Origin of the sequence: Rugamonas aquatica (genome assembly GCF_009380215.1) — a bacterium.
Taxonomy (GTDB): domain Bacteria; phylum Pseudomonadota; class Gammaproteobacteria; order Burkholderiales; family Burkholderiaceae_D; genus Rugamonas; species Rugamonas aquatica_B.
In genome coordinates, this window is record NZ_WHUG01000012.1 from 112215 (window position 1) to 168791 (window position 56577).

Here is a 56577-nt window from a genome sequence, read left to right on the forward strand (position 1 = left end):
TGGCCGATTCCTTGGTGCCGCGTATCAGCAGCAGGCAGCACAGGCCGACCAGCAGGATAGGCGGCAGGTTGATATGGCCGCCGTGGAACTCGATGCCCTTGGGCGTGGACACAATCATCGGCGACCGCAACATCTCGGGGATGTGCACGCCGAAAGCATTGTTCAGGAAATTGTTCAGGTAATCGGACCAGCCGATCGCCGTGGCGCTGGCCGCCAACCCATATTCGAGCAGCAGGCAGGCCGCCATGATAAAGGCCAAGAACTCGCCGACGGTGGCGTAGGCAAACGAGTACGACGAGCCGGACGCCGGAATGCGGAACGACAGTTCGGCGTAGCACAGCGCGGTCAGGCCGGCGGTGATCGCGGCGAACAGGAAGGACAGGATCACGGAAGGGCCGGCTTTCGGCACCGCCTCCACCATCGTGAAGAATATCCCGGTGCCGATCGTGGCACCGACACCGATCATTGTCAGGGGAAACAAGCCTATGGAGCGGTGCAGGCCGTTGCTACTGGAGGGAGCAGTTTCTACAGTGTTGTTGACCGGCTTGGTACGGGTCAGTTTCTGGACCAGCGTTTGGTTCACAGGCAATCCTTGTGGGAGATATGTACGGGCAAAAAAACTAAGCGATTATAGGGCCTTCCGGGCCATCGCATTACAGTAATTTTGTGTTAGAAAAACAACTCAGACCCCAAGCGGGGCAAGGGCTCCGTTACAGTTGCTTACTTTTGATACAGCGGGATGTATAGATTGGAAATTGTTGTCAAGTTACTCTAGGGACAAGTGTTACAACTAGCCTAGCCCAAGCCCAAGAGAGCCTGCCATGCCTATCCAAAAAATCCCCACTGTATCCCGGCGTTTCCATCCTGTCGTGACTGGCGCCGCCGTTGCCCTGTTGGGTTTGGCGGGCACGCTGGCTGCGTGGCTGGCGCGCGGCTGATTCAGAACGGCCCGAGATAATCGCGCTTGCCGACCGGGACGCCCTGGTTGCGCAGGATATCGTGGGCGGTGACGATGTGGAAGAAGAAGTTCGGCAACGCGAACGTCAGCAGGTAGTCGTCCCCTGTGAACTCCGGCTGAAACGAACCAAAATTAAGTGCGATCGTGCGCGCCTCGCTGTCGGCGAACGCGTTCTCGTCGATGCTTTCCAGGTAGGCGATGGTATCGGCGATCCGCTGCTGCAACTGATCGAACGACGTTTCATTGTCTTCAAATTTGGGCGCGGGCACGCCGCTCAAACGCTCCACCGACAATTTCGACGTATCGCTGGCGCGCTGCACCTGCGCAGACAACGGCAACATGTCATCGGCCAAGCGCGCCGAGATCATCGCATCCGGCACCGAGCCATGCTGCTCGACATAAGCCTCGGCCTTCCCCAGCAACTCCGACAACACCTTCAAGCCCCGCACAAACACAGGCACCGAAACCTGATACATCGATAGCGACATCGCGAACTCCAGACGTGAGATAGAGAACTGCGAGTGTAGCGCAAGGAATCAGTCTATGCGCTGCATGCCGCACGCTTGGCCGCAATCTCGACCATCTCCTCGATCGTACAGTCCAAGTCCGGCTTCGGAAGAATTCCCTTCAGCACAGATGGCGACAAATTCATGGCGATCATTACGACCTGTCCATCGCCGAACGGAAGAAATTCAATTCGGCCGCCATTCTCCAGGCCAAGCGCTTTCCGTATAGGCGGCGGAACAGTAACACTACCATCAGCGGAAACGAATGCAATAGTCATGATCTACTCCTCAACGCAGTTCGCTTTACTCTATGCGTGCGCGAAGAAAAATCAAGAGAACGTCCTACTAACTTTGTGAGCGGTCAAAGACATTCTTTACCAACCGCATCGACGATAAAGCGGGCTGAGGCGAGCAAACTGCTGGTCAGGCCAGCTGGTCGACGTTGTTGCCGATTTTGCTGGCGTCGGTGGTTTTGTCGGGATGGGCGATGCTGTAGACCAGTTGCTCCTGTGCTGAGACTGTGCCGTCCTTGTTGGTGTCGGCTGCTTCGTAGGTCGTGGTTGAGCTGCTTGTGCTGCTGACGCCACCTGCACCACCACCGCCTCCACCGCCGCCCGCACCGTGAGCGCCATGCGCGCCTTGGCCGCCTTGAGCGCCGCCGGCACCACCACTTGGACGCGGCGGCGCAAAGGTGCCGCTCTTGATCGCAGTCTCCAGATCGGACTGCGTGATCGAACCGGACTTCTGCGTGTCGATCGCATCGAACTGCTTGGTGGCGTCGTCTGCCGACACGCCTTTCTTTTCCAGGCCCGATACGAATTCGTCTTTATTGACCTTGCCATCCTTGTCGGCATCCAGATCGCCGAATACCTTGGCCGCAAAGCGCGCCGCCCCCTTCGCAGGATCGAAGGAGGTGGCTTGGGTACTACTGCCGCTTGAAACGCCGCTGATTGCTGTCGTCATGATGATTACTCCGTGGTTAAGGACACTGTTGTTCCTGTTAACGAACTAATCGATGTAACTATGACCCCGCAGAGTGTAAAGCGACGTAAAGATCAGGCGACCCGCACCACCATCAAGCCCGCACGCAAGCCGATACGAACATCAGGATTAGGGAACACCACCAGCTCCTCAGGATGCTGAACGGTATAAATAGTATCGCCGTCGCGGGCGATTTCCTCGCCCTGCTTCAGCGTCGTGAAGTTGTGCGTCTCTTTGCCAAACGCCATCTGGAACTTGTCGCTCAACTTGATGATCTGGCGCGCAGTGTTGAACACGTGCGGCTGCTGCCTGGCCTCACGCTTGGCAGCACCGCGCAGCAAATCATCCAGCGCCTGCGACGCATCGACAAACTGCGACAGATCGTTCTGCCCCAGCGTACCGATACGCCCCAACTCCACCGTGGTGCCGGCCGCCGCATGGTGCTCGGCCGAGTAATAACTGTAAGTCCCGACCGACGCCGGATTCATGATGACCGCACCGATGCCGGCCAATCCCAACCACTCGATCAACTCACGGCGAGGCTGATCGGCGATCAGCTCCGGCACGATGGCAAAGGTCGGATACACCGACGGCCTAATCGCCGTATGCAAATCCAGATGCCAGCGCACCGGCCCCGCGCCTTCGAAGAACGCCGTCGTCGCAGCGATCATCACATCCGCACGCGCCGCTTCCGCCGTGCCTTCCAGCGACCCGCGCTCCTTGCGGAACATGCGGTTCAAGTCAGCATCGATGAAGCGCTTGCCGGCGCGGATGGCGCCGATATTGCCAACGCAAAGCATCAGGTTGACCGCCAGCGACGACGCCTGCTGCGACAAGGCGTCCAGCAGATACGCCACCACCTCGATCGGGCCGGTCTCGTCGCCGTGCACGCCGACCGAAACCAGCACGCTCGGACGTTCGCCTTCGGCCTTGATCGTCAGGATACCGTCGGCCGGCTGCGTCACCGCAAAACCAGCCGCCGAAAAACGCTGCGCGACAGCGCTGAAATCCGCTTCAGCAAGCGCGCGTACCGATTCCGGCAAAGCCTTAGGCAAATCAGTCATCTACTTACACCGCCAGCGTCGTGTTACCGGAGTTGGTCGCTTCGGACAAAGCCCAAACGTCCAGCATCGCCTGTTCCAGATCGGTCGCCGCCGCGTAGCCGGACAAGCCCAGCGTGTTGGCCACGACTTCCACCGCTTCCGCCGCCGTATGGCCGCCGGTCGCATGCTGCAGCACCTGCGACAGCAGGCGTTGCTGCGTGCGGCGCAGCGCGTTCTGCGCGTAGCTGCGCAGCTGCTCTTGCGAGCGGCTGGTGGCCGGCAGTTTCAGGCCGCGTTCCAGCGTATCGATGCCGACCTGCGCGCGCAGCGCCAGGCCAACCTGCAGGAACGCCGGCAAGTCCATGCCCGCCGGACGCGATACCGACAGCGCCGCGAACACAAACGCCGCCACCGCCTCGATCGCCTCGACTGCCTTCCAGGCCTGTACGAATTCGGCGCGCAGGCCGGAGGTGATGTCCGCATCCGACTGGCCGTCGGCTGGCGTCAACTGCGCCAGCGTCTCAGGCTTGGCGAACAACTTGGTCAGCTCGGCGACACCGGCGCGCAGCTGGTCGGCAGGCACCGTCAGCACACCTTCGATCACCGACTTTTGCAGCACGCGGGTGCGACCATCGACCTTGATCGACACGGCACGCGGCACCTTCAACGCATCCGCATCCAGCGTCGTGAAGATAGGCGCCAGGTTCAGCGCGGACCATGCTTGGCCCCACGCCAGGATCACATCCGATTCATCCACGCCATGCTCGCCGGCCAGTTGACGCAGCATCAGCGGGCCGCAACGGTTGACCGATTCATTGGCCAGCACGGTCGCCAGGATGGCGTTGGCCAGCGGGTGCGCCAGCGCAGGACGGGTAGCCACCAGCAGGTCCGGGAAGTACGGCTTCAGCACCGACTCGGCCCAATTCAAATCCGTCAGCGGCAGCGCCGACAGGATGCGCTTGTAGCGGTTCTTCACGTTGGCGATCACCACCGCCAGTTCCGGCGTGGTCAGGCCACGGCCGTCGGCCTTGCGGCGCGCCAGTTCAGCCACCGATGGCAGCTGCTCCAGTTCACGCGACAGCGCGCCCTCTTCTTCCAGCGATGCGATCAGCGCGGCATAACCATCCTGCACGGCGGCGTCGACCTGCGCTTGCGCTTCGCGCACCAGCAGCTGCGTTTGCAGCGTGTTGTCGCGCAGGACCAGGCGTTCGATGTCGGCGGTCATTTCGTTCAGCACGCGGTTGCGGTCTGCTTCGCTCAGCTGGCCGGCGTTCATTTCCACGTCCAGCCACATCTTCGCGTTCACTTCATGGTCGGAGCAATCCACGCCGGCCGAGTTGTCGATCGCATCGGTGAAGATGCGGCCGCCCGACAGCGCGAACTCGATACGGCCGGCCTGGGTCGCGCCCAGGTTGCCGCCTTCGGAGACGACCTTGCAGCGCAGCTGGTTGCCGTCCACGCGGATGTTGTCGTTGGCGCGGTCCTTCACTTGCGCGTGCGATTCGGTCGACGCCTTGATGTAGGTGCCGATACCGCCGTTGTAGAACAGGTCCACCGGCGCCAGCAAGATACGGTGCATCAGCTCTTCAGGCGACAGCGCGGTTTCTTCGATATCCAGCGCGGCGCGGATCTGCGGCGACAGCTCGATCGAACGGGCGGTACGCGGGTACACGCCGCCGCCGGCCGAGATCAGTTCCTTGTTGTAGTCGTCCCACGAGGAGCGCGGCAGCGCGAACATGCGCTCGCGCTCAACGAAGGATTTTTCCATGTCCGGATTCGGATCGAGGAAGATATGGCGGTGATCGAAGGCTGCCACGATTTTCAGTTTGCGCGACAGCAGCGCGCCGTTACCGAACACGTCGCCCGACATGTCGCCCACGCCGACCATCGTCACTTGCGTGGCGTGGATGTCGTGGTCCATTTCGTAGAAGTGGCGCTTGACCGCTTCGAACGCACCCTTGGCGGTGATGCCCATTTTCTTGTGGTCGTAACCGTTCGAGCCGCCCGACGCGAACGCGTCACCCAGCCAGAAACCGCGCTGCACGGCGATGCCGTTGGCGATGTCGGAGAAGGTCGCGGTGCCCTTGTCGGCAGCCACCACCAGATACGGATCGTTGCCGTCGTAGCACACGGTGTCCGCTGGCGAAACGATATTACCCAGTACGCGGTTGTCGGTCATTTCCAGCAGGCTGGCGATGAACAGGCGATACACTGCTTCGCCTTCGGCCGCGATGGTTTCACGCACGGCGTCTTTCGGCATCTGCTTGCAAACGAAGCCGCCCTTGGCGCCGGCCGGCACGATGACGGCGTTCTTCACCATCTGTGCCTTCACCAGGCCGAGAACTTCGGTGCGGTAGTCTTCCATGCGGTCCGACCAGCGCAGGCCGCCACGGGCGACAGGGCCGCCGCGCAGGTGCACGCCTTCGAAGCGGCGCGAGAACACGAAGATCTCGCGGAACGGACGCGGCTCCGGCACCAGCGACAGGCTGCTGGTGTCGAACTTGAAGATGATCTTGTCGCCCTTCTGTTCGTTCTGGAAGTAGTTGGTGCGCAGCGTGGCGACCATCAGGTCGGTCATCGCGCCCAGCACTTCTTCGCTGTCGGCGTGGTTGATCGCAGGCAGGCGGCTCTTGATGCCGGCCAGCTTGTCCAGCGCGGCGGTGCGGGTGGCTACGTCCAGCGCAGGGTTGAAGCGCTGCAGGAACGCGTCCACCAGCTCCTTGACGATGACCGGCTGCTTGCGCAGCGTTTCAGCGATGTAGCGCACCGAGAAGCGGGTGCCGGTCTGGCGCCAGTAGCTCATGTAGGCGCGCACCAGTTGCACCTGGCGCACGCTCAAGCCGCCTTCGATGACCAGGCCATTCAGGCGGCCGTCTTCGGCTTCGTTGTTGAACAGCGCGGCGAACAGTTCCTGCGCGACCGGCACGACATCGGCCTTGGCCAGGTTGGCGGCGCTGGCGGCGTCCACCGACAGGCTGGTGACGAAGTGGCGCTGGCCATCAACGCGCAGCGAGTGCGCCTGTTCACGGTCGATCGACACGCCGGCGTTATGCAGCGCAGGCAGGATGGTCGACAGCGACGGTACGCGGTCGACGGAGTACAGACGGATGGTGGTCGCATCGGCGACGGTTTCCACACGCACGTCCACACGCGACGGATCGGTGTTGCGCAGGATGGTGCCCAGGTCGTGGAACGCGGCTTCCGGCGCGGTGGTGGCGACGTAGTCGGTCGGCAGCGTGGCGCACATCTTGCGCAGGCTGGCGCGCAGCGGCAGGTCGGCCACGGCGTCGGCCAGCACGGAGAACTGGTCGTGCCAGCCGTCCAGCACCGACAGCAGCGGTTGTTGAATATCGGTTTCCAGGTCCAGCGGGTAGCGCGCGGCGTGGGCGATCAGGTACACGCGGGCCAGTGGGCCGTCGGCCACCAGCGTCTGCGAGCTGACGTACTGCGCGCCGGAGCTGGCTTGCAGCGCCTTGGCCAGTGAGGAAGCGACGCTTGCGCTGTAACGCTCGCGTGGCAGGTAGACCAGCACGTTCAGATGGCGCGCATACACGTCGCGGCGGGCGAACACCTTGGTGCGTGGCTGCTTGTACAGCGACACGACGGCGCCGCAGACTTCGGCCAGCCATTCAGGTTCCGCTTCCAGCGCTTCGGTGCGCGGCAGCGATTCCAGGATCTCCAGGAACTTCTCGGCGCGGAAGCCTTCCTGGCGCACGCCGGCGATGCTCAGCACCTTGGCCACGCGGCCACGGGCGAACGGCAGGCGGTTCAGCGGCGTCGCGGTGGCGGCGCGGGTGAACAGGCCCACGAAGCAGTACTCGCCCAGGATCGCGCCTTGCGCGTCGGTGTGGCGAATGCCGATGAAGTCCAGCTGCTGGTCGCGATGCAGCGTGCCTTCCACGTCGGCCTTGACGATGGACAGGGTGTGGGCGCGTTTCGACAGCGTGTCGAAGTCGCCGGGGATATTGGCCAGGCAGGTGCCGTAGACCGGATGCGAGGTATCCTGCAGCACGCCGATGCGGCTAGGGATGTCGCGTTCCAGTTCGCGCACGCCCGGTTTGACCTGGTAGTAGGCGTAGCCGAACGGCTCGAAGCCCTCGGTCTTGGCCCATTCCAGGAAGGCGGCGACTTCCTTGCCTTCTTCGCCATGCGACGCGGCTTCGGCGCCGATGCGGCTGAAGTGTTCCTGCATCGCGGCTTTGTCGCGGCGCACCACGGCGGCGTCGCGGGACACCATTTCCAGGCGCTCGACCAGCATGCCGATTTCGGCTTCAGGCAGGTCTTCGGACAGCAGGCACAGAACGTAGGATTCGAGTTTGTCGCCGGCCTGGCCGACGGCGGTCACTACGCCGTCCGCATTGCGCGCAACCGGCAGCACCGAGTTCAATACACCGTTGACGCCCACGCGCAGCTTGCGCATGGCCATGACCATGGAATCGACCAGGTAAGGCACGTCGTCGTTCAGCACCAGCAGCGCGGTGGCCATGCCGCCGCGGCCATCCGCGTAGCGCAGCTTGGCGATCTGCGCGCCGGAGCCGGTGCGCTTGGAAGCTTGAGTGAAACCATCCCACAGGACCGGCGCCAGGCTGTCTGGCACGGTGCCGGCCAGGTCTTCGTCGTCCAGGGAACCGAGCCAGGCGCTGATCAGCGCGGCGACTTGAGTGCTGTCGCTGGCGGGCTTGCTGGCGTTGACCAATTCCAGCGTTTGTTTACGCAGGTCTTGTGGCATTTGTTTCATCGTTGCTTCTCCAATACGTTATGTGTATTTTATGTTGCAGGCGCCGCGCCGGCTTGTGGCTGCGCGGCAGGGTTGAGCGCTATTAGACACCAAATCCCCATATGGGGGCGAGATGGTGTTTTACAAATCATACAGTCCAGGCAAGCCCAGAATCCGGCTCAGGTCTTCCAGCGCGGTGTGTACTTCGATCGCCAGCGCAGGATCGGCCAGGTCGGACGGCTCCAGGCGGTCGCGGTAGTGCTTCTCCACCCACGCCACCAGCGTGTGGTACAGCGCCTCGGTCATCACCACACCTTGATGCATCGCAGCCGCTTCGGCATCGGTCAGCGCCACGCGCAGGCGCAGGCACGCAGGGCCGCCACCGTTGCGCATCGACTGGCGCAGGTCGAAGTGAATCAGTTCGTCGACCGCGTTGCCGCTGGCGACCAGGCCTTGCAGATAGGCCGCAACGGCGGCGTTTTCCTCGCACTCCTGCGGAATCACCAGCGCCATCTTGCCGTTGTCCTTGCTCAGCAGCTGGCTGTTGAACAGATAGCTGTGCACCGCGTCGGCCACCGACACCTTGGCGGTATCGACGCGGATCGCGTTCAGGTCCGCGCCCACGCCGCCCATCGCGCGGCGCAGCTGTTCCAGCGCGCCCGCTTCGTCGGCGAAGGCCTGCTCGTGGTAGAACAGCACATTGCCGTTACCGACCGCGATCACGTCGTTGTGGAACACGCCCTGGTCGATCACGTCCGGATTCTGCTGGATGTAGACGGTGCGTTCGGCCGACAGGCCGTGCAGGCGGGCCACGGCCTGCGATGCTTCCAGCGTCTGGCGGGCCGGGTATTTTTTCGGCGCCGGCGCCGAGGCGTCGAACTCGGTGCGGCCGTAGACGAACATCTCGACGGCGGCGCTGCCGTGGTCCTTGCACAGGCGCGTGTGGTTGGCCGCGCCCTCGTCGCCGAAGGCCGGCGTGCCTGGCAGCGCGTCGTGCACGGCAAAGTGCTTCTCGTCCTTGAAGATGGCGCGCAGCGAACGCGCCGACTGCACGTGCTCGAAGGCGCGATGCAGCTTGTTATTCAGGTTGGCGGCGGTGAAGTGCGTGCGGCCGTCGGCGCTGTCGGCGGACGGGCTGACCGTGGCCGCGTTGGCGGTCCACATCGGCGAGGCCGAGTAGGCGCACGCCAGGATCACCGGCGATTCCTTGGCGGCCTTGGCCAGCACCTCGGCATCGCTGCCGGTGAAACCGATGCTGCGCAGCAGGCGGAAATTCGGACGGTCCTGCGGCGGCAGCAGCGCCTGGCCGAAACCGCGCGCGGCCAGGGCGCGCATCTTGGCCAGGCCTTGCAGGGCCGCCAGCTTCGGATTCGAAGCGCTCTTGACGTTGCTGAACGAGGCCACATTGCCGAACGACAGACCGGCGTAGTTGTGCGATGGGCCTACCAGGCCGTCGAAGTTGAATTCGCGTGCGCGCATTTCAGTTCCTTAGAAGTGCATGCCCGGCGACAGTTTCGCAGGCATTTCAAGTACATTGTTTTCGATCGAAGCGACTGGATAGGCGCAGTAGTCGGCCGCGTAGTAGGCGCTCGGACGATGGTTGCCCGATTGGCCCACGCCGCCAAACGGCGCGCTGCTGGCCGCGCCGGTGGTCGGGCGGTTCCAGTTGACGATGCCGGCGCGTGCGCGCACCTGGAAGATCTTCCACAGGTTTTCGTCGTTCGAGATCAGCGCCGAGGCCAGGCCGAATTCGGTGGCGTTGGCGGCTTTGATCGCGCTGTCGAAGTCCGCCACGCGGATCACTTGCAGCAGAGGGCCGAACCACTCTTCGTCAGGAATGCCTTTGGCGTCGGTGACATCGACGATGCCGGCCGAGACGAAGCCGGTGTTCTCTTCCAGCTGACGCATAGCCAGCAGGCTGCGGCCGCCCTTGGCGATCATGTCGGCCTGCGCCTGCACCAGGCGCTTGGCAATCGCTGCCGACACCACTGGGCCCATGAACGGCGCCGGTTCGGCGGCGGATGCGCCGATGGTCAAACGGCTGGCCACATCGACCAGGCGCGCGATGATAGCGTCGCCCTCGGCGCCCTGCTTGACGATCAGGCGGCGCGCGCAGGTGCAGCGCTGGCCGGCCGAGATGAAGGCCGACGAAATCGCCATGAACACGGCGGCGTCGATATCTTTAACGTCCCACACCACCAGCGGATTGTTACCGCCCATTTCCAGCGCCAGCATCTTGCCTGGCTGGCCGCCGAACTGCTTGTGCAGCGCGGTGCCGGTCTGGCAGCTGCCGGTGAACAGCACGCCGTCCAGCAAGGCGTTCTGGCCCAGCGCGATACCAGCATCGCGGCCACCGTTGACCAGGTTGATCACGCCCTTAGGCACGCCGGCTTTTTCCCACAGCTGCACGGTCTTGACGGCGGTGCGCGGTGCGTATTCGCTAGGCTTGAAGACCACGGTGTTACCGGCGATCAGCGCAGGCACGATATGGCCGTTCGGCAGATGGCCAGGGAAGTTGTAAGGACCGAACACGCCGAACACGCCGTGCGGACGGTGGCGCAGCACGGCCTCGCCATCGGCGACCTTGTTATTGGTCTCGCCGGTGCGCGCGCCGTAGGCCTGCACCGAGATATCGATCTTGTTGGCCATGGTGGTCACTTCGGTGCGGGCTTCCCACATCGGCTTGCCCACTTCTTCGGCGATCAGCAACGCCAGCTCTTCCGCGTCCTGCTTCAGCAGATCGCGGAAGCGGGTGCACACGGCGATACGCTCGGCCAGCGGCGTCAGCGCCCAGGCTTCGAACGCCTCGCGCGCGGCGGCGGCGGCGTGGCCCACGTCCTGCGCGGTCGATTCGTTGCTGGCCCAGGTCTGCTTGCCGTTCGACGGATCGATCGTCACCAGTTCGGCGCCGCTGCCGGCGAGCCACTCGCCGTTGATGAAGTTACTCAGAGCTTTAGACATGTGGATTCTTCCTCAGATTAAGGGTCAGCGTGCGCACCGTATCGCCAGGATGGCAGTGCAGGAGTTGTTGTTCGGCTTCCGGCAGCGCGATGGCGCCATTGACCGGCACCGATTGCGACAGGATCATGCGGAAATCCTTGAGCGTAGTGTTCGACACCAGCATCGGTTCGGCGACGGCCGTCTCCGGCGCGCAGGCCGAATCCCAGTCGGTCGCCAGGCCGATTTCAGCCAGCGTGCTCTCGCGCATGGCGCGCAGTTCCGACACGCGCGCCTGCAGCACCGGGCCGGCGTCAAAGATGTCGACATAGCCTTCGAAGTACAGACCTTCCTGTTCCAGCAGGCGGCGCGCCGGCGCGGTCGAGGTATGGACCTTGCCGATCACTTCCTGCGCGTCTTCCGGCAGGTAGGCCACGTACAGCGGCTGGCGCGGCATCAGTTCGGCGATGAAGGACTTCTTGCCGACGGCGGTGAGGTCGTCGACATGGTCGAAGTCCATCTTGAAGAAGTGGCGGCCCAGGCCTTCGTAGAACGGCGAGCGGCCGCCCTCTTCCTGGTAGCCGCGCATCTCGGCGATCAGCTTTTCGGTGAACAGATGCGGAAACTGGGCGATGAACAGGAAGCGGCTCTTCGACAGCAGCTTGCCGTTGTTGCCGCTGCGGTAGTCCGGCGCCAGGAACAGCGAGCACAGTTCGGTGCTGCCGGTCAGGTCGTTCGACAGGTAGAGCGTGTCCATGCGGGTGAACACGTCCAGCTCGCGGCTGGAGTGCACCAGCGTGCCGATGCGGTAGTTGTAGAACGGTTCGGTCAAACCCACCGAGCCCTTGATCGCGCACACGCCGGCGATGCGGCCGTTGCTGGTGTCCTCCATGACGAACATGTAGTCGCGCTTTTCGGGCGGGATGGTTTCGGCGAACGAGGCCACGGCGATGGCCAGGCGGTCGCCCATCATCTTCATGTCCGGCTTGAGGGTGGTCATGCCGCTGCCGACCTGCGTGGCCATCACGTACAGGGCGTCGAGGTCGTTGGCTGTGATTGCGCGTACTACTAGCATAGGTGGTCCACTCTTAGATTCTGACGCAGATGACGGTATCGCCTTCGGCGATCTGAAGCGCTTCCTGCACATCGGCCGGCAGCGCCACGTTGACTTGCGATTCCAGCGCCGCGCAATGCGTAATCACGGAGCGGAAGTTGTGTTCGGAGCCCGACGACACGGCGTAGCGCAGCTGCGGCTCGCGGCCGCGGTCCGGCGATTCGCCGGCCGTGGTCACGCGGCGCTGCAGCGCGCCGGTGAAGGTGCGCAGCGTGTTCTTGTGCGCCTGCAGAATCGGGCCGCCGTCGAAGATGTCGATGTAGTCGTCGGCTTCGAAGCCTTCGGCCGTCAGCAGGTTGAACGCCAGCTCGCCCGATGGATGGATCTGGCCCATGGCCGCTTGCGCGTCGCCCGGCAGCAGCGGCACGTAGACCGGATAGTGCGGCATCAGCTCGACGATCAGCGTGCGGTTGCGGGCGCCGCCGATGACGCGCTCGGCATCGAGGAAGTCCATCTTGAAGAACTTGCGGCCCAGCGCATCCCAGAACGGCGAACCGCCGTCAGCGTCGGTGACGCCGGCCAGCGGCACGAAGAAGCGGTCGGCGAAGCGGTGCGGCGCCAGCACGGCGAACATCAGGCGCGCACGCGACAGCAGCGCCGCTTCCGGCGTGCCGTGTTCGCGCTCGCCGACGTAAAAGCTCGACAGTTGGGAGTAGCCGGTCAGCTCGGAGCACAGCGTCAGCGCGTGCACGCTGTGGCTGATGTTCAGGTCGCGCGATACCTGCTGGATCACGTCGTTGCGGAAGGAGAAATAGGTGCCGTTGGAGCCGGCGGCGGCGAACATGGCGGCGGTGCCGACGATGGTTTTATCGGCCGGCGACTCAAGCACCAGCAGGTAGGATTCTTCGCTCGGGATGTCGACGTGCGCGGCAAACGAGGCGATCGAACGCTCGATCATGTCGACGATCTTTTCGCGCGTTTTCGGCAAGGTGTGCACACCCGGCATGGTCACTGCGGCCAGCGCTTCGAGGGCAGCAATATCCGCAAGTTCTACCGGACGGACTACATACATGGGAACTCCTTGGTGCTTTAAATGCATGCAAGCCCGTAGCGGACGCCCGGGCCGTTAACGTCGTTCCCGCGGAGGCGGGAACCCATGGAACGCCGGCCCGGAGGCTCAGCATGGATTCCCGCCTGCGCGGGAATGACTTCGGTAATTACGCCGCGTTGATCATGCCATCCAGCGACAGGCGCAGGATGCGGTCGACCTCGGCGATCTGCGCGTCGGTCACGATCAGCGCAGGCGCCAGGCGCACCACGTCCATGCCGGCGATCAGCACCATCAGGCCGTTGGCTTCAGCGGCGCGCTGGATATCTTTCGAACGGCCTTTCCAGCCATCGGTGACGACCAGGCCCAGCAGCAGACCGGCGCCGCGCACCAGCGTGAACACCTGCGAGTAATCGGCCACCAGTTTTTCCATCGTCGAACGCAGCTTGGCGCTGGCTTCTTTCACGCGGGCCAGGAAGGCTGGCTGGTTGATCGTGTCCAGCACGGTCAGCGCCACAGTCGCGGCCAGCGGGTTGCCGCCGTAGGTGGTGCCGTGGGTGCCTACGCCCAGCGTCTTGGCCAGTTCGTCGGTGGTCAGCATGGCGCCGATCGGGTAGCCGTTGCCCAGCGCCTTGGCGGCGGTCAGGATGTCCGGGGTGATGCCGTAGGTCATGTAGTGGAACAGGTCGCCGGTGCGGCCCATGCCCGATTGCACTTCGTCGAAGATCAGCAGGGCGCCGGTCTTGGTGCACAGGTCGCGCAGCTCTTGCAGGAAGGCCTTGTCGCCAGGGACCACGCCGCCTTCGCCTTGCAGCGGTTCGACGATCACGGCGCAGACGTCGTCGCCGATGGCGGCGCGTGCGGACTCGATGTCGTTATAGGTGACGTGTTCGATCGCTGGCGGCAGCGGCTCGAAGCCTTCGGTGTACTTGGACTGGCCGCCGACCGACACGGTGAACAGCGTGCGGCCGTGGAACGACTGGTAGCACGACACGATGCGCGATTTGTGCGCGCCGAACTTGGTGTGGGCGTATTTACGGGCCAGCTTCAGTGCGGCTTCGTTGGCTTCGGCGCCGGAGTTGCAGAAGAAGGCGCGGTCGGCGAAGGTCGCTTCGGTCAGCGCGGTGGCCAGGCGCAGCACTGGCTCGTTGGTGTAGCCGTTACCCAGGTGCCACAGGGTGTTGGCCTGGCGGGTCAGCGCTTCGACCACGGCCGGGTTGCAGTGGCCCAGCGATGCGACGGCGATGCCGGAGGTGAAGTCCAGGTAGTGCTTGCCATTCTGGTCCCACAGGTCCAGACCAGCGCCTCGGACCGGTACCATCGCTGCTGGTGCATAGGTTGGCACCAGAACTTCATCAAAGGTCTGACGAGTTACAGGACGGGTGGTGACGGTCGTATCGAGCTTGGCGTTCATGGCATTCCCTATTAATGTTGGGTAAGGCGCGGCACAGCACCGCGTGGACCCATTATAAAAAGCGGCATGCTAAAACTCTTTTCAAATGGCGACAAGGATTTTCACTTTTGGCCGCAAAGTAAGCTTGTCAGAACGACTAGCCTATACAGGTGGGCTGAGCTTGCGTTGCCGCTCTTCTCGCGGGGTGTTGCCGAACAGCGCGCCGAAGGCGGTCGAGAAGTGGGAGCCGGACGAGAATCCGCACATCAGCCCCACCTGCACGATGGAATGATTGGTCTCCAACAGCAACTGCCGGGCGCGCTGCAAACGCAACTCCAGGTAGTAGCGCGACGGCAGGCTGCCCAGGTATTGCTTGAACAGCCGCTCCAGCTGGCGGCGCGACAGGCCGACCAGGTTGGCGATGTCGTCGGTGGACAGCGGTTCCTCGATATTGGTTTCCATCAGCGTCACCGCCTCGGACAGGCGCGGCTGCAAGGCGCCGAAGCGGGCCTGCAGGGCGACCCGCTGGCGCTCCTCGTGGCCGCGCACGCGCTCGATGCACAGGCTTTCCTTGATGGTGGCTTGCACGGTGGCGCCGAACAGATGCTCGATCATGGTCAGCGAAAAGTCGATGCTGGCGGCGCCGCCGCAGCAGCTCAGGTGGCGGCCGTCCAGTTCGAACAGGTGCGGGGTCAGGATGGCGCGTTCGGAGATGCCCTCGGTGTCGGCGTACAGCGCCCACGGCAAGGCGATACGCACGCCCGCCATCAAGCCGGCGGTGGCCAGCCACAGCACGCCCGCGCCGACGCCGCCCCAGTACTCGGCCGAACGGCAGCGCTCGATGACGGCGCGGCTCAGCTCCGGGGCCATCGGCGCCTGGCCCTCGTCGGCCACCAGCAGCGCGAGGTGAGGATTGTGAGGCGGCCAGCCCGGCTGCGCCAGCACCACCTGCGCCGGCGTCATGGTTTCCAGATGCAGCACGTCGCGGCCCAGCGTGGCGGCGGCCAGGCGCAGCGGCTGCACCAGGCCGGCCCAGGTGATCGCATCGGCTTCGCCCGCGTTCACCAGCAGCATGCGCAGCGGCCGCTCTTGTGTGACGCGGGATAAATTATCGAAAGACATCGGACCTCTACTCCGGAGCCAGCGCGGCGGCGGGCCGCTCGGTGCTCCATTGGCTGACGATCATGCCGGAAATCAGCAGCGCCGCGCCCAGCAAGCCGTTCCAGGCCAGCGTCTCGCCCAGCCAGAAGTAGGCGAAGATCGCCGCGCAGCCCGGCTCGAACGCATAGATCACCGCCGCCTCGTTGGCGCTGCTGTGGCTCTGGCCCCAGGTCTGCAGCGAAATGATGGCAGCCGTGGCGACCACGCCCAGGTAGACCAGGTTCAGGCCGTACATCTGCAAGCCCTTCCAGATGTAGCTGACGTAGTCCGGCAAATCCTGGCTGCGCTCGGCAAAGCCCAGCGGCACTTCGCGCATCAGCAGCCACACGGCGGCGCACACGGCCACGGTCCAGATCTGCGAGGCGGTCAGCACCATCAGCTTGTCAACCTTGCGGGTGGTGGTTTCCATCAGCTTGACGTAGATGCCGAAGAACAGCGCGCACAGCAGCGCCAGCGTATCGCCGCGCCCCCAGGTGAAGCTGCCCTCCCAGCACAGCGCGAACAGGCCGGCCAGCGCCAGCACCAGCGCGACGACGATGCGGCGCTCCAGCCGCGCGCCCATCAGCACGCCCAGCAGCGGCGGCACCAGCACGTTCAGGCCGGTGACGAAGGCGTTGCGGTTGGAACTGGTCAGCGCCAGCCCCTCGATCTGGAACACGTAGCACAGGAACAACACCGCGCCGGCGATGATGCCCCAGCGGATATCGTTCCATTTCGCCCGCCACATAAACGGCAGCAACAGCACGCCGGCCAGCGCGAAGCGGCACAGCACGATCCAGCTGGCCGACAGGTAGCCGGTCATGTCCTTCATCGCAGGGAAAGTCGTGCCCCATACCAGGGTCACGATGAGCAAAGCGGCAATACCGCGCAAGTGTTGAGGCATGGTTTTTTTATTATGAATGTGCGTCCGCCATTATAGTCCCGGCCAAGATTGCCGGTGCGAACCGGCTATAATCACAGTCTATGGGTGAACGTTTTTTGAAAAGCATCCGGCTGCTGGCCGATTGCTTACAGAGCTATGAGCGGCTCTCTGGCCAGTATGTGCGCCAGAGCGGCTTGACGCACGCCCAGTTCGATATCATCGCCACGCTGGGCAATACGCCCGGCATGTCCTATAAAGAACTGGGTGACAAGACACTGATCACCAAGGGCACGCTGACCGGCGTGATCGAACGACTGGAGCAAAAAGGCCTGGTGGAACGTCAGCGCAACGACTGCGACAAACGTTCCTTCTTTGTCCGGCTGACGGCGGAAGGCGAGCAGGTGTTTTGCACAGTCTTCCCGAAAGTCGTCGGGGAAAGCGGGAAAGTGTTCGCGCACTACAGCGAAGACGATTTCGCCGCCCTTGAAAAAACGCTGTCCGAACTTAAAACTGTGATTACGGCCGGCCATACCGAATGCCCGTCCACCCACGACTCAACCAAGGAAATCATTTGAAAACGACTCTGCTCGAAGGCAAAAAGCCTGCCAAATTCGACAAACACATCATCGGCAACCTGCTGCTGAACCAGGCGACGCCTGACGAAGTGCGCCAGGAAAAACTGATCATCGGCGTACGCAACGAAGACGGCGAAATCTACCGCCTGATCGGCGCGACCAAGCACAACAGCTTCATGAACGCCATCGAAGAACTGTTCGACCTGGGCCTGACCGACGAACTGCAAGACACCGACGCCACGCAAGACGGCTGCGACGCCATCTTCAGCGAGCAGTAATCTGCGCTGAAGGCGGCTTGTTGTGCCGCGCAAAAGTATTTTCAGAAGAAGTGCCACACGGCAATATTCCGAGTATAATTTTTTGCAATGGACAGACTCGACGCCTTCAAGACTATTGCTGCTCAGGCGAGCCGGGGTGAGCTTTCGTTCCCGGCCAACGTCAACGCCTCGCTGCGCCTGCAGCAGGCGCTGAGCGATCCCGACTGCCACGTCGAAGCGGCAGCCAAGCTGATCCAGGCAGACCCGTTGCTGGCGGCGCGCAGCGTCGCCATCGCCAACTCGGTGGCCTACAACCGATCCGGTACTGAAATCTCCAGCGTGCGCGCCGCCGTGCAGCGCCTGGGCGTACGCACCCTGCAATCGCTGGTGGCGGCGCTGATCGTGCGCCAGATCGGCAGCCAGGTCACCGATCCCGGCCTGCAAGCCAAAATCAATCAACTGTGGGAACACACGGCGCACGTGGCCGCGCTGTCGCAAGTGATCGCGCGCAGGGTCACGCACGTCGATCCGGATACCGCGCTGTTTGCCGGCATCATGCACGAGGTGGCGGGCTTCTACATGCTGTCCTGCGCCGGCGACTTCCCGGAAGTGATGGACGGCGAGCCCGAAGACTGGGTCGAACATGGCGAGGTGGAAATAGGCCGCGGCGTGCTGACCAAGCTGGGCGTGCCGGACGGCGTCTACAAATCGCTCGAATCGATGTGGATAGGCTTGCGCGCGCTGCCACCCGAAACCCTGGGCGACACGCTGCTGCTGGCCAATGATTTATCGCCGGTGCATTCGCCGCTGTACCAGCGTCCGGGCGCGACCACGCTGCAGGGCGCGCGCACCATCGACTTCGTGGTCGGCGAAGGCACGCTGCACGCCATCATGAGCGAATCGGCCAACGAGGTGCAGTCGCTGTACGCGGTGCTGATGCTGTAATGTCATTCCCGCGCAGGCGGGAATCCATAAGCCGCGTCCGAAGCACGCTCAGCATGGGTTCCCGCGTTCGCGGGAACGACGCCGCACAAAAAAAAGCCCGCTGGGAAGCGGGCAAAGTCCAAAACTAGGGATCTCCTCCAGAGGAGACACACCCAGAGTACCCCGCCCGTCCCGCTCGCTCTGTGCGCCAGTTCACATATAAGCGCATTTTTCTATCACCACACCGGTTCCGATTGTTTCCACGCATCCAGCTGCTGAATCCGGCCCAGCCACGCCATCATCTTCGGATATTGGGTGACAGGCAATTTAGCTTGCTCGATGTACATCAACGGCGCGGCCACCGCCAGATCCGCCAGGCTCAGCTTGTCGCCGGCAACCCACTCGCGCCCCGCCAGATGCTGCTCCAGCACGGCGCCGAAACGCGCCACCAGCCGTGCGCCCTTGTCCAGTTCCGCAGGGTCGGGCATGCCGCCGCCGGTGATGCCCTTCCAGATGTTTTCCCAGACGATGATGCCTATCGCCGGCGAAAAATGCTGGTTGGCCCACAGCATCCAGCGGTTGATGTCGGCACGCTGCACGATGTCGTCCGGATACAGCGTCTGGCCTAGCGTGCGGTCGGCCAGGTATTGCATGATGGCGCAGGATTCCCACAGGATAAAGTCGCTGTCCTGCAGCACCGGCACCATGCCGTTGGGGTTGAGCACTGTCAGGCGGCGGCGGTCTTCCTCGCTCATCAGGTTGACTTCGGTCACGTCCAGCGGCGTGCCCATGTGGATGGCCGCCAGCATCACGCGGCGCGAATTGGAGGAAGCGGGGTGGTGGTATAAGCGCATTTGAAAGTCTCCATCAGGTGAGTTGAGGACTTCATCGTACGACCGGGCCGCGACAGTTTTTGTCAGTAGTCTTCGCGCAGGTTCTGTTGCTGGCGCCAGGTCTTCAGCAAGTCGCTGCGACGGGCCGGATAACGCACGCCCAACGATTCTACGCCTGCAATACGGTCGATGCGGAAATGGCGGAAGGCCATGCGCATCTCGCACCACGCGGCCAGCAGCCGCTTGCCCTCAAGGAAGGCCAGCGCGAACGGCCACACCACCCGGTCCGACGGCTTGCCCTGTTCGTCCTGGTACGACATGCGCAGCCGGTGCTGGTAGCGTATCGCCTCGCGCACCGGGCGCACGTGGACGTCGCTGGCGGCATCCTGGTCCTGGCCCAGCGGCACCCACAGGCTGGTTTCGGCCATGTCGTCGCGCAGGTCTTTCGGCGTGGCGGCGGCGATCTTGGCCAGCGCGTTGTTGGCGGCGGCGGCCAGCGCCTCGTCGCCCTGCCGGCGCACCCAGCGCGCGCCCAGCACCAGCGCCTCCAGCTCGTCGGCGCCGAACATCAGCGGCGGCAGGAAGAAGCCGGCCTTCAACATGTAGCCGACGCCGGCCTCGCCCTCCAGCGGCGCGCCCAGGCCGGACAGGGTCTGGATGTCGCGGTAGATGGTGCGTTCGGATACGCCCAGTTGCTCGGCCAGGCGAGCGGCGGTGACGGGGCGGCGGTAGCCGCGCATCGCATCCATCAGCAGGAAAAGTCGGCCGGTACGGCTCATCGTTGCTCTCTCATTTGTCGGTCGGCGGGACGTCCGCCCGCCGACTAGTCGAGGTCGAGCAGGAAGTTGCGTTGCGGTGCGTCCAGCGTGGTGTTGTCGGTGGCTGTTTCATCCTTGAGCGCGACGCCGGACAACTGGCGTTGGCGCGACTCGGACAGCAAGTAGTGAAGCTTGAAGGCTGCGTCGTCGTAGGTCAAGCCCGCAGGCCGTACATTCGAGATGCAATTGCGGGCGGCGTCGGTCAGGCCGCTCTTCGGCGCCCAGGTCAGGTACAGGCCCATGCTGTCCGGCGAGCTCAGGCCGGGACGTTCGCCGACCAGCACCACCACCGCGCGCGCGCCCAGCAACTCGCCCACCTCGTCACCCACCGCCACCCGCCCCTGGCGCACGATGGACAGCGGCGCCAGCGTCCACGACTCCGCGGCCAGGCGCGCCATCAGCACCTTCAGGAAGGGCAAGGCGTTCTGTTCGATGGCCAGCGCCGACAGGCCGTCGGCGATGACGAAGGCCAGGTCATAGCCGGCCGGGTCGGATGCGCGCTCCAGCAGCGCCTGGCGCGAGGCTTCGTCCAGTCGCCGGCCCAGGTCGGGGCGTTGCAGATAAATGTCGCGACTGGCGGCCGCGCTGTGCAGCGGCAGGCAGGGCAAGCCGCTGGAGGCTTGCAGGGCGTCGCCCAGCGCGGCGTGGTCCAGCGCCAGGTGCACGGCGTCGCGTGCGCGCGCATGGGCCAGCTGGAACTCCAGTTGCGGCGCGGTCGGCTGGCTGACGCCGCTGCGGCCCAGCGCGATGCGCGCCGCCGTGAAGCGCCGCAGCGAACGCCACGGATTGGCGATGACGACGCCGTCCTCGCTGGCGTCGGCGCAGTCGCTGGTGGCCGGAAGCAGGTGCTCGGCGTCGTTCATGCGGACTCCTATCAGTTCAGACTAGCCAACGCGCGCTGGAAGGATGCCGGCAGCGCATTGCCCAGTGTAGCGCACTCGTCGCCGGTGAAGATTTCCATCTGCTTCAGCCAGGCCTCGAATTCCGGCGCCGGCTTCAGGCCCAGCACGCGGCGCGCGTACAGCGCGTCGTGGAAGGAGGTGGTCTGGTAGTTGAGCATGATGTCGTCCGAGCCCGGGATGCCCATGACGAAGGTGCAGCCGGCCGTGCCCAGCAGGGTCAGCAGGATGTCCATGTCGTTCTGGTCGGCCTCGGCGTGGTTGGTGTAGCAGACGTCGCAGCCCATCGGCAGGCCCAGCAGCTTGGCGCAGAAGTGGTCCTCCAGCCCGGCGCGCACGATCTGCTTGCCGTCGTACAGGTACTCGGGGCCGATGAAGCCGACCACCGAATTGACCAGCAGCGGCTGGAACTTGCGCGCCACCGCGTAGGCGCGCGTCTCGCAGGTCTGCTGGTCGACGCCGTGGTGGGCGTTGGCCGACAGCGCGCTGCCCTGCCCCGTCTCGAAATACATGACGTTGTTGCCCACCGTGCCGCGCTGCAGCGACAGCGCCGCCTGCTGCGCCTCGCCCAGCAAGGCCAGGTTGATGCCGAAGCTGGCGTTGGCCGCCTCGGTGCCGGCAATCGACTGGAACACCAGGTCGATAGGCGCACCGCGCTCGATGGCGGCGATGGTGTTGGTCACGTGCGTCAGCACGCACGATTGCGTGGGGATGCCGTAGCGGTCGATGATCTCGTCGAGCATGGTGACGATCTTGATTACCTGCGGCACGTTGTCGGTGGCGGGATTGATGCCGATCACCGCGTCGCCGCTGCCGTACAGCAGGCCGTCCAGCACGCTGGCGGCGATGCCGGTGGCGTCGTCGGTCGGGTGGTTGGGCTGCAGGCGCGTGGCCATGCGTCCCGCCAGGCCGATGGTGTTGCGGAAGCGCGTGACGACACGGCACTTCTTCGCCACCAGGATCAGGTCCTGGATGCGCATGATCTTGGAAACGGCCGCCGCCATCTCCGGCGTGATGCCCGGAGCGACGGCGGCCAGAACCGCCTCATCGGCGGCGTCGCCAAGCAGCCAGTTGCGGAAGTCGCCCACGGTCAGGTGGGCGATGCGGGCAAAGGCGGCGCGGTCGTGATCGTCGACGATCAGCCGCGTCACCTCGTCCTGCTCGTACGGCACCACCATCTGGTTGAGGAATAGTGTCAGCGGCAGTTCGGCCAGCGCCATCTGCGCCGCCACCCGCTCCTCGGCGCTGGCCGCCGCCAGCCCCGCCAGATAGTCGCCGGAACGCGCCGGCGTCGCCTTCGCCATCAAGTCCTTCAGGTCGCGGAACTGATAAGTCCTGCTGCCTACCGTATGTGCAAAGCTGCTCATGGCCGTCTCCCGATACTGCCGGTGTACTAAAGACCGTCGTTCCCGCGCAGGCGGGAACCCATAGAACGCGTGAGTACAGGCTCAGCATGGATTCCCGCGTGCGCGGGAATGACGAATTAACCGTTACTAAAAATTGCGCGCGGCCGTCAGTTGCAGACGCTTCTGTGCCACGTTCTTGCCGCTGCCGTCGGCGTTGAAGAAGGTCCACAACGGCGTGCCGTTCTTGCTGGCGTCGCCGCTATTGTAGGTGGCCGCCGCCGAGAACGCCCAGCTGTCGATGGTCTTGGTCACACCGGCCTTGACGTCGAAGAAATTGAAATCGCTCATATTGCGCACCTGCTGGCGGCCGGCGTGCAGGTTCAGCACCAGGCCCGGCGCCAGCTCGGGATTCCAGTTCGCCTCGACATAGGCGGTGCCGCGCGTGTTGGCCAGCTTGCCGCTGTCCGGCTGCACGGCGAAGCCGAACCAGTACTCGCTCAGCGCCACCCAGGCGTAGGCATTGAAGGCGCCGATGTTCACGCCCAGCTTGGCCTCCTGGGTATGGTACTTGATGTCCTTGCCGCCTGCCGCAAAGTGCGCGCCCGGATACCAGTAGGTGACGAGGCCGGCGTCGATATTGTTGCCCTCGCTCAGCGGGTAGCGGTAGCCGCCGTAGACGTCGATCTCCGAACCGCTGCCGTTGTTGTAGGCCGCGTGCGAGACGCCGGAGCCGAACAGCCCAAGGTAGAAGCCGCTGACATGCGTAAAGTCCAGCGTGGCTTGCGCGGTGGGCTTGGCCTGCGTCTGCGAAATGCCGCGGAACAGGTAGTCCGACACCAGCGTCAGGTTGCCGGTGTTGGTCCAGTCTGGCGCGGGTGCGGCAGGTGCGGCATCGGCAGCCAGCGCGCCGCCTGCTGCGCAAGCCAGGCAACCGGCCGCAGCCAGCATGGAGAAGAGTTTTTTGGACATGGATGAAGCTCCGTAATTGGAAAGTTAGACGGCGTCGAAAGCCGCGTGCTGCTGGCGGTTGCCCTTGGTGGCCAGGAAGAACACATAGCCGGCAGCCAGGAAGGCGACGAACACGCCGAAGATCAGCGGGTTGTAGTACACCATCGTCACCAGGCAGACCAGGGCGCCGGCCAGCGCGATGGCCGGGAACAGCGGATAGAACGGCGCGCGGAAAGGACGCACCATGTTCGGCTCCGCGCGGCGCAGCTTGAACAGGCTCAGCATGCTGAGGATGTACATCGTGATCGCACCGAACACCGACATGGTGACGATGTTGGCGGTCAGGGTCTGGCCGCCGATCTTGATCAGCTCGTCGCTATAGATGGCAGCGATGCCGATCACGCCGCCCGCAAGGATGGCGCGGTGCGGCGTCTTGAAACGTGGGTGGATCTTGGCGAAGTAATGCGGCAGGTAAGCCTCGCGTGCCAGTGCAAAGATCTGGCGCGAATAGCCGAGGATGATGCCGTGGAAGGAAGCGATCAGTCCGAACAGGCCCAGCCACACCAGCATGTGCAGCCAGTTGCTGTTCTCGCCGACGATGATCTTCATGGCCTGCGGCAGCGGGTCGTTGATATTGGCCAGCTTGGTCCAGTCGCCAGCGCCGCCGGCAAACACCATCACACCGATCGCCAGCAGCACCAGCGTAATGATGCCGGCGATGTAGGCGATAGGGATCGAACGTTTCGGATCCTTGGCTTCCTCGGCCGCCATGGCCACGCCCTCGATCGCCAGGAAGAACCAGATCGCAAACGGGATCGCCGCGAACATGCCGGGGATGGAAGCGATGCTGAAACTGTCTTGTCCGGACCAGCCGCCCTTGACGAAGTTCGCCACCGAGAAGCCCGGCGACACCACGCCCATGAACACCAGCAGTTCGAAGATGGCCAGCAGCGTCATCAGCAATTCGAAGGTGGCCGCCACCTGCACGCCGACGATGTTCAAGGTCATGAACACCACATAGGCGCCGACCGCCGCCGTCTTCGGATCGACCGTCGGAAACTGCACGTTCAGGTAGGCGCCAATCGCCAGCGCAATCGCCGGCGGCGCGAACACGAACTCGATCAGCGTGGCCGCGCCGGCCAGGTAGCCGCCGGTCGGACCGAAGGCGCGCTTGCTGTAGGCGAACGGGCCGCCCGCATGCGGGATCGACGTGGTCAGCTCGGTGAAGCTGAAGATGAAGGTGGCGTACATGGCCGCGATGAACAGCGCGGTGATGGTGAAGCCCAGCGTCCCCGCCGAGGCCCAGCCGTAACTCCAGCCGAAGTACTCGCCCGAGATCACCAGGCCTACCGCGATGCCCCACAACTGGAAGGTGCCTAGCGACTGTTGCAGCGCCGGTTGCCCGGCCGCCTGTTTTGCATTCATGTGATTCTCCCTAAGGTAAAGCGCGTCTGGTATGGAAGTTGCAGCAGAATCGAGTATAGGAGCCAGCCAAATGCCAGCGTTATCGAAAATCGGCAAACTTGCGAGGGGCTAGCGTCCAAGGGAAGAAATAACAACAGTGGGAGAAAAATAATATGCACCAGACTGCGACAGAGTTGTTACACAGTGCGCCAGATTTGCGCACTGTGATGGCGCACGACGCCGACGAATTGGCCAGCAAGCTCACCAACTGGCAACAAAGCTACGACCAGATCAGCTCCGGCCTGTTCCGTGGCGCGCTGACCGAGCTGCGCCTGCCGCAGCTGCAAGTGTTCCGGGAAAGCCTGAGCCAGTCGGTGCGCCAATCCTGCCGCGTGTGGCCGGACGCGATCTGGTTCGGCCTGCCGGACCACGGCGCCGCCACCCGCATCAACGGCCGCCAGACCGCCGCCGACTGGATCATGGTGCAGCCCGGCAACGTTGAATTCGAACTGGTAACGCCGAGCGCCTACAGCATCTACGGCATCGTCGCCAGCCGCGAGCTGCTGGTCGAGACGGCGCGGCGCTACGGCTGCGAGATCGACTGGCAGCGCGTGCAGTCGGCCGAGCTGTTGCAGGTGGATGCGCAGGCGCAGGCCCGCTGCCTGCATGTGCTGGGGCAGTTGCTGCCGGCCGAAGGCCTGGGCTGCGCCGAAGGCATGGCGCAGTGGCAGGAGACGGTGCTGAGCGCCCTGCTCGACATGCTGGACCACAGCTGTGTGGAACCGGCGCTGGCCGCCAGCCTGCAACGGCGCCGCCACGTGGTCGCACTGGCGCGCGAGTACATCATGGCGCACCGCAGCGAATCGATCACCGTGCCGGAGCTGTGCGAGCGCGTGCACGTCAGCCGCCGCACCTTGCAGTACTGCTTCGAGGACGTGCTGGGCATGAGCCCCATGCTCTACCTGCGCATGGTGCGCCTGAACGGCGTGCGGCGGCAGTTGCAGGACGGCGGCGCCATCGGCGACGTGGCCGGCTCCTGGGGGTTGAGCAACTTCAGCCAGTTCTCCAGCGACTACCGCAAGCTGTTCGGCCAGTGCCCGTCGGCGTCGCTGCGCTCGCGTTCACGCTCGACGCCGCACTCGCTCAGATAAGGCGCAGCGCGCCGGCCAATGCGCCGGCGGCGATCAGTATCACCGGATTGATTTTGGAGCGCAGCAGTATCAGCGCGGCCGCCAGCGTCAGCGCGTCGGCCTGGATGTCGACGTTGGAGATGCGCGTGAACAGCCAGGCGGTGGCGGCCAGGAAGCCTATCGAGATCGGCGCGAAGGCATCGCCCAGCGCCCGCGTCAAACGCCCGCCCGCATGCCGCGCCTGCAAGCGGATCGCGGTCAACGTGAGCAGCGTGGAAGGCAGCAGCACCGCCAGCGTAGTGCAGATGGCGCCGGCCCAACCGGCGATCAGCCAGCCCACCAGCGATACGAACAGCAGATTGGGACCGGGCGCCGCCTGCGCTATCGCATACGCCGCCGCGAACTGCTCATTGCTCAACCACTGCCTGGCGTCGACCACATAGTGCCCCACCTGCGGCCCAAGCAGCACGACGCCGCCGCCCACTGCCATCAAGGACATCACCGCGATATGCAGCGACAGTTCCGTCACCGGAGATTGCTCGTTCATTTTTTCTCTCCCACCAGATAAAACGCCCCCGCGCCCAGCGGCGCCAGCAGGCCGAACACCAGCGCCAGCTGCCATTGCAGCAGGCCCAGTCCTATAAAGGCCAGCGCCAGCAAGGCCAGTCGCAGCAGCGTGCCGCGTGCGCGCCAGTCGGCCTTGGCGAACAGGGACTTGGCCATCTTCACGGCGGTCGCCAGGATCAGGCCCGCCGCCACCGCAGCCATGCCGCGTATCGCGTGGCGGAACACTTCGACCTCGCCGAAGCGCTGGTACGCCACGCCCAGCGCGACCACCACCAGGAAGGGACCGGCGATCATGCCGGCCAATGCAGCCAGCGCGCCGCGCGTGCCGGCGTAGCGGCTGCCCACCATCAGCGCGACGTTGCAGATGGTGGGACCGGGCAGCATCTGGCTGGTGGCGAGGTACTTCGCGAATTCCTCGGCCGTCAGCCACTTGCGCTGCTCGACCAGCGCCCGGTAGGCGAACGGCATCACGCCGCCAAAGCCCATCAGCGCCAGCCTGGAAAACACCAGGAATATGGTTGATAGCGGCATGATCTTCTCCTTCGGTTTCGATGGGGAGAATTTTCCGCCTCGGAGAAATATAAGTACAATGAATTTATTTAGACCATTCATTCATATTTCTAATGAAAATCGACATACTCGGCGTACAGGCTTTTGTCGCGATTGCGGACTTCGGCGGATTTCAAAAAGCGGCGGAGACGCTGCACGTGACGCAGACCGCCGTCACGCAGCGCTTGCGCAATCTGGAGGACTTCCTGGGCGTGATGCTGATCGAACGTACCACGCGCTCCATCGCGCTAACCAGCATCGGCGAGGATTTCCTGCCGCAGGCGCGGCGTCTGTTGCAAGAGCTGTCGTCGACATTGAGCGAGATACGCGAGACGGGCAAGGCGCAGCGCGGCGACGTGGCGCTGGCCTGCGTGCCGACGGTGGGCATACAGTATCTGCCGCAGATCATCCAGGCCTACTCGGCGCGCTTCCCCGACAATCGCATCAAGATCCTCGACCACGCCTCATCGCGCGTGGCGGAGGCGGTGCAGCGGCGCGAAGCGGAATTCGGCATCAGCCTGGCGGGCAGCATGCATCCCGACCTGGTGTCGGTGCCGCTGCTGGAGGACCAGTTCGTGCTGGTGTGCCGCGACGATCATCCTCTGGCGAAGCGACGCTCGCTGACGTGGACGCAGATCCAGCCCTACCCGCTGATCTTCTCGGGTGACGTCAACGGCAACCGCGCGCTGCTCGACAGCTACCTGGGTGACAAGAGCGCGGACCTGAACCTGCAATTCCAGTACGACGTGCAGCGCAGCGCGACGGCGGTGGGGCTGGTGGCTTCGGGCATCGCCGCCGCCATCGTGCCACGGCTGGCCATCCTCAAGGGCAGCTATCCGCGCCTGCGCATCATCACGCTGAAGGAGCCGACCATCTCGCGCCAGCTGGTACTCATCACCCGCAAGGCCGGCCACCTGTCGCCGGCCGCGCAGGCGCTGTACGACATGATTAAAACGGGGCGCTGACGTACCGGACACTCAGCATGGGTTCCCGCCTGCGCGGGAACGACCGTCATTCCCGCGCAGGCGGGAATCCATACGACCTCAAAACAATCAGAAGCTGATCCCATACTCGCGGAACTTGGCCGACATCGTGCGGCGTTCCTGCTCCTCGGCCTCGCGCTGCGCCGGATCTTTGCTGGTGATTTCGGCCGGCATGCGGCCGGCGGCGGTTTCGAACTGTCCGCGCGCCTCCTCGCGCCGGCCCAGCGCCTCGTAGGCCAGGCCGCGATGGAAGTAAGCCGGCGCGTAGCTCGGCTGCGACTGCAATCCCAGCGACAGCGCCTGCACTGCTTCGTCGTAGCGCTTCATGGCATGCAGCGTCAGGCCGAGATGGTATTGCATCATCATCGACGGTTTGTTGAACAGCACCCGGGTCAATTCCTCGGCCTTGCGCAGGATGCGCAGGCTTTCGCCGTACTTGCCATCCTTGCGCGTCTGCGCGGCGTAGTTGATGTAGCGGTAGAACACGCGTGTCTGGCGCTTCTTGACCATCTCGCGCAGGTCGGAGAGGTAGCGGCTGGTGTCGTCGCCAGCGTGGGCGGCGCAATCGTCGTAGGCGCGCGCGCCGCGCTTGCCCCAGCTGGTGTAGACGCGGCGCTCACCGATGCGGTTCAGCAGGCCGGACATGGTCGCGTAGTCGCCGGCCTGGCAGGCGAAGTAGGCGTAGGCGTTCAGGTTCCACGGATCGGGATAGCGGTCCACCAGCGCATCGAAGCTGGTCTTCATCTCGCTCCAGTCGGCGAGGCTGTTTTCGAACAGCTTGTCGTCGTAGGCCATCTGGCTCATGTACCAGTAGACGCGGGCGTACATCGCTTCCGAATCGCCGGTGCGTACGGACATCGCGCTGCGGGCGATATCGTCCACCGCATCGGGCGCGCTGGCCCACATCTCGGTGGAGAAGAAGGCGGCGCTGAAGTAGGTCTCGTGATAGTTCGGGAATTCCTTGCGGGCGTCGGCCACGGTGTTCATCACGCCGAGGAAACTGTAGTGGTCCGTGTACGGCAGCACTTGCAGCAGCGCTTTGTAGAACTCCGGATCGCGTTCCTTCAGCATCGGCTTTTCAAGCGTGTTGATGATGCTCATCGCCTCGCGCGTGGCGACCAGCATGCGTTCGATGTCCGCCTTGGGTACGTCCTTGTAGTTGGCCGTGCCGCGGAAGGCTGTGCCGCGCGCGAGCAGCACGTAGGTGTGATAGATGCGCGCCGCGCTCGATTTGGGGAACTGCTTTTCCCAGGCCTTGGCTTCGTTCTCGATGCGGGTCCAGTAGGCCATGTCGCGCGTGGCCTGCGGACGCCAGCGCAGCTGGTTGTAGAAGATCGCCAGCTTCCACACGCCGCTGCCGGTGCGCTGCTGCGGATCCAGCAGACGCTTGCGCAGCGCCTCCAGGCTCTTGTAGTCGCCTTTGTCCAGATAGCCCTGCACTTCGGCGATCAATGCGTTGCGCGCTTTCAGCTCCTCGCTCTCCGGCGCCGATGGCGCGGCGGCAGGAACGGCGGCGGCAGGCGCCGCCTCCCTTGCACCCTCCATCGCTTTTGCCACTGCTACTTGCAAGCGCCCCGCTTCCGGTCCGGCAGGGCGCGACTTGTCGATCCGCTCGCCCCACTCATCGCCGCCGATGGCCCGCTGCGACGACACGCCATCCACATACACGCTGATGTAGCCGAAGTAGTTGAGCAGCAGCGGCTTGCCGGGGCCGAAGTAGTCCTTCTCGACCACCAGCCCGTCGCCGCTCGGCGGCCACGGATCGTTCATGTGCAGCACATCGCGGATCGCCGCTTCGACCCGCACGGGGTCGAGTTTTTTGCATTCATCGTTCAAACGCTTGGGATGGAAGCTGCACACCTGCGCGGTGTTGCGCGTCTTGATGAACCACTGGGCGATGGCGTCGCCGGCATGGCCGTCGGGCTGCTCGATCAGCATCGACGCCTCGATCGGCTCGCCCGCGTACTCCGCCAGCTTCTGATGGATGGGCCGCTGCGGATGCTGCTGCGGCCAGATCCGCATGAATTCACGTTCGGCGATCGGATGGTCGCGCAGCGCGGATTGATAGCTCAAATCCCACGGCAGCTCGGCGCCATGCGCGGCGCAGCAGACCAGCAGGCCGGCCAGTAATTTGTACGACGGCATAAAAAAAATCCCCCAAGGCGTAAGCGCTGGGGGATTCTACTATCAAATCGATAACGTTGTTTTACACTACAGCGCCATCGGTTTCGTCTTTTTCCTTGATCGGCTTGATCAGGTCTTCACGCTTCACGCCCAGCCACATGGCCACTGCGGCAGCCACGAACACCGACGAGTAAATACCGAAGCAGATACCGATGGTCAGCGCGACGGCGAAGTAGTGCAGCGTAGGACCGCCCAGGAACAGCATCGACAGCACCATCATCTGCGTGCAGCCGTGGGTGATGATGGTACGCGAGATGGTCGAGGTGATCGCGTTGTCGATCACTTCATGCACCGACGCCTTGCGCTGCTTGCGGAAGTTTTCGCGGATACGGTCGAAGATAACCACCGACTCGTTGACCGAGTAACCCAGCACCGCCAGCACCGCCGCCAGCACCGTCAGCGAGAACTCCCAGTGGAAGAAGGCGAAGAAGCCGAGGATGATGACCACGTCGTGCAAGTTGGCGATGATCGCCGCCACCGCGAATTTCCATTCGAAGCGCACGGCCAGGTAGATCATCACGCCGATGATCACCATCACCAGTGCGTTCAAGCCGTTCTGCGCCAGCTCGTCGCCGACCTGCGGGCCGACGAATTCGACTTTTTGCAGCGACACCGTTTCAACACCGGCAGCGTCCATGCAAGCGGATTTGACCACGTGCTCGCCCTTGACGCTCACGGCGTCGATCTGCTTGGTGGCACCCTGCTCGGCCGCGCACAGCGTGGTGAACACCAGTTGCGACGCATCCTTGGAGGTGACGTTCTTCACCACCGGCAGGCGCAGCATGACGTCATGCGCGGTGCCGAAGCTGGTCACTTCAGGTTGCTCGTAGCCGATCTTCTCCAGCGAGTGACGGATCTGCTCCAGCTTTGCAGGCTGCTGGTATTTCAGTTCCATCACCGTGCCGCCGGTGAACTCCACCGAGAAGTTCAGCGGACGGGTGATCAGGAAGAACACGGCCGCGACGAAGGTCAACGCGGAAATCACGTTGAACACCAGCGCGTGGCGCATGAACGGTATGTCTTTTTTGATGCGGAAAAATTCCATGTGAACCCCTGAGTTATTTCAGACCCGGTACCCAAACGGTACCGATGGCGATCGATTGCAGCTTCTTCTTGCGGCCGTACCAGAGGTTGACCACACCGCGCGAAATGAATACGGCGGAGAACATCGAGGTCAGAATGCCCAGGCAGTGCACCACGGCGAAGCCGCGGATAGGACCGGAACCGAACACCCACAGGGCGATACCGACGATCAGCGTGGTCACGTTGGAGTCGATGATGGTGGCCCATGCGCGGTCGAAGCCGGCCGCGATGGCCGCCTGCGGCGTGGCGCCGGAGCGCAGCTCTTCGCGGATACGCTCGTTAATCAGCACGTTGGCGTCAATCGCCATACCCAGCGCCAGCGCGATAGCGGCGATACCAGGCAGGGTCAGGGTCGCCTGCATCAGCGACAGCAAGGCCAGCAGCAGCAACAGGTTGCAGGCCAGGGCCAGCACGCTGAAGAAACCGAACATCATGTAGTAGGCGACCATGAAGATGGCGATGGCGGCAAAGCCGTACATCGTCGAATGCAGACCCTTGTTGATGTTCTCGGCACCCAGTTGCGGGCCGATGGTGCGTTCTTCGATCACGTCCATTGGCGCGGACAGCGCGCCGGAGCGCAGCAGCAGCGCCAGCTCAGCGGAGTTTTCCGCGTTGCCCATGCCGGTGATCTGGAAGCGGCTGCTCAGCTCTTGCTGAATGGTCGCCACGGACAGCACTTCAGGCTTGCCTTTTTCGAACAGCACGATGGACATCTTCTTGCCCACGCGGTCGCGGGTGGCATCACGGATCTTGCGGCCGCCGTCGCCGTTCAGCTCGATGCTGACGGCAGGCTGCTGGTTCTGGTCGTAGGTGGCGGTGGCGCTGGAGATGTAGTCGCCGGTCAGCACCACGTCCTTGGACAGCACGACCGGCACGGCCTTGCCGACGGTGAACAGCTCCGAGTTGAACGGAATCGCCGCCGACATTTCGGTGCCCGGCGTGACGCTCTCGTCGACCATGCGGATTTCCAGCGTCGCGGTGCGGCCGATCACGGCGCGCGCGCGCGCCACGTCCTGCACGCCCGGCAGCTGGACCACGATGCGGTCGGGGCCTTGCTGCTGGATGATAGGCTCGGCCACGCCCAGCTCATTGACGCGCTTGGACAGCGTGGAGATGTTCTGCTTGACGCCGTCGTCGACGGTTTGCTTGAGCGCGATCGGCTTCAGGCTGATGGTGGTTTTCAGCGCATCGCCTTCGCCGGCATCGACGAACATCAGGTCGGTCATCTGGCCTTGCAGTACGTCCTTGGCCTTCTGGCGGGTGGCGTCGTCGCGGAATTTGATTTCAATGGTGTCGCCCACGCGGTCGATGCCGGCGTGACGCACGTTCTTGTCGCGCAGCAGGCTGCGCGATGCGGCCTGGATGCCTTGCACACGCTTGGTCAGCACGGCCTTGGTATCGACCTGCATCAGGAAGTGCACACCGCCGCGCAAGTCGAGGCCGAGGTACATCGGCAACGCATGCAGGGCTTGCATCCATTTAGGCGTATCTTTTTGCAGGTTCAGCGCGACCAGATAGGTCGGATCGGCCGGATCGGCGTTCAAGCCTTTTTCCAGCACCGACTTGGCGCGGAACTGGGTGTCGGGATCGGCGAAGCGGGCGCGCACGGAAGCGTAGGTGCCGGTGCCGTCGAAGGCGATGCCGTTGTAGGCGATGTTGGCGCCCTTGAGCACCTCTTCCACCTTGGCGCGCATGTCGGACGACATCTTGACGGTCGATTTGCCGCTCGTGACTTGAACCGCAGGCGATTCACCGTAGTAGTTGGGCGCGGTGTACAGCGCGCCCAGCAGGACGGCGACTACGATCAGTATGTATTTCCAGAGAGGATAGCGATTCATATTGTTCAACGTTCAGTGTTAGGCGTCGGATGCAATACGGCCCGCGCAATGCGGGCCGGGACCAGATTACAGCGCCTTCAGCGTGCCCTTAGGCAGCAGCATGGTGACGGAGTTCTTTTGCACCGTCAGTTCGGCGCCGCTGGAGATTTCCAGGGTCACATACAGGTCGGTCACTTTGGAGACCTTGCCCAGCACACCGCCGGCGGTGACGACTTCGTCGCCCTTGGCCAGCGCTTCCATCATGGCCTTCTGCTCTTTCGCGCGCTTCTGCTGAGGACGGATCATCAGGAAGTACATCGCGACAAACATCAGGATCAGCGGCAGGAAGCTGCCGAGATTGCCGCCCAGGCCGAGTGCGTCGAGTGGGGATGCCGATTGGGCGTAAGCGTTGGAAATGAACACAGGTGACTCCGATAATAGTTTGAAAAAATAGCGCTGTATTCTAGCACTGGCCGGAAGGCGCTAGGTCTTCCGGCTATGTGGGTGGCATAAATCTTTTTACAAGACTTACAACACTTTTAGTTATTCTTAGACGCCGCGCGCCCGGTCGGCGTGGAATTGCAGGGTCCAGGCGTGGAAGCGGTCCTCATCCAGGGCCTCGCGCATCTGGCGCATGATGTCCAGGTAGTAGTGCAGGTTGTGGATGGTGTTCAGGCGCGCGCCGAGGATTTCCTGGGTGCGGTTCAGGTGATGCAGGTAGGCGCGCGAGAAGTTGCGGCAAGCATAGCAGGAGCAGGTGCTGTCCAGCGGTTCCTTGTCTTCCTTGTAACGGGCGTTCTTGATTTTCACGTCGCCGAAGCGGGTGAAGATCCAGCCGTTGCGGGCGTTACGGGTCGGCATCACGCAGTCGAACATGTCGACGCCGTTGGAAACGCCGTTGACCAGGTCTTCCGGCGTGCCCACGCCCATCAGGTAGTGCGGCTTGTTGGCCGGCATTTTCGGGCCGACGTGGGCCAGGATGCGCATCATGTCTTCCTTCGGCTCGCCAACCGACAGGCCGCCGATGGCCAGGCCCGGGAAGTCGATCTCTTCCAGCTTGGCCAGCGATTCGTCGCGCAGGTTCTCGAACATGCCGCCCTGGACGATGCCGAACAGCGCGTTCGGGTTCTCGCCACGGTGGAATTCATCCATCGATCGTTGCGCCCAGCGCAAGGACATGCGCATGGATTTAGCCGCCTCATCAAGAGTCGCCGGGCGGTTGTCGATTTCATAAGGCGTGCATTCGTCGAACTGCATGACGATGTCGGAGTTCAGCACGCGCTGGATCTGCATCGACACTTCCGGCGACAGGAACAGCTTGTCGCCGTTGATCGGCGAGTTGAAGTGCACGCCCTCTTCCGTGATCTTGCGCATCGCACCCAGTGAAAACACCTGGAAGCCGCCGGAGTCGGTCAGGATCGGTTTATCCCATCCCATGAAATCGTGCAGGCCGCCGAACTTGGCCATCACGTCATTGCCCGGGCGCAGCCACAGGTGGAAGGTGTTGCCCAGGATGATCTGGGCGTCGATTTCCTTCAGCTCCAGCGGCGACATCGCCTTGACCGAGCCATAGGTGCCGACCGGCATGAAGATCGGAGTCTGGACCACGCCGTGGTTCAGTTTGACTTCGCCGCGGCGGGCCTTGGTCAGACCGCTGCTATCGGTCTTGTGCAGTTTAAATTCCAACATTATTCATTCCTTATTGTTACCTCCCGTCATTCCCGCGAAAGCGGGAATCCGCACACTGCTTGGATTCCCTCCATAGTCAGCATGGGTTCCCGCTTTCGCGGGAACGACGGGCGGCGGGTGTTAAGCGCGTTCCTGGGTCGTCAGCAGCATGGCGTCGCCATAGCTGAAGAAACGGTATTCGTTGGCGATCGCGTGGGCGTAAGCCTTGCGGATCTCTTCAAAACCGGCGAAGGCCGACACCAGCATCAGCAGGGTCGACTTCGGCAGGTGGAAATTGGTGATCAGACGGGTGACCGCCTTGAACTGGTAGCCGGGCGTGATGAACAGCGCGGTGTCGGCGCTGCCCGCTTCCAGCTGGCCGCTCTGCGACGCTGATTCCAGCGCGCGCAGGCTGGTGGTGCCGACCGCCACCACGTCGCGGCCGGCGGCGCGGGTGGCGCGCACGGCATCGACGGTCTCCTGCGGCATGGTGTACCACTCGGTGTGCATCTTGTGCTCGGCCAGTACTTCGGCGCGCACCGGCTGGAAGGTGCCGGCGCCCACGTGCAGCGTGACGTAGGCGAAGTTGACGCCCTTGGCCTTCAGCTCGGCCAGCAGCTTCTCGTCGAAGTGCAGACCGGCGGTCGGCGCGGCCACGGCGCCCGGCACCTTGTTGAACACCGTCTGGTAGCGGGTTTCGTCGAAGGTATCGGCATCGTGCTCGATGTACGGCGGCAGCGGCAGGCGGCCGTGCGCTTCGATCAGGTCAAACACGTCGGCGTCGAAATGCAGGGTGTAGAACTCGCCCGCGCGCTCGCCGACGGTGACGTCGAAGGCATCGGCCAGGCGGATCTTGACACCGGGGCCGGGCGACTTGGAGGCGCGCACCTGGGCCAGCACGGTGCGGTTGTCCAGCACGCGCTCGACCAGCGCCTCGATCTTGCCGCCGCTTTCCTTGACGCCGAAGAAGCGCGCCTTCAGCACGCGGGTATCGTTCATCACCAGCAGGTCGCCGGCCTGCAGCTGGCCGACGATATCGGCGAACTGGCGGTCGATGATCTGCGCGCCGTCCAGGTGCAGCAGGCGGGAAGCGCTGCGGTCTGGCAGCGGGAATTGCGCAATACGCTCTTGCGGCAAGTTAAAATCGAAATCGGAAAGCGAGTACATGGGCGGACTTCTGGAAACTGTTGAAGAAAATTCGGGTAGGCCCGATGGCGGTGCAAGTCGTACAATACCGGCGTTGCTTTGCTGCGGCCAACCCTCTATTTTACGCTAGTGCCCGAAAAACGCTCCAATATGCCTGTTTCAACCTCCAAACCCGTCAAAAAGACAGTCAGCCCGGAAGCCAAGCTGGCCAAGCTAGGCCTGCACACCGATATGGACCTGGTGCTGCACCTGCCCATGCGCTACGAGGACGAAACCCAGGTCATCACCATCGAAGAGGCCCGCCTGCACGGCGGCGAGACCTCGCAGGTCGAGGGCGTGGTGGTCAAGAACGAGATCACCTACAAGCCGCGCAAGCAGCTGCTGGTGCACATCGCCGACGAAAGCGGCGACCTGCAGCTGCGCTTCATGAACTTCTACGGCAGCCAGGTCAAGCAGCTGGCCGAGGGCACGCGAGTGCGCGCGCGCGGCGAACTGAAACACGGCTTCTTTGGCGCCGAAATGGTGCATCCGGCCTACAAGGTGGTCAACGAGGGCGCGCCGCTGCCGACTTCCCTGACGCCGGTGTATCCGTCGGGCGAAGGCCTGTCGCAGCCGATACTGCGGCGCGCCATCGGCGACGCCATGAAGCGGGTCGACTGGACCGATACGCTGCCGGCCGATCTGCGCGCCGCGATGCAGCTGTCCGATTTCGAGCCGGCCGTGAAGCTGCTGCACTACCCGCCGCAGCAAGTGGACGAACATGCGCTGGCCGACCGCTCGCATCCGGCGTGGACGCGCATGAAGTTCGACGAGCTGCTGGCGCAGCAGCTGTCTCTGAAGCGCGCGCAGCGGGCGCGCCGTTCCAAGGGCGCGGCGGCGCTGAAGACGGTCGGCCAGTTGTCCGAGCGCTTCCAGGCGGCGCTGCCGTTCAAACTGACGGGCGCTCAGCAGCGCGTGCTGAACGAAATCCGCGCCGATCTGCGCCATCCGTATCCGATGCAGCGGCTGTTGCAGGGCGATGTCGGCAGCGGCAAGACCGTGGTGTCGGCGCTGGCGGCCGCGCAGGCGATCGACAGCGGCTTCCAGGCCGCGCTGATGGCGCCTACCGAAATCCTCGCCGACCAGCACTTCCGCAAGATCGCCGCGTGGATGGAGCCCTTGGGCGTCAAGGTCGCGTGGCTGACGGGCAGCTTGAAGAAGAAGGACAAGCTGGCCGCGTATGCGCTGATCGAATCCGGCGAAGCGCAACTGGTGATCGGCACGCATGCGCTGATCCAGGAGGCGGTCAACTTCGCCAACCTGGGACTGGTGATCGTCGACGAGCAGCACCGCTTCGGTGTGGGCCAGCGGCTCACCTTGCGCAACAAGGGCGTCGAGGGCGCGATCCCGCACCAGCTGATGATGTCGGCCACGCCGATTCCGCGCACGCTGGCGATGACCTACTACGCCGATCTGGAAGTATCGGTGATCGACGAGCTGCCGCCTGGCCGCAGCCCCATCGTCACGCGCGCCGTCGACCAGAACCGGCGCGATGAAGTGATCGAGCGTGTGCACGCAGCGGCGCTGGAAGGACGGCAGATCTACTGGGTCTGTCCGCTGATCGAGGAATCGGAAGCGCTGCAACTGCAAACTGCCACCGACACCCACGCGCTATTGGCCGAAGCCCTGCCGGACCTGAACGTGGGCCTGGTGCACGGCCGCCTCAAGCCGGCCGAGAAGCAGGTGGTGATGGATGCCTTCAGCGCCAACGAGATGCAGGTGCTGGTCGCGACAACGGTGATCGAAGTCGGCGTGGACGTGCCGAATGCATCGCTGATGGTGATCGAGCACGCGGAGCGCTTCGGCCTGTCGCAGCTGCACCAGCTGCGCGGACGTGTGGGACGTGGCACGGCGGCCTCGGTGTGCCTGCTGCTGTATCAAAGCCCGCTGGGAGGCGTCGCCAAGCAGCGCCTGATGACGATGCGCGAAACCACCGACGGCTTTGAGATCGCGAGGCGCGACCTGGAGATACGTGGTCCCGGCGAATTCCTCGGCGCCCGTCAATCGGGACAGGCGATGCTGCGCTTCGCCGATCTGGAAACGGACGGCTGGCTGGTCGATCAGGCGCGCGACGTCGCCCACGACCTGCTGCACGCCGACACCCCGGAAAAAGCCGCCACCGTCGAAGCCCACCTGGCTCGCTGGCTCGGCGGCCGCGAAGAGTTCCTCAAAGTCTAGTTGGGGTCAAGTCTGACATTTGGACACGGCCTCTGCCGTAGCAGCCGCTACGGCAGAGGCCGTGTCCAAATGTCAGACTTGACCCCATTTTAGAAGCAGAGGTAGATGCGGTTGGCGAGGTCCAGCATGAAATCCGGCGTCAGATAGGCCATGAACACCAGCGCCAGCAACACGGCGCCGGCCGCGCGGAGCAGCCAGGTTTTCATGGCTATGCCGCTTTCAGATCGCCCCGTTCCAGGGCGCGCTCGTTGATCGGCAGGTTGATTAAGCCGGCCATCACGCTCAGTCCAATCGCGATGCCCCACACGATGTCGTAGCTGCCCAGCTTCGCAAACAGATAGCCGGCCAGCCAAACGCCGATGAAGCTGCCCATCTGGTGCGAGAAGAACACCACACCCGCCAGCATCGACATGTGTTTGACGCCGAAGATGCCGGCGATGATGCCGTTCGTCAGAGGCACCGTCGACAGCCAGATGAAGCCTATCGCCGCCGCGAACACGTACACCGAGTACGGCGTCAACGGCGCCAGCAGGAACAGGCCGATGACGACGGCGCGCGTGAAGTAAATCGACGACAGCAGGTAGCGCTTGGGGAAGCGTCCACCCAGCTTGCCCGCGTAGTAGGAGCCGAAGATGTTGAACAAGCCTATCAGCGCCAGCGCCATCACCGCCACGCCCGGACTGGCGATGCCCTTGTCCTTCAAGTACGCCGGCATATGCACGCCGATGAACACCAGCTGGAAACCGCACACGAAATAGCCAGCCACCAGGAACAGGAAGGAGCGGTTGCCGATTGCCTCGCTCATCGCCTCGCGCACGCTTTGCTGGGGACCGCTATGCTCCACCGCCGGCTCGCGCAAGTGGAAGGACATCGGCACCATCAGCACCACCACCAGCGCTGCCAGCAAATAGAAGGCCTGCTGCCAGCCCACTGCGGAAATCAATTGCTGCTCGACCGGCATCATCAGGAACTGGCCGAAGGAGCTGGCCGCACCGGAGATTCCGAACGCCCACGAACGCTTTTCCATCGGCGCCACGCGGCCGATGATGCCGCTGACCGCGCCGAACGCGGTACACGCCAGCCCCAGTCCGATGAAGACGCCGGAGCCGATCACGAACAAGGTGGGCTGCGTCACCAGCGCCATCCACACCAGCCCCGCCATGTAGCTGACCGCGCCCACCAGCACCACGCGCATGGTGCCGAAGCGGTCCGCCGCCATGCCGGCGAACGGGCCGAACGCGCCCCACAACAGGTTCTGCAAGGCCAGCGCCAGCGAATAGGTTTCACGCGTCCAGCCGTTGGCTTGCGAGATAGGCTGCATCCAGAAGCCGAAGCCGTGGCGCACGCCCATCGCCAGCGTCAGGACGACGCCGCTGGCCAGCAGGACGGTTTTAAGAGAGGGAGCGCGGGTGGCGACGAACATGATAGGGTCCTGATTGTGGAAACGACATCTGTCGATTCTAACCAGTTCCCGCCGCCCGCGCTTGAAGGCCTTAAATGTCGAAGGTGTATTTCAAGCCGATCTGTGCGCGGATATCGTCCAGCGTGCCCATGATGGACAGCGTTTCCTCGTGCGGCATCACCGGGCTTTCGATCAGGCCGGCGCGAATGCAGCGCCCCACTTCCTGCGCCTCGTGCGTGTAGCCGTTGCCGCTGCGCGGCAGGTTGATGGTGCGCTCGCTGCGGTTGGCGCCGTCCACCAGTGTGACGGTGATGGTCTCGGTGTTGTGGAAGCGGTCGTGCAGGCGCACGAAGCCCTTGGTGCCGGAGATTGTCAGCTCGGTCGGCGTGCGCGAACGCAGGCTGCACGCGCACGACGATACGCCGCCATCCTTGTGCATCAGCGTGAACGCGGTCTGCATGTCGACGCCGGTGGCGGCCATCTCCGCCTGCGCCTTCACGCCCGTGACCGGGCCGAGGAAGAACGACGCCATCGACAGCGGATAAATGCCCAGGTCCAGCAGCGCGCCGCCGCCCAGCTCCGGCGCGAACAGGCGGTGCTCCGGTCCCGCATCGGAGGTAAAGCCGAAATCCGCGCTGACATGGGCCGGCACGCCGATCTCGCCGCTGTCGACGATGCGCTTGGCCTCCACCACGGCCGGCATGAAGCGCGTCCACATCGCCTCCATGACGAACAGTTTTTTCTGGCGCGCCAGGTTGATGATGTCCTCGGCCTGGCGGCGGTTCATGGTGAAGGACTTCTCCACCAGCACACCCTTGCCGCCATGGAGGCACATCAGCGCGTTCTCGTGGTGCATGGGGTGCGGCGTGCCGATGTAGATGACATCGACCTCGGGATCGTCGGCCAGCGCCTGATAACTGCCGTGGAAGCGCTCCGCGCCATACTCTATGCCGAACTTGGTAGCGCTATCTACACTGCGCGAAGCGACGGCGGCCAGCTTGGCGCCGGGCGTATCCTGCAAGGCGATGGCGAAAGCCTTGGCGATCTTGCCGGTGCCGAGTATCCCCCAACGAATTACCTGCGTCATGGCGTGCTCTTTCTGCCGCGTCGGCGGCGAGGTCGGTTAAAAATCTATTTTACCGCCGGTGCGCGCTTGGGGCGGAACACCGTTGCGTCGTCGTAGAAGGCGTCGTCCTGCTCCGGCCACCATCCCGGCACGCCCAGCGCCTGCATCGGCATGAAGTCGGCGGTGCTGAGGCCATGCTCGGCCAGCTCCTGCGCCACTTTGGCGTCGATCCAGTGGCGGCGGGCGTCGTGGTCCATGGCGAAGAAATCGTCGCCCGCGACTACCACCCGTGTGTGCGCGGTGATCGCCTTGCGCGGTGCGACCAGCTTCTCCATCAGCGCGTGGCCGAACAGCCAGACCTGCGCCTCCGGCCCGAAGCTGGCGCGCTGCTCGACGAAGGCGGCGCGCCATTGGTGGTCGCGCAAGGCGGCGATCAGCGCGTGGCCGGCGTCGCTGTCGCGCACCACCAGCAGCGCGGCGTTCTCGTCGAAGATGGTGGCGCCATCGCGCGCGGGTCCGCGCGATTTGCCGACGCCGTCCAGCGCGATCTGCGCCGCCTGCAAGGCGTTCAGCTGCACTTTGATGCGCGGGAAGCTAAGCCATACCAGGCCGTTGAAGAAGTCGTGCAGATTGTCCCGCGTGGGCACGCAGCCGGTGGCGCCGATGAAGGCTTCGTAGGCGGTGCCGTCAGGCAGGGATTCCTGCGGCACGAAGGAGATCGGCAAATCCAGGTGATTGCGCAAGCCCAGTGTGGCGGCCCGCGCGTTGAACGTGTCCATGAAGGGCACGTCCGCCGACAGCTGGCCGGCCGCGGCGCGTATCGAATCGTACCAGGGACGCGGCCAGTCTATCGCTTGCAGCACTGCTTATACCATTTTCCAGTTGATGGTTTCGCCGGCGTTGAGCGGCACCACGTGCTGGTCTGCCAGCGGCAGGGTTTCCGGCAGCGTCCATTGCTCGCGCTTGAGCGTGATGGTGTCGGTGTTGCGCGGCAGGCCGTAGAAGGCCGGGCCGTTGAAGCTGGCGAAGGCTTCCAGCTTGTCCAGCGCACCGGCGCGTTCGAAGGCTTCGGCGTAAAGCTCCATCGCGTGCAGCGCGGTGTAGCAGCCGGCGCAGCCGCAGGCGGCTTCCTTGGCGCCCTGCGCATGCGGCGCGGAGTCGGTGCCGAGGAAGAAGCGTTCGTCGCCGCTGGTGGCGGCCGTCACCAGCGCCAGGCGGTGTTCTTCGCGCTTGAGCACCGGCAGGCAGTAGTAGTGAGGACGGATGCCGCCTTTGAAGATGTCGTTGCGGTTGTACAGCAGGTGATGCGCGGTGATGGTCGCGGCGATCGGGCCTTCGGCTTCCGCCACGTACTGCGCGGCGTGCTTGGTGGTGATGTGTTCGAAGACGATGTTCAGCGCCGGGAAATCGCGGCGCAGCGGACGCATGACGCGTTCGATGAAGACGGCTTCGCGGTCGAACAAGTCGATGTCCTGGTCGGTGACTTCGCCGTGGACCAGGAAGGGCATGCCCACTTCCTGCATCATCTCCAGCGTCTTGTAGCAGTTGGACAGGTCGGTGACGCCGGCGTCCGAGTTGGTGGTGGCGCCGGCCGGATACAGCTTGACCGCGTGGACGATGCCGCTTTCCTGGGCGCGCAGGATTTCGTCCGGCGGCGTGTTGTTGGTCAGGTAGAGCGTCATCAGCGGCTCGAACTTCATGCCAGCCGGCAGAGCCGCCATGATGCGGCTGCGATAAGCCTCGGCAGCGGCGGTGGTGGTGACAGGCGGCTTCAGGTTGGGCATCACGATGGCGCGGCCGAACTGGCGGGCGCTATGCGGCAGCACGCTGGCCAGGGTGGCGCCGTCGCGCAGGTGCAAATGCCAGTCGTCGGGACGGGCGATGGTGATGCTGTCTGGGGTGTGTTCGAGGTCGGACATGGCGGCGGGCTTTCAGGCTATCAAAGACGAATACCGCCATTTTACCCTCTTGCGCCGTCCGCTTGACAGTGCGTACGTTAAGGCGTACGTTTTGAATACGCCACAAGGGAGCCGCCATGGACACCATCTCAGCCAGCGACGCACGCGCACGGCTCTATAACCTGATCGACGAAACCGCAGCCAGCCACCAGCCCATCACCATCACCGGCAAGCGCAACAACGCCGTGCTCCTCTCCGCCGAGGACTGGCACGCAATCCAGGAAACGCTGTACTTGCTGTCGGTGCCGGGAATGCGCGAATCCATCCTCGCCGCACGGGCGGAACCACTGGGCGACAGCGATAAGGAATTGATCTGGTGAGCTGGCAGCTGGTGTACTCCCACCAGGCGCAGAAGGATGCGAAGAAGGCGGCGGCAGCCGGAATGAAAAAGCAGGTGCAGGCGCTACTCGACCTGCTGGCAGACGATCCGTTCAGGCGCCCACCGCCATTTGAAAAGCTGGTGGGCGATCTGGCGGGGACCTACTCGCGCAGGATCAACATCCATCACCGCCTCGTGTATGAGGTTTTCCCGGATCAGCATATTGTTCGCATCCTGCGCATGTGGACACACTACGCTTAGTGCGACTGGCTTCCTTAGAAGCGGATCACCGTCTTACCCGCGCCGTGGCCGGTTTTGTTGCGCTCGATGGCGGCTGGCGCCTGGTCGGCGGTGACGACTTCCGAGACCACCACGGTCAGCTCGCCGCCGGCCGCCTGCGCAGCGATGCGCGCCAGCAGTGCGCCGTCGGGATGCATGGTGTGCCAGCTGCCGCGCCGCCCTTCCGGCACGCGCGCCGCGATGTCCGGCGCGGCGATGCTGACGATGCGGCCCTGCGGCGACAGCACCTGCCACGAACGGTCCAGCGTTTCGCCGCCCACCAGATCGAACACCAGGTCGACGTTCTTCGCCACGTCCTCGAAACGCGTGGTTTTGTAGTCGATCACTTGATCGGCGCCGAGGCGGTGAAGCAGATCAGCGTTACGCCCTTGTGCCGTCGCCAGCACGCGCACGCCTGCCTGCTTCGCGAACTGCACGGCGTAGCCGCCGACGCCGCCGGCGGCGCCGTGGATCAGCACCGTCTCGCCACGCTGGAGCCGGCCGGTTTCAAACAGCGCCTGCCATGCCGTCATCGCGGCGACAGGAATCGCCGCAGCGGTGGCGTCGTCCATGGTTGCCGGTGTCAACGCCAGCTTGGACGCGGCAACCGCCACATGGCCCGCATATGCGCCCAGGCCACCCAGCGCGCCGAATACGCGGTCGCCTATCGCGTAGCCGTCCACTCCCGCACCGACCGCGGCGACTTCGCCAGCCAGTTCGAGACCCAGCGTGGCGGGCAGCGGCAGCTGGAACACATCCTTGACCAGGCCATCGCGGATTTTCCAATCGAGGCCGTTGACGCCTGCTGCGGCAACCCGCACCAGCACCTCGCCCGCACCTGGCTGCGGCGCCGGCACGTCATCCCACTGCATCACTTCCTCTCCGCCGTAGGCATGGATGCGCAGCGCGCGGTTGGCCGGGGCGTCGGCCTGCGCCGGATAGTCGATATAGCCCTGCGCGCCCGGCGCATAGAACAGCGCCGGATTCGGCGCGTTGAGCGGCGCCTGCAACGCGAAGCGGCGCGGCAGGTCGGGGTTGGCCAGGAAGGCGCTGCCATAGGCCACCGCATCCGCCTCGCCGGCCGCGATGCGCTGCTCGCCGGACTCGCGGGTCTGGCCGCCGCCCAGGATGTAGGCGCCGTTGAACAGCGGCCGCAGCGCGCCGTGATAGTCGTACTCCGCCTTGAACTTGGCCACATGCAGATAGGCCAGGTTCAACGGCGCGAGCTGGCGCACCAGGTAGGCGTAGGTCTCCACCAGCGATTCATCCTTGATGTCGTTGAAGCCCATCTCCGGCGAGATCTTGATGCCAACGCGGTCGCTGCCCGCTTCCGCGATCATCGCATCAAGCACCTCCAGGATGAAACGCGCGCGGTTGGCAATCGAGCCGCCATACTGGTCGCTGCGCTGGTTGCTGCCTGAGGAAAGGAACTGCTCCGGCAGATAACCCGACGCCGCATGCAATTCAACACCATCGAAGCCCGCCTCCAGCGCGCGGCGCGTCGCCTGCCGGTATTCGGCCACGATGCCAGCCACCTCCGAAGTCTCCAGTGCACGCGGCATGACGAAATCTTCCATGCCCTTGGCGGTGAAGGACTGGCCCGCAGGCTTGATGGCCGACGGCGCCACCGGCAGCGCACCACCCGGCAGCATGCTCGGATGCGAGATACGCCCCGTATGCATCAGCTGCATGAAGATGCGGCCACCCTCGGCGTGCACCGCATCCGCCACCTGCTTCCATGCCGCGACCTGCGCATCGGTGTGAATGCCCGGCGTGCGCACATAGCCCTTGCCCATCGCGCTGGGGAACACGCCTTCGGTGACGATCAAGCCGGCCGTGGCGCGCTGGCGGTAATAGGTGACGGCCAGTTCGGACTGCACGCCGTCCGCATCGTTGGCGCGCGAACGAGTCATGGGCGCCATGACCATGCGGTTGCGCAGGGTATAACGGCCGATTTGCACTGCTGTCGATAAGGTGTTCATGGAGAGCCTCGCTAAGTGAGTGAATGTGCAGCCATCATCCATTGATTCGCCATTGGGATAAATAGCTTAAAATGAAATCACTGATCCACTGATGGAGCAATCACTATGTCACTCTTATCGAGCATGGAGCTGTTTGTGGCGGTCGCCAACGCCCGGGGCTTCCGGCGCGCAGCCGAGACGCTGGACATGCCCAACTCCACGCTGTCGCGCCGCATCTCGGAACTGGAGAAGGAAATCGGCGTACGCCTGTTCCACCGCTCCACCCGCAAGGTCGAGCTGACCGAGGCCGGCCAGGCCTACTTCCGCCGCTGCGAAAGCATCGTCGCCGAAGCGCGCATCGCCCACGAATCGCTGCAGGAACTGGCCGAGCGCCCCAGCGGCACGCTGCGGGTATCGATGCCGGTGGACCTGGCGATCTCCTACCTGGCGCCGTCGCTGAAGGCCTTCGGCGAACAGTATCCGCAAATCGATTTCGAAATGGACCTGACGCCGCGCCGCGTCGACCTGGTGACCGACGGCTTCGATTGCGCGATCCGCATGGGTACGCCGCCGCCCACGCCGTCCACGCTGATCGCCCGCCAGGTCGGTCTGCTGCCGCGCTACCTGTATGCGTCACCGGCGTATCTGCGCGGTGCGCCGCCGCTGAAACACCCCGACGACCTGGCCAACCATCAGTGCATGATCCAGTTCCCCGGCGGAGGCAAAGCGCAGTGGACGCTGTCCTCGCGCAAAAAGACCGTGACCGTCGACGTCAGCGGCCGCTACACCGCCAACAACGTCAGCATGTGCAGGAAGATGGCGGCACTGGGCATGGGCGTGGCGATTTCCGCCGGCCCCGAAGCGCTGGAGGAACTGGAACGCGGCCAGCTGCAACGCGTGCTGCCGGAGTGGGACTTCTCGCCGATACCCGTGTACGCGATCATCGAATCGCGCCTGATCCCGTCGCGGGTGCGGTTGTTCATCGATTTCGTGCAGGCCAGCCTGAAGGGATACTCCGCACCGTTGTAGGCGCGGAGCCTGCTCTTACTGGGCCGCGACCCAGGCCTTGGTGTCGGCCAGCATGCGGTCGAGGCGCGCGCGGTCGTAGACCTGGCCGCGGCTGACCACCGTGCGGATCTTGCGGGTGGCGGCGATGTCCTGCAGCGGGTTCGCATCCAGCACCAGCAGGTCGGCCACCTTGCCGGCCTCCAGGCTGCCGTAGCGGTCCAGATGCCCGAGGAAGCGCGGGCCGTTGATGACGGCCGTCTGCAAGGCCTGCACCGGCGTCAGGCCGTACTGCACGTACAAGCCGATTTCGTCATGCAGCGCCTGGCCCGGATAATCGTAGGAGTTCAAAAAGCCCGCATCCGTGCCGGCGATGATGCTCACGCCCTCCTGCGCCAGCAACGGCAGCAGTGACGCCGACTTCTCGAAGACCGCCTTGCGCTGCGCGATCGCTTCCGCGTTGTCCTGCGCGGCGCGCTGCACGCGCCAGTCGTAGGTGGCGCGCAGGCCTTTGCCGATGTACTGCAAGGCCGGATCGTGCGAGTGATCGTCGCGGTCCAGATAAGCCACCACACGCGACACCGACAGCGTCGGCACCACGGCCGTGCCCTTGGCCGCCATGTAGCGGAACGATGCGCGCGCGGCCGCCTCGTCGTAGGTTTGCAGGCTTTGCTTCATGGCTTCCTTGCCGGTCAGCGTGCCGGCGGCCACTTGCGCGGTCAGCTCGGCCTCCTTCGGCGTCGAGGAGCGCAGCAGGTAGGATTGATGCTCCACCGTGCCCAGGCCTGCGTCGAACATCTGCGCCAGCGTCAGTTGCACCGGAATGTGGCCGGAGGTGCGCATGCCGCGCTCCCTGGCCTGGCGCAGCGCTTCCAGATAGATCTCCGGCTTCAGCGTGTTCTCGGTAATTTTGACGAAATCGACTTTCTGCGCCTGCAAGCCGTCCAGTGCCTTGCTCACCTCTTCCGGCGTGCCGACTTCGATGGTGCCCTTCCACAGCGGCTTGTAGCCTTCCAGCTTGGCGCCGGAGGTGAAGATGGTCGGCCCTTCCAGCTGGCCGGCCTGGATCTGGCCGCGCCAAGCCAGCACCGTGTCCGGCAGGTCGCCCGAGCAGTCGCGCACGGCGGTGATGCCGTTGGCCAGGTACAGCGCCAGCAGATGCTTGTTCTCTTCGATCAGGGCCGGGCCGCCGCCGAAGTGCACATGGGTGTCCCACAGCCCCGGCATCAGGTACTTGCCCGGCAGGCGGATGGTCTTTTTGGCGGCATAGCCGGACAGCTGGCGGTCATCGACCACGGCGACGATGGTGTCGCCCCTCAGCACGACGGACTTGCCCTTGACGGCCTTGCCGCCCGCCACATCGATCAGCGTGGCCCTGGTCAGCACCAGGTCGACGGCGATTTTATCGGCTGCGTGGGCCGCGCCCAGCAATCCCAGCGCCAGCATGGCGCCGGCGAGCGGTTTGAGAATTGTCATAAGAGTATTGGTTAGTGGATGATGCGGGCCAGGAAGTCCCGCGCCCGTTCCGAACGGGGGGCGCCGAAGAACTCGTCCTTGCTGCAATCCTCCAGGATGCGGCCCTGGTCCATGAACACCACGCGGTTGGCCACTTTGCGGGCAAAGCCCATTTCATGCGTCACCACCATCATGGTCATGCCTTCCTGCGCCAGGCCGACCATCACGTCCAGCACTTCATTGATCATTTCCGGGTCCAGCGCCGAGGTGGGTTCGTCGAACAGCATGGCGATCGGGTCCATCGACAGCGCCCGGGCGATGGCCACGCGCTGCTGCTGGCCGCCGGACAGCTGGCCGGGGAACTTGTCCTGCTGCGCCAGCAGGCCGACCCGGTCCAGGTAGCGCAGGCCGCGCTCGGTAGCTTCGTCGACGCTGCGGCCCAGCACCTTGACCTGGGCCAGGTTCAGGTTGTCGCGGATGGATAAATGGGGGAACAGCTCGAAATTCTGGAAAACCATGCCGATCCGGGCCCGCAGCGCCGGTAAATCGGTGTTTTTGGCGCCGACGGAGATGCCGTCGACCCTGATTTGCCCCTCTTGGAACGGCTCCAGGCCGTTGACCGTCTTAATCAGCGTCGATTTGCCGGAGCCGGAGGGGCCGCAAATCACCATCACATCGCCCTTTTCCACCCGGGTACTGCACTCGCCCAGCACCTGAAATTGGCCATACCACTTACTGACGTTGTTGATTTCGATCATATGTACGCTGAATAAAAAAACCGGCCCGAACCCGCGTGGGTGCGGCCCTACATGCGCTTGACAGCGCCTCTGCCCACAAGGATACTGCGGAACTTGCCAATAGTTTCATCAGCCGGACCATAAAATACCGGTTGCAGCCAATGCAGAACCACAGCAGCGGCGGACACCCCGCCCTCTGCGCAGGCCCAGAGAGACACTACCACAGGAAACGCACACCATGCAGAAACAAAGCCGATTGACTACCTACATCCTCGTCGGACTGGCGCTAGGCATCTTTGCCGGCTACCTGGCCAACACCAACCTGGCCAAACCGGTCGAATTCGCCGATTACATGTCGCTGATCACCACGCTGTTCCTGCGTCTGATCAAGATGATTATCGCTCCGCTGGTGTTCTCCACGCTGGTGTGCGGCATCGCCAAGATGGGCGACGCCTCCGAAGTGGGCCGCATCGGCATCAAGACGCTGGGCTGGTTCTTCATCGCTTCGGTGATGTCGCTGAGCCTGGGCCTGGTGCTGGTCAACCTGTTCCGTCCTGGCGACGCGCTGCTGGGCCACATGGCCGCCACCACCGCCAAGTCCGACCTGGTCGTGACGGGCCTGACGCTGAAGGAATTCGTCACGCACCTGGTGCCGTCCTCCATCGTTGAAGGCATGAGCAAGAACGAGATCCTTCAAATCGTGATCTTCTCGCTGTTCTTTGGTTCGGCCGCTGCGGCGGTTGGCGAAAAAGCCAACGTCATGGTCGCCGCGCTGGACGGCGTGGCCCACGTGATGCTGAAAGTAACCGGCTACGTGATGCAGTTCGCACCGATCGCCGTGTTCGCGGCCGTGTCGGGCGTGATCGCCAAGAACGGCCTGGGCGTGCTGTCGACCTACGGCGTGTTCATGGCCGAGTTCTACTTCGGCATCATCCTGCTGTGGGCGCTGTTGATCTTCGTCGGCTTCGTCTTCCTGAAGGGCCGCATCTTCGCCCTGATCAAGGAACTGCGCAGCCCTGCGCTGCTGGCTTTCTCGACCGCGTCGAGCGAAGCGGCGTATCCGAAGACTCTGGAAGGCCTGGAGCGTTTCGGCGTCCGTAACCGTCTGGCCGCGTTCGTGCTGCCGATCGGCTACTCGTTCAACCTGGACGGCTCGATGATGTACTGCACCTTCGCCACCGTGTTCATCGCGCAGGCTTACGGCATCGAGATGTCGCTGGGCCAGCAGATGACCATGATGATGGTGCTGATGCTGACCTCAAAAGGCATGGCCGGCGTGCCGCGCGCCTCGCTGGTGGTGATCGCCGCGACGCTGGGTCAGTTCAACATTCCGGAAGCGGGCATGCTGCTGTTGCTGGGCATCGACCACTTCCTCGACATGGCGCGCTCTGCGACCAACGTCATCGGCAACGGCGTGGCTACTGCAGTCGTCGCCAAGTGGGAAGGCGAACTGGCCGCTCCCGGTGAAGTCGAGTTGGTCAAAGCCGCGTAACCAAACATCGCGCACCAACGAAAAGGCCACCGCGAGGTGGCCTTTTTTTCGTCACAACCAAGTGCGCTTGCCCTCAGGCTTGGCGCCCATCTCGCGCAATCTGCGCCGCAATCGCCCATTGTCGATGAGGACGGACACCAGCGTCACCAAAATGATGACGTTGAAAGCCTCGTTGCCGAAAAGTCTGAAGAACAAAGCTGCGCCACCCGCGCAAAGCAAGCCGGTAATCAATAGCAGCAAACCATCTTTCATTGGCTTCTCCTCGTTTGCCCTCTGCGGAAATACCATCGGAGCGTAGCCTGGGTGGCCATGATGCGCCTTGCGCCGCCTCAGAGCAAGCAGGCGGAACAAGGCGCGTTGGGCTTAGTTCTGACCGGCGTAGACCTTCACCAGGTCGTACAGGAAGGTCCGGCCTTCCATCAGCGATTGCACGCCGATGTATTCGTTCAGGCCGTGGATGTTGCCCAGGTCCGGCGTCAGGAAGATGCCGCTGATGCCGTAGGTCGGAATGCCGGCTGCGTTCAGGAACTGGCCGTCGGTGGCGCCCGATTGCAGGATAGGCAGCACCGGCACGCCCGGCCACATCTTCGCGGTCAGCTTCTCAACCGGCTCCATGATGGCGCGCGTCAGTTCAGGCGGGGCCGAGTTCTCGCCTCGAATCTCCAGCGTCTCCACCTTCACCGCCGGATCGTTGATCGCCTTCACCAGCGCTTCACGCACCGTCTCCTGCGTCACACCCGGGAAGATGCGGCAGTTGATGTTGGCGCGTGCGCGCTGCGGCAGCGCGTTGGTGGCGTGGCCCGCATCGAGCATGGTCGCCACGCAGGTCGTGTGCAGCATCGCGCCCCAGCTGGTGTCGCGGCCTGAGACCAGCGCCACCGCCTTGGCGTCCTTCGGATTCTTCACCACCGCCAGCATCGCCGCCGCCACGTCCTTGTGGCCTTCGGCAGCCTGGATCTTCGACATGCCGGTCAAGTAACCACGGCTGCCGTCAGCCAGCTGGATCGGGAAGGTATAGCCTTCAATCTTCTTCAGCGCGCCGGCCAGGTGATAGATCGCGTTGTCCTTCTGCGGACGCGAACTGTGGCCGCCGCGATTGGTCACTTCCAGCCGGTAGTTCTGCGACACCTTCTCGCCCGCCTGCACCGTCATCGACACGCGCTTGCCCGCCGCATCAAGCTCGCCGCCCGCGCCTTCGTTGATGGCGAAACCGGCGTCGATCAATTCACGACGGTTCTTGGTCAGCCACTCCGCGCCGTTGAAGGCGCCGCCGGTCTCCTCGCCGCAGGTCAGCGCCATCTTCAGCGTGTGGCGCGGCACATAGCCTTCCTGCTTGAAGCGCACCAGCGTGTCCGCCCAGATGGCCGCCTGCGCCTTGTCGTCCAGCGCGCCGCGCGCGTAGAACTTGCCGTCTTCCTCGATCAGCGTGAACGGATCGCGCACCCAATCCTCGCGCTTGGCCTCGACCACGTCGATATGCGCCAGCAGCAGGATGGCCTTGGCCTTCGGATCACTGCCCGGCATGACGGCCACCAACCCGCCCTCCTTCGGATGCGCCGGATCGGCAAACAGGTGCAGCTGCGAGTCGGCGAAGCCCGCCGTCTTCAATCGAGCCGCAACCCGCTCGGCCGCCAGCGTGCAACTGCCCGACGACAGCGTGGTGTTGGTTTCGACCAGCTCCTTGTAAAGGGCGCGGAACTGCTGTTCCGTGGGGTCGGCATACGCGCTCTGCACGCAAGCCATCAAGACAGTTACTGCACCCAGCACAAAGCGAGACTTCATAGTCGGTTCCTTATTTAGACTGCATCCACGACGTCATCGGGCGACGACGCCAATTCTTCATCGGCCTTGGCCTGCTGCCGCTGCCACATCTGCGCGTACAAACCGTCGGCCGCCAGCAGCGACTGGTGCGTGCCGCGTTCGACGATGCGGCCGTGGTCCAGCACCAGGATCTGCTGCGCATCGGCCACCGTGGACAGGCGGTGCGCGATCACCATCGTCGTGCGGCTCTTGGCGATTTCCTTCAACTGCGCCTGGATCGCCTGCTCGGCCTTGGAGTCTAGCGCGGACGTGGCTTCGTCGAAGATCAGGATGGCGGGATTCTTCAGCAGCGTGCGGGCGATCGCCACTCGCTGTTTCTCGCCGCCGGAGAGTTTGAGTCCGCGCTCGCCGACCATGGTCGCGTAACCGTCCGGCAGGCTGTCGATGAAGTCGTGGATGGACGCCGCGCGCGCCGCCGCCACGATCTGCTCCTTGGTCGCGCCGGGCTTGCCGTAGGCGATGTTGTATTCGATGGTGTCGTTGAACAGCACCGTATCCTGCGGCACGATGCCGATCGCATGGCGCAGCGTGTCCTGCGTGACGGCACGCAGATCCTGGCCGTCGATGGTGATGCTGCCGGCGTTGACCTCGTAGAAGCGGAACAGCAGGCGCGATAAGGTCGACTTGCCCGAACCGCTGTGGCCGACCACCGCCGTCGTCGTCCCCGGCGCGATGGTGAAGTCGACGTCGAACAGGATCTGGCGCTTGGATTCGTAGCTGAAGTCCACATGGTTGAAGCGCACCTCGGCACCGCGTGTCGCCAGCGGCTGAGCGTCCGGCGCATCGGCCACTTCGCGGTTCTGATCCAGCAGCGCGAACAGCTTCTCCATGTCCGCCAGGCTTTGCTTGATCTCGCGGTAGATCACGCCGAGGAAGTTCAACGGGATGTACAGCTGGATCATGAATGCATTCACCAGCACCAGATCACCCAGCGTCATCTTGCCGTCGATGACGCCCTGCGTCGCGCGCCACAGGATCAGCGTGACGGCGGTGGCGATAATCAGCGACTGCCCGGTGTTCAGCAGCGACAGCGATGTCTGCGATTTGACGGCTGCCGATTCGTAGCGCTGCAAGCCTTCGTCATAGCGCTTGGCTTCGTAGTCCTCGTTGCCGAAGTACTTCACGGTTTCGTAGTTGATCAGCGAGTCGATGGCCTTGGTGTTGGCCTTGGAATCGAGGTCGTTCATGGTGCGGCGGAAGTGCGTGCGCCAGTCGGTGATGAAGATGGTGAAGGAGATGTACATCACCAGCGCGACAAAGGTAATCACCGAGAACCAGATGTCGTAGTGCGTGACGAGGTAGCCCAGCACCAGCGTGATCTCCACCAGCGTCGGCAGGATGTTGAACAGCGTGTAGGAGATCAGCGAGCCGACGGCGCGCGTGCCGCGTTCGATATCGCGCGTCATGCCGCCGGTCTGGCGGTTCAGGTGGAAGCGCAGCGACAGCGCATGCAGATGGCGGAACACCTGCAACGCGATGGTACGCACGGCGCGCTGCGTGACGCGCGCGAACAGGAACTCGCGCAGCTCGGTGAACAGCGTGGTCGACACGCGCAGCACGCCGTAGGCCACCAGCGCGCCCAGTGGCAGCACCAGCAGCGCCTGCGGATGCGAGGGCGATACGCTCAAGCTGTCGATCAGGCTTTTCATCACCACCGGCACGCCGACGTTGGCCAGCTTGGCGCCGACCAGGCAGCCCAGCGCCAGCAGCACGCGCCATTTGTAGACCCACAGATAAGGGAAGAGTGTTTTCAGCGTCGCCGTGTCGCTGCGCGGGGGCGCGGCATTGCTGGCGTTGGCTGGCGGGGTGTTCGGGGAGTACGTAGTACGTCGCATGGCGGATGTCGGCTTTTTATGGTTCAATCCCGGTAATTGTAGCCCTTCAAGAGAATTCACGATGACCACGCCCCAAAACCCCACTCCCATCAAAGTCGAAACCGTCAACCGTGGCCTGCCCGCAGGGAAAATGCCGGAATTGCGCATGATGCCGGCGCCCTCGGACGCCAATGTTTACGGGGACGTATTCGGCGGCTGGATCATGGCGCAGGTCGACATCGCCGGCTCGCTGCCAGCCACGCGCCGCGCCAATGGCCGCGTCGCGACCATTTCAGTGAACTCCTTCGTGTTCAAGAATCCCGTGTTCGTCGGCGACCTGCTGTCGTTTTATGCTGATATTGTCAAGGTTGGCAATACGTCCATCACCGTCAACGTCGAGGTGTACGCCGAACGCAATCGCCTGCAAGCCTGCACCGTCAAAGTCACCGAAGCCACGCTGACCTACGTCGCCACCGATTCGGACCGCAAGCCGCGCAAGGTGCCGCCTATCGAAACGCTGATCCGTTCCTGATCCGCCGCGGCATGCAGCAGCCCCGCCGCGCCTTTCTCCATACAGCCGGCCGCCTTGCCGCGCTGGCCGCGTCGTGCGGCGCCGGCGGCATCCAGGCCGCGCCTTCCAGCGCCAGCAAAGCCTATCCGTTCAGCCTCGGCGTCGCCTCCGGCTCGCCGCTGCCGGACGCCGTCGTCATCTGGACCCGCATCCTGCACGATCCCCTGAACGCCGCAGCCACGCCGCCGCTGGCGTTCAGCGTGCGCTGGGAAGTGGCCGAGGATGAACGCTTCAGCCGCATCGTCGCCAAAGGCGCTGCCAGCGCCACGCCGGAGCTGGCGCACAGCGTGCACGTCGATGTCACCGGCCTGGCGCCGGCGCGCTGGTACTGGTACCGCTTCATGCTGGGCGACGCCGTCAGCCCGGCCGGCCGCACACGCACCGCGCCCGCCGCCGGCGCCATGCCGGACCAGCTGAAACTGGCCGTGGCCTCCTGCCAGCACTGGGAGTTCGGCAGCTACGCCGCGCACCGCCACATCGCGGCCGCTGCGCCCGATCTGGTGGCCTTCCTGGGCGATTACATCTACGAGTGGGGGCCGTACCAGCTCAGGCATCCGCAAACCGCGCTAAGGACCGCTGAGAGCTTCACGCTGGCCGACTACCGCGCCCGCTACGCCCAGTACAAGACCGACCGCGATCTGCAAGCCGCCCACCTGGCCGCGCCGTGGATCGTGACCTGGGACGACCACGAAGTCGCCAACGACTACGGCGGCGACCGCGACGAGCGGCTGGACCCGCGCTTCGCCGAGCGCCGCGCCGCCGCGTACCAGGCCTTCTACGAACACATGCCGCTGCGCCTGCCGCCGACAGACTTCGCGCGGCTGCGCATGTACCAGCGCTACGACTGGGGCCGGCTGGCGCGCTTCCACGTGCTGGACGACCGCCAGTACCGCTCGCGCCACGCCTGCACGCCGGCCGGACGCGGCGGCTCCAGCTCGGTGCTCAAGCGCGAGTGTGCCGAACTCGGCGATGCAAACCGCGCCATGCTCGGCGCGGAACAGCAGCGCTGGCTGGAACAGGGGCTGGCCTCATCGCCAGCGCGCTGGAACATCCTGGCCCAGCAAACGCTGATGGCGCAGAACAGCCAGGTGCCTGTCATCAAGGAATCCGACGGCCGCTTCTGGACCGACGGCTGGGACGGCTATCCGGCAGCGCGCCAGCGCCTGTTCGACGCGCTGCATACCAGCAAGGCCGCCAATCCGCTGATACTGGGCGGCGACGTGCACAGCTTCTTCGCGGCCGAGCTGAACCGGATCCCCACGCGGGCGCGTTCAGCCGCCAACCCGGTCATCGCGATGGAATTCGTCGGCACCTCGGTGACATCGCCGTCGCGTCCGCAGGCGCGCACCGAGCAGTATGTCGCCATGAACCACAGCATCAAGTATGGCCGTAGCGACAAGCGCGGCTTCATGCTGCTCAACATCACGCCGGCCGACACCACCGTGTTGTTCCTGGCGTTGGACGATGTGCACGATGCGGCCAGCCCTATCGGCACTGCCGCCAGCTTCCTGGTGCGCGGCGGCCAGCCCGGCCTGGTCCGCGCTTGAATTGGTGCCGACACCGCCTATACTGCCTAGACCATCAACGTATGGAGGCGCTACATGTTGAAAGTCACTGAGAGTGAAATAGCTCAGGAGCTCGATAGCTATTTGCACCGTGCTCTGACACAGACGATAGTTGTGGAACAGGCCGACCGCGATCCCGTGGTTGTGCTGTCACTGGCCGAGTTTGAAAGGCTGCAGGATGTCGACGACCAGCACTGGGCCGCATGTGCCCGCAAGGCCAATGTCGAAGGCTACATCGATCACGATCATGAGGTACGCCAGCGACTGGCCGCCGCCATGAAGGACAAGCGGCTCGCTTGCATCAAGAAAGGGCCGCGTTTCGACCACCACTAGATAAAAAAAATCGCCTGCATCATCCCCGAAGTCATTCCCGCGCAAGCGGGAATCCATACTCGGCATGGGTCCCCGCTTGCGCGAGGATGACGGGGTGGCAGGCGATTTTTTTACGCTGCGACTTTTTCGTCGCGCAGCTGACGGCGCAGAATCTTGCCGACGTTCGTCTTCGGCAGCTCATCACGGAACTCGATGTACTTCGGCTTTTTGTAAGCGGTCAGTTCATGCTTGCAGAAGTCCAGCAGCTGCTCGGCGGTCAGGTTAGGATCCTTGCGCACCACGAACAGCTTGACGGCCTCGCCCGAGTTTTTGTCCGGCACGCCGATGCACGCCACTTCCAGCACGCCAGGATGGGACGCCACCACGCCTTCCACTTCGTTCGGATAGACGTTGAAGCCGGACACGATAATCATGTCCTTCTTGCGGTCGACGATGCGGGTGAAGCCCTGCTCGTTCATGATGCCGACGTCGCCGGTCTTGAAGAAGCCGTCGGCCGTCATCGACTTGGCGGTTTCTTCCGGACGGTTCCAGTAGCCGGCCATCACCTGCGGGCCGCGGATCGCGATCTCGCCGGTCTGGCCCAGCGGCAGCGCATTGCCGTCGTCGTCCAGGATGCAGACGTCGGTCGATGGGATCGGCAGGCCGATGGTGCCGGTGAATTCCTTGATGTCTACGCGGTTGGCAGTGGCCACCGGCGACGTTTCCGACATGCCGTAGCCTTCGATGATCGGCGTGCCGGTCAGCTTGAGCCAGCGGTCGGCCACGGCCTGTTGCACGGCCATGCCGCCGCC

Annotated in this window: 52 protein-coding genes (2 of these 52 running past the window's edge); 13 read left to right on the top strand and 39 right to left on the bottom strand. The window is 64.0% G+C overall.

Features of this window, described 5'->3' with window-relative positions; translation table 11 throughout:
* From GEV02_RS24505 to GEV02_RS24565, 13 genes are all read right to left on the bottom strand, one after another.
* Window positions 1-583: the start of an APC family permease gene (locus tag GEV02_RS24505; RefSeq protein ID WP_328595910.1), read on the bottom strand. Its footprint begins 884 nt before the window's first position; only the first 583 of its 1467 coding nucleotides appear in the window; it begins with the start codon at window positions 581-583; its stop codon lies beyond the left edge, outside the window.
* 356 nt (window positions 584-939) lie between these two features.
* Window positions 940-1446 (bottom strand): DUF1993 domain-containing protein, encoded by a 507-nt coding sequence (locus GEV02_RS24510; protein WP_152840560.1) that lies wholly within the window; start codon window positions 1444-1446, stop codon window positions 940-942.
* Window positions 1447-1499: 53 nt separating this feature from the next.
* Window positions 1500-1742: an AbrB/MazE/SpoVT family DNA-binding domain-containing protein gene (locus GEV02_RS24515; RefSeq protein WP_152840561.1), complete on the bottom strand. Its 243-nt coding sequence runs from the start codon at window positions 1740-1742 to the stop codon at window positions 1500-1502.
* A 145-nt stretch (window positions 1743-1887) separates the two neighbouring features.
* Window positions 1888-2427, bottom strand: coding sequence for an EF-hand domain-containing protein (locus GEV02_RS24520; protein ID WP_152840562.1), 540 nt, complete (start codon window positions 2425-2427; stop codon window positions 1888-1890).
* Between the two features lie 92 nt (window positions 2428-2519).
* Window positions 2520-3509 (bottom strand): succinylglutamate desuccinylase, encoded by a 990-nt coding sequence (locus GEV02_RS24525; protein ID WP_152840563.1) that lies wholly within the window; start codon window positions 3507-3509, stop codon window positions 2520-2522.
* Between the two features lie 4 nt (window positions 3510-3513).
* A complete protein-coding gene (locus tag GEV02_RS24530; protein WP_152840564.1) occupies window positions 3514-8226 on the bottom strand; it encodes an NAD-glutamate dehydrogenase domain-containing protein in 4713 nt (1570 codons plus the stop codon).
* 120 nt (window positions 8227-8346) lie between these two features.
* On the bottom strand, window positions 8347-9684 hold the full coding sequence (gene astB / locus GEV02_RS24535) for an N-succinylarginine dihydrolase (protein ID WP_152840565.1): 1338 nt from the start codon (window positions 9682-9684) through the stop codon (window positions 8347-8349).
* A 9-nt stretch (window positions 9685-9693) separates the two neighbouring features.
* Window positions 9694-11166 carry a succinylglutamate-semialdehyde dehydrogenase gene (gene astD / locus GEV02_RS24540; protein ID WP_152840566.1) on the bottom strand — a complete coding sequence of 491 codons (1473 nt, stop codon included), beginning with the start codon at window positions 11164-11166 and terminating at the stop codon, window positions 9694-9696.
* Window positions 11159-12217, bottom strand: a complete 1059-nt coding sequence (gene astA, locus GEV02_RS24545) for an arginine N-succinyltransferase (RefSeq protein ID WP_152840567.1) — start codon at window positions 12215-12217, stop codon at window positions 11159-11161. Before astA ends, astD begins: the two co-directional genes overlap by 8 nt.
* 13 nt (window positions 12218-12230) lie before the next feature.
* A complete protein-coding gene (locus GEV02_RS24550; RefSeq protein WP_152840568.1) occupies window positions 12231-13268 on the bottom strand; it encodes an arginine N-succinyltransferase in 1038 nt (345 codons plus the stop codon).
* A 145-nt stretch (window positions 13269-13413) separates the two neighbouring features.
* Window positions 13414-14658: an acetylornithine/succinylornithine family transaminase gene (astC, locus tag GEV02_RS24555; RefSeq protein ID WP_152840569.1), complete on the bottom strand. Its 1245-nt coding sequence runs from the start codon at window positions 14656-14658 to the stop codon at window positions 13414-13416.
* Window positions 14659-14799: 141 nt separating this feature from the next.
* Window positions 14800-15759, bottom strand: a complete 960-nt coding sequence (locus GEV02_RS24560; protein ID WP_152840570.1) for a GlxA family transcriptional regulator — start codon at window positions 15757-15759, stop codon at window positions 14800-14802.
* A 7-nt stretch (window positions 15760-15766) separates the two neighbouring features.
* The gene (locus GEV02_RS24565; protein ID WP_152840571.1) at window positions 15767-16681 is read right to left on the bottom strand and encodes a DMT family transporter; all 915 of its coding nucleotides are present in this window, start codon (window positions 16679-16681) and stop codon (window positions 15767-15769) included.
* A gap of 80 nt (window positions 16682-16761) precedes the next feature.
* On the opposite strand from GEV02_RS24565, the gene GEV02_RS24570 reads away from it, so the two are divergent.
* From GEV02_RS24570 to GEV02_RS24580, 3 genes are all read left to right on the top strand, one after another.
* Window positions 16762-17235 carry a MarR family winged helix-turn-helix transcriptional regulator gene (locus tag GEV02_RS24570; protein WP_008452943.1) on the top strand — a complete coding sequence of 158 codons (474 nt, stop codon included), beginning with the start codon at window positions 16762-16764 and terminating at the stop codon, window positions 17233-17235.
* Entirely contained in the window at window positions 17232-17513 is a 282-nt protein-coding gene (locus GEV02_RS24575; protein WP_008452944.1) for a hypothetical protein, read from the top strand. The genes GEV02_RS24570 and GEV02_RS24575 overlap by 4 nt, the downstream gene beginning before the upstream one ends.
* Window positions 17514-17600: 87 nt before the next feature.
* Window positions 17601-18437: an HDOD domain-containing protein gene (locus GEV02_RS24580; RefSeq protein ID WP_152840572.1), complete on the top strand. Its 837-nt coding sequence runs from the start codon at window positions 17601-17603 to the stop codon at window positions 18435-18437.
* A gap of 215 nt (window positions 18438-18652) precedes the next feature.
* Here the strand turns inward: GEV02_RS24580 and GEV02_RS24585 are convergent, their stop codons facing one another.
* The 6 genes from GEV02_RS24585 to eat form a co-directional block, all read right to left on the bottom strand.
* Window positions 18653-19270: a glutathione S-transferase family protein gene (locus tag GEV02_RS24585; protein WP_152840573.1), complete on the bottom strand. Its 618-nt coding sequence runs from the start codon at window positions 19268-19270 to the stop codon at window positions 18653-18655.
* Window positions 19271-19332: 62 nt separating this feature from the next.
* Window positions 19333-20028: a helix-turn-helix transcriptional regulator gene (locus tag GEV02_RS24590; protein ID WP_174999322.1), complete on the bottom strand. Its 696-nt coding sequence runs from the start codon at window positions 20026-20028 to the stop codon at window positions 19333-19335.
* A gap of 44 nt (window positions 20029-20072) precedes the next feature.
* Entirely contained in the window at window positions 20073-20930 is an 858-nt protein-coding gene (gene eutC, locus GEV02_RS24595; RefSeq protein ID WP_152840574.1) for an ethanolamine ammonia-lyase subunit EutC, read from the bottom strand.
* An 11-nt stretch (window positions 20931-20941) separates the two neighbouring features.
* Window positions 20942-22333, bottom strand: a complete 1392-nt coding sequence (locus tag GEV02_RS24600; RefSeq protein ID WP_152840575.1) for an ethanolamine ammonia-lyase subunit EutB — start codon at window positions 22331-22333, stop codon at window positions 20942-20944.
* A gap of 126 nt (window positions 22334-22459) precedes the next feature.
* Entirely contained in the window at window positions 22460-23281 is an 822-nt protein-coding gene (locus GEV02_RS24610) for a TorF family putative porin (protein ID WP_152840577.1), read from the bottom strand.
* Between the two features lie 24 nt (window positions 23282-23305).
* A complete protein-coding gene (eat, locus tag GEV02_RS24615) occupies window positions 23306-24685 on the bottom strand; it encodes an ethanolamine permease (RefSeq protein WP_152840578.1) in 1380 nt (459 codons plus the stop codon).
* Window positions 24686-24891: 206 nt separating this feature from the next.
* On the opposite strand from eat, the gene GEV02_RS24620 reads away from it, so the two are divergent.
* Window positions 24892-25815 (top strand): helix-turn-helix domain-containing protein, encoded by a 924-nt coding sequence (locus tag GEV02_RS24620; protein ID WP_229212232.1) that lies wholly within the window; start codon window positions 24892-24894, stop codon window positions 25813-25815.
* Here the strand turns inward: GEV02_RS24620 and GEV02_RS24625 are convergent.
* Window positions 25808-26341: a chromate transporter gene (locus GEV02_RS24625; RefSeq protein ID WP_152840579.1), complete on the bottom strand. Its 534-nt coding sequence runs from the start codon at window positions 26339-26341 to the stop codon at window positions 25808-25810. The genes GEV02_RS24620 and GEV02_RS24625 overlap by 8 nt on opposite strands.
* Complete coding sequence (locus tag GEV02_RS24630; RefSeq protein WP_152840580.1) at window positions 26338-26892, bottom strand: chromate transporter; 555 nt, start codon at window positions 26890-26892, stop codon at window positions 26338-26340. Before GEV02_RS24630 ends, GEV02_RS24625 begins: the two co-directional genes overlap by 4 nt.
* A gap of 92 nt (window positions 26893-26984) precedes the next feature.
* Here GEV02_RS24630 and GEV02_RS24635 point away from each other — a divergent pair, with 92 nt between their 5' ends.
* On the top strand, window positions 26985-27875 hold the full coding sequence (locus GEV02_RS24635) for a LysR family transcriptional regulator (RefSeq protein WP_152840581.1): 891 nt from the start codon (window positions 26985-26987) through the stop codon (window positions 27873-27875).
* 87 nt (window positions 27876-27962) lie between these two features.
* Here GEV02_RS24635 and GEV02_RS24640 read toward each other — a convergent pair whose 3' ends face one another.
* From GEV02_RS24640 to queA, 6 genes are all read right to left on the bottom strand, one after another.
* A complete protein-coding gene (locus GEV02_RS24640; RefSeq protein ID WP_152840582.1) occupies window positions 27963-30038 on the bottom strand; it encodes a tetratricopeptide repeat protein in 2076 nt (691 codons plus the stop codon).
* A gap of 61 nt (window positions 30039-30099) precedes the next feature.
* Complete coding sequence (gene secF, locus GEV02_RS24645) at window positions 30100-31122, bottom strand: protein translocase subunit SecF (RefSeq protein ID WP_152840583.1); 1023 nt, start codon at window positions 31120-31122, stop codon at window positions 30100-30102.
* A gap of 13 nt (window positions 31123-31135) precedes the next feature.
* Complete coding sequence (secD, locus tag GEV02_RS24650) at window positions 31136-32998, bottom strand: protein translocase subunit SecD (protein ID WP_152840584.1); 1863 nt, start codon at window positions 32996-32998, stop codon at window positions 31136-31138.
* 66 nt (window positions 32999-33064) lie between these two features.
* Window positions 33065-33400, bottom strand: a complete 336-nt coding sequence (gene yajC / locus GEV02_RS24655) for a preprotein translocase subunit YajC (RefSeq protein WP_008452975.1) — start codon at window positions 33398-33400, stop codon at window positions 33065-33067.
* 126 nt (window positions 33401-33526) lie between these two features.
* Window positions 33527-34666 carry a tRNA guanosine(34) transglycosylase Tgt gene (tgt, locus tag GEV02_RS24660; protein ID WP_008452978.1) on the bottom strand — a complete coding sequence of 380 codons (1140 nt, stop codon included), beginning with the start codon at window positions 34664-34666 and terminating at the stop codon, window positions 33527-33529.
* 120 nt (window positions 34667-34786) lie between these two features.
* Window positions 34787-35812, bottom strand: a complete 1026-nt coding sequence (gene queA / locus GEV02_RS24665; protein WP_152840585.1) for a tRNA preQ1(34) S-adenosylmethionine ribosyltransferase-isomerase QueA — start codon at window positions 35810-35812, stop codon at window positions 34787-34789.
* Window positions 35813-35941: 129 nt separating this feature from the next.
* On the opposite strand from queA, the gene recG reads away from it, so the two are divergent.
* Entirely contained in the window at window positions 35942-38008 is a 2067-nt protein-coding gene (recG, locus tag GEV02_RS24670; protein ID WP_070272269.1) for an ATP-dependent DNA helicase RecG, read from the top strand.
* Window positions 38009-38097: 89 nt separating this feature from the next.
* On the opposite strand, the gene GEV02_RS33165 is transcribed toward recG, so the two are convergent.
* The 5 genes from GEV02_RS33165 to pyrC form a co-directional block, all read right to left on the bottom strand.
* The gene (locus GEV02_RS33165; protein ID WP_217433161.1) at window positions 38098-38214 is read right to left on the bottom strand and encodes a TMEM43 family protein; all 117 of its coding nucleotides are present in this window, start codon (window positions 38212-38214) and stop codon (window positions 38098-38100) included.
* 2 nt (window positions 38215-38216) lie between these two features.
* On the bottom strand, window positions 38217-39431 hold the full coding sequence (locus GEV02_RS24675) for an MFS transporter (protein ID WP_152840586.1): 1215 nt from the start codon (window positions 39429-39431) through the stop codon (window positions 38217-38219).
* Between the two features lie 70 nt (window positions 39432-39501).
* Window positions 39502-40497, bottom strand: coding sequence for a Gfo/Idh/MocA family protein (locus tag GEV02_RS24680; RefSeq protein WP_152840587.1), 996 nt, complete (start codon window positions 40495-40497; stop codon window positions 39502-39504).
* A gap of 44 nt (window positions 40498-40541) precedes the next feature.
* Window positions 40542-41339, bottom strand: coding sequence for a DUF3025 domain-containing protein (locus GEV02_RS24685; RefSeq protein ID WP_328595911.1), 798 nt, complete (start codon window positions 41337-41339; stop codon window positions 40542-40544).
* Between the two features lie 3 nt (window positions 41340-41342).
* Window positions 41343-42395 (bottom strand): dihydroorotase, encoded by a 1053-nt coding sequence (pyrC, locus tag GEV02_RS24690; RefSeq protein WP_070272265.1) that lies wholly within the window; start codon window positions 42393-42395, stop codon window positions 41343-41345.
* A gap of 116 nt (window positions 42396-42511) precedes the next feature.
* Here pyrC and GEV02_RS24695 point away from each other — a divergent pair, with 116 nt between their 5' ends.
* Both GEV02_RS24695 and GEV02_RS24700 read left to right on the top strand, forming a co-directional pair.
* The gene (locus tag GEV02_RS24695) at window positions 42512-42754 is read left to right on the top strand and encodes a type II toxin-antitoxin system Phd/YefM family antitoxin (RefSeq protein ID WP_152840588.1); all 243 of its coding nucleotides are present in this window, start codon (window positions 42512-42514) and stop codon (window positions 42752-42754) included.
* Complete coding sequence (locus GEV02_RS24700; protein ID WP_328595912.1) at window positions 42751-43014, top strand: Txe/YoeB family addiction module toxin; 264 nt, start codon at window positions 42751-42753, stop codon at window positions 43012-43014. The genes GEV02_RS24695 and GEV02_RS24700 overlap by 4 nt, the downstream gene beginning before the upstream one ends.
* A gap of 14 nt (window positions 43015-43028) precedes the next feature.
* Here GEV02_RS24700 and GEV02_RS33735 read toward each other — a convergent pair whose 3' ends face one another.
* Window positions 43029-45014 (bottom strand): oxidoreductase, encoded by a 1986-nt coding sequence (locus GEV02_RS33735; RefSeq protein WP_152840590.1) that lies wholly within the window; start codon window positions 45012-45014, stop codon window positions 43029-43031.
* A gap of 105 nt (window positions 45015-45119) precedes the next feature.
* Here GEV02_RS33735 and GEV02_RS24710 point away from each other — a divergent pair, with 105 nt between their 5' ends.
* Window positions 45120-46022 carry a LysR family transcriptional regulator gene (locus GEV02_RS24710; protein WP_152840591.1) on the top strand — a complete coding sequence of 301 codons (903 nt, stop codon included), beginning with the start codon at window positions 45120-45122 and terminating at the stop codon, window positions 46020-46022.
* 15 nt (window positions 46023-46037) lie between these two features.
* Here GEV02_RS24710 and GEV02_RS24715 read toward each other — a convergent pair whose 3' ends face one another.
* Entirely contained in the window at window positions 46038-47474 is a 1437-nt protein-coding gene (locus GEV02_RS24715; RefSeq protein WP_152840592.1) for an amidohydrolase family protein, read from the bottom strand.
* An 11-nt stretch (window positions 47475-47485) separates the two neighbouring features.
* Window positions 47486-48211 carry an amino acid ABC transporter ATP-binding protein gene (locus GEV02_RS24720; protein ID WP_152808397.1) on the bottom strand — a complete coding sequence of 242 codons (726 nt, stop codon included), beginning with the start codon at window positions 48209-48211 and terminating at the stop codon, window positions 47486-47488.
* Window positions 48212-48428: 217 nt separating this feature from the next.
* Here GEV02_RS24720 and GEV02_RS24725 point away from each other — a divergent pair, with 217 nt between their 5' ends.
* Window positions 48429-49682, top strand: a complete 1254-nt coding sequence (locus GEV02_RS24725; protein ID WP_152840593.1) for a dicarboxylate/amino acid:cation symporter — start codon at window positions 48429-48431, stop codon at window positions 49680-49682.
* A gap of 51 nt (window positions 49683-49733) precedes the next feature.
* Here GEV02_RS24725 and GEV02_RS24730 read toward each other — a convergent pair whose 3' ends face one another.
* The 3 genes from GEV02_RS24730 to GEV02_RS24740 form a co-directional block, all read right to left on the bottom strand.
* Window positions 49734-49934: a hypothetical protein gene (locus GEV02_RS24730; protein WP_152840594.1), complete on the bottom strand. Its 201-nt coding sequence runs from the start codon at window positions 49932-49934 to the stop codon at window positions 49734-49736.
* Between the two features lie 111 nt (window positions 49935-50045).
* Window positions 50046-51464, bottom strand: coding sequence for a M20/M25/M40 family metallo-hydrolase (locus GEV02_RS24735; RefSeq protein ID WP_152840595.1), 1419 nt, complete (start codon window positions 51462-51464; stop codon window positions 50046-50048).
* Window positions 51465-51478: 14 nt separating this feature from the next.
* Window positions 51479-53338 carry an ABCB family ABC transporter ATP-binding protein/permease gene (locus GEV02_RS24740; protein WP_152840596.1) on the bottom strand — a complete coding sequence of 620 codons (1860 nt, stop codon included), beginning with the start codon at window positions 53336-53338 and terminating at the stop codon, window positions 51479-51481.
* Window positions 53339-53399: 61 nt separating this feature from the next.
* Between GEV02_RS24740 and GEV02_RS24745 the strand changes: the two genes are divergently transcribed.
* From GEV02_RS24745 to GEV02_RS24755, 3 genes are read left to right on the top strand one after another with little or no spacing between them, the layout of a single operon-like run.
* On the top strand, window positions 53400-53849 hold the full coding sequence (locus tag GEV02_RS24745) for an acyl-CoA thioesterase (RefSeq protein ID WP_008453008.1): 450 nt from the start codon (window positions 53400-53402) through the stop codon (window positions 53847-53849).
* An 11-nt stretch (window positions 53850-53860) separates the two neighbouring features.
* A complete protein-coding gene (locus GEV02_RS24750; protein WP_152840597.1) occupies window positions 53861-55435 on the top strand; it encodes an alkaline phosphatase D family protein in 1575 nt (524 codons plus the stop codon).
* A 54-nt stretch (window positions 55436-55489) separates the two neighbouring features.
* On the top strand, window positions 55490-55786 hold the full coding sequence (locus tag GEV02_RS24755) for a hypothetical protein (RefSeq protein WP_008453010.1): 297 nt from the start codon (window positions 55490-55492) through the stop codon (window positions 55784-55786).
* Window positions 55787-55896: 110 nt separating this feature from the next.
* On the opposite strand, the gene GEV02_RS24760 is transcribed toward GEV02_RS24755, so the two are convergent.
* Window positions 55897-56577 carry the 3' portion of a long-chain fatty acid--CoA ligase gene (locus tag GEV02_RS24760; RefSeq protein ID WP_152840598.1) on the bottom strand. The gene runs 990 nt beyond the window's last position, so only the last 681 of its 1671 coding nucleotides appear in the window; its start codon lies beyond the right edge, outside the window — the gene reads right to left on this strand; it ends in the stop codon at window positions 55897-55899.

What these genes read in the sequence shown, in the direction of transcription:
- GEV02_RS24610 (WP_152840577.1), bottom strand. Translation starts at nt 23,281, where the DNA reads ATGTCCAAAAAACTCTTCTCCATGCTGGCTGCGGCCGGTTGCCTGGCT.
- astB (WP_152840565.1), bottom strand. Translation starts at nt 9,684, where the DNA reads ATGCGCGCACGCGAATTCAACTTCGACGGCCTGGTAGGCCCATCGCAC.
- GEV02_RS24570 (WP_008452943.1), top strand. Translation starts at nt 16,762, where the DNA reads ATGGGTGAACGTTTTTTGAAAAGCATCCGGCTGCTGGCCGATTGCTTA.
- GEV02_RS24710 (WP_152840591.1), top strand. Translation starts at nt 45,120, where the DNA reads ATGTCACTCTTATCGAGCATGGAGCTGTTTGTGGCGGTCGCCAACGCC.
- GEV02_RS33735 (WP_152840590.1), bottom strand. Translation starts at nt 45,014, where the DNA reads ATGAACACCTTATCGACAGCAGTGCAAATCGGCCGTTATACCCTGCGC.
- GEV02_RS24635 (WP_152840581.1), top strand. Translation starts at nt 26,985, where the DNA reads ATGAAAATCGACATACTCGGCGTACAGGCTTTTGTCGCGATTGCGGAC.
- pyrC (WP_070272265.1), bottom strand. Translation starts at nt 42,395, where the DNA reads ATGTCCGACCTCGAACACACCCCAGACAGCATCACCATCGCCCGTCCC.
- GEV02_RS24590 (WP_174999322.1), bottom strand. Translation starts at nt 20,028, where the DNA reads ATGAGCCGTACCGGCCGACTTTTCCTGCTGATGGATGCGATGCGCGGC.
- astA (WP_152840567.1), bottom strand. Translation starts at nt 12,217, where the DNA reads ATGCTAGTAGTACGCGCAATCACAGCCAACGACCTCGACGCCCTGTAC.
- GEV02_RS24510 (WP_152840560.1), bottom strand. Translation starts at nt 1,446, where the DNA reads ATGTCGCTATCGATGTATCAGGTTTCGGTGCCTGTGTTTGTGCGGGGC.
- queA (WP_152840585.1), bottom strand. Translation starts at nt 35,812, where the DNA reads ATGTACTCGCTTTCCGATTTCGATTTTAACTTGCCGCAAGAGCGTATT.
- GEV02_RS24730 (WP_152840594.1), bottom strand. Translation starts at nt 49,934, where the DNA reads ATGAAAGATGGTTTGCTGCTATTGATTACCGGCTTGCTTTGCGCGGGT.
- GEV02_RS24640 (WP_152840582.1), bottom strand. Translation starts at nt 30,038, where the DNA reads ATGCCGTCGTACAAATTACTGGCCGGCCTGCTGGTCTGCTGCGCCGCG.
- GEV02_RS24620 (WP_229212232.1), top strand. Translation starts at nt 24,892, where the DNA reads ATGGCGCACGACGCCGACGAATTGGCCAGCAAGCTCACCAACTGGCAA.
- GEV02_RS24675 (WP_152840586.1), bottom strand. Translation starts at nt 39,431, where the DNA reads ATGTTCGTCGCCACCCGCGCTCCCTCTCTTAAAACCGTCCTGCTGGCC.
- secD (WP_152840584.1), bottom strand. Translation starts at nt 32,998, where the DNA reads ATGAATCGCTATCCTCTCTGGAAATACATACTGATCGTAGTCGCCGTC.
- GEV02_RS24750 (WP_152840597.1), top strand. Translation starts at nt 53,861, where the DNA reads ATGCAGCAGCCCCGCCGCGCCTTTCTCCATACAGCCGGCCGCCTTGCC.
- GEV02_RS24625 (WP_152840579.1), bottom strand. Translation starts at nt 26,341, where the DNA reads ATGAACGAGCAATCTCCGGTGACGGAACTGTCGCTGCATATCGCGGTG.
- GEV02_RS24515 (WP_152840561.1), bottom strand. Translation starts at nt 1,742, where the DNA reads ATGACTATTGCATTCGTTTCCGCTGATGGTAGTGTTACTGTTCCGCCG.
- eutC (WP_152840574.1), bottom strand. Translation starts at nt 20,930, where the DNA reads ATGAACGACGCCGAGCACCTGCTTCCGGCCACCAGCGACTGCGCCGAC.
- GEV02_RS24525 (WP_152840563.1), bottom strand. Translation starts at nt 3,509, where the DNA reads ATGACTGATTTGCCTAAGGCTTTGCCGGAATCGGTACGCGCGCTTGCT.
- GEV02_RS24600 (WP_152840575.1), bottom strand. Translation starts at nt 22,333, where the DNA reads ATGAGCAGCTTTGCACATACGGTAGGCAGCAGGACTTATCAGTTCCGC.
- GEV02_RS24695 (WP_152840588.1), top strand. Translation starts at nt 42,512, where the DNA reads ATGGACACCATCTCAGCCAGCGACGCACGCGCACGGCTCTATAACCTG.
- astD (WP_152840566.1), bottom strand. Translation starts at nt 11,166, where the DNA reads ATGTCTAAAGCTCTGAGTAACTTCATCAACGGCGAGTGGCTCGCCGGC.
- GEV02_RS33165 (WP_217433161.1), bottom strand. Translation starts at nt 38,214, where the DNA reads ATGAAAACCTGGCTGCTCCGCGCGGCCGGCGCCGTGTTGCTGGCGCTG.
- GEV02_RS24630 (WP_152840580.1), bottom strand. Translation starts at nt 26,892, where the DNA reads ATGCCGCTATCAACCATATTCCTGGTGTTTTCCAGGCTGGCGCTGATG.
- GEV02_RS24580 (WP_152840572.1), top strand. Translation starts at nt 17,601, where the DNA reads ATGGACAGACTCGACGCCTTCAAGACTATTGCTGCTCAGGCGAGCCGG.
- GEV02_RS24735 (WP_152840595.1), bottom strand. Translation starts at nt 51,464, where the DNA reads ATGAAGTCTCGCTTTGTGCTGGGTGCAGTAACTGTCTTGATGGCTTGC.
- GEV02_RS24530 (WP_152840564.1), bottom strand. Translation starts at nt 8,226, where the DNA reads ATGAAACAAATGCCACAAGACCTGCGTAAACAAACGCTGGAATTGGTC.
- GEV02_RS24680 (WP_152840587.1), bottom strand. Translation starts at nt 40,497, where the DNA reads ATGACGCAGGTAATTCGTTGGGGGATACTCGGCACCGGCAAGATCGCC.
- GEV02_RS24755 (WP_008453010.1), top strand. Translation starts at nt 55,490, where the DNA reads ATGTTGAAAGTCACTGAGAGTGAAATAGCTCAGGAGCTCGATAGCTAT.
- GEV02_RS24745 (WP_008453008.1), top strand. Translation starts at nt 53,400, where the DNA reads ATGACCACGCCCCAAAACCCCACTCCCATCAAAGTCGAAACCGTCAAC.
- GEV02_RS24740 (WP_152840596.1), bottom strand. Translation starts at nt 53,338, where the DNA reads ATGCGACGTACTACGTACTCCCCGAACACCCCGCCAGCCAACGCCAGC.
- GEV02_RS24550 (WP_152840568.1), bottom strand. Translation starts at nt 13,268, where the DNA reads ATGTATGTAGTCCGTCCGGTAGAACTTGCGGATATTGCTGCCCTCGAA.
- tgt (WP_008452978.1), bottom strand. Translation starts at nt 34,666, where the DNA reads ATGTTGGAATTTAAACTGCACAAGACCGATAGCAGCGGTCTGACCAAG.
- GEV02_RS24560 (WP_152840570.1), bottom strand. Translation starts at nt 15,759, where the DNA reads ATGTCTTTCGATAATTTATCCCGCGTCACACAAGAGCGGCCGCTGCGC.
- recG (WP_070272269.1), top strand. Translation starts at nt 35,942, where the DNA reads ATGCCTGTTTCAACCTCCAAACCCGTCAAAAAGACAGTCAGCCCGGAA.
- GEV02_RS24720 (WP_152808397.1), bottom strand. Translation starts at nt 48,211, where the DNA reads ATGATCGAAATCAACAACGTCAGTAAGTGGTATGGCCAATTTCAGGTG.
- GEV02_RS24520 (WP_152840562.1), bottom strand. Translation starts at nt 2,427, where the DNA reads ATGACGACAGCAATCAGCGGCGTTTCAAGCGGCAGTAGTACCCAAGCC.
- eat (WP_152840578.1), bottom strand. Translation starts at nt 24,685, where the DNA reads ATGAATGCAAAACAGGCGGCCGGGCAACCGGCGCTGCAACAGTCGCTA.
- GEV02_RS24585 (WP_152840573.1), bottom strand. Translation starts at nt 19,270, where the DNA reads ATGCGCTTATACCACCACCCCGCTTCCTCCAATTCGCGCCGCGTGATG.
- secF (WP_152840583.1), bottom strand. Translation starts at nt 31,122, where the DNA reads ATGGAATTTTTCCGCATCAAAAAAGACATACCGTTCATGCGCCACGCG.
- astC (WP_152840569.1), bottom strand. Translation starts at nt 14,658, where the DNA reads ATGAACGCCAAGCTCGATACGACCGTCACCACCCGTCCTGTAACTCGT.
- GEV02_RS24565 (WP_152840571.1), bottom strand. Translation starts at nt 16,681, where the DNA reads ATGCCTCAACACTTGCGCGGTATTGCCGCTTTGCTCATCGTGACCCTG.
- GEV02_RS24715 (WP_152840592.1), bottom strand. Translation starts at nt 47,474, where the DNA reads ATGACAATTCTCAAACCGCTCGCCGGCGCCATGCTGGCGCTGGGATTG.
- GEV02_RS24725 (WP_152840593.1), top strand. Translation starts at nt 48,429, where the DNA reads ATGCAGAAACAAAGCCGATTGACTACCTACATCCTCGTCGGACTGGCG.